The organism is Amycolatopsis sp. NPDC049253 (assembly GCF_040678995.1).
Lineage (GTDB): Bacteria > Actinomycetota > Actinomycetes > Mycobacteriales > Pseudonocardiaceae > Amycolatopsis.
The window spans coordinates 337,604-392,001 of record NZ_JBFAQX010000002.1 but is presented as its reverse complement, the minus strand read 5'-3'; the positions used below and the strand labels follow the sequence as shown (position 1 = coordinate 392,001).

Sequence of the window (54,398 nt, the reverse complement as noted above, 5' to 3'; positions counted from 1 at the left end):
GCGCCATCTGCTCGATGAGGTAGTGGTCCTGCAGCAGGATCGGCCCGCCCGGCCCCACCGTGAGCGAATGTTCGTCGCTTTCCACCGGGATACCGGCGTCGGTGGTCGTCCGCTCCGTCTGCGTCATTTCGCCATCTCCTCGTGGTGGGAATTCGAACACGAGTCGGGTACCCGACGAACACGGGCTCACACTTCGGAATTCGGACGGGATCGCTCAGTCGGGTGGAGTCTCAGTCGCGCCCGAGAAGCGTGTCGGCCACGTGCTGGAGATGGCGCCGCATGTGTTCTCCCGCGCTCACGGGATCCCGGTCGCGCAGTGCTTCGACGATCAGCGTGTGCTCGTCGTGGTAACACGAACGCAGCTCCGGAGTCGACGTGCGCCGCTTGAGACTGCCCCACACCGGCAGTGAGCGCGCGGTGTTCATGACGTCGAACATGTTCATCAGCAACCCGTTGTGGGCCGCGACCGCGATCGCGCGGTGCAGTCCGGCGTCCGCACGCTCGAAGCCTTCGAAGTCCCCGGCCGCCGCGCCCGCGCCGAGCGCGGCCCCGATCCGGTCGAGGTCCGCCTGCGTGGCCACGCGTGCGGCCAGTGTCGCGACCTGGGGTTCCAGCAGCTGGCGCACCTGCATGATCTCCGCCGGGCTCGTGTCGGCGGGGGCGGGCTCGACGTGCTGCGCCGCGACGTCGGTGAGGAACGTGCCGCGCCCGACGTGCCGGATCACCAGCCCGTCGCGCTCCAGCGAATCGAGCGCGCGCCGCACGGCACTGCGCGGCGCGGAAAGGCGCTGCACGAGGTCGCGCTCGGTGGGCAGCTTGGCGCCCGGGCCGAGGCTGCCGTCGGCCGCGCCCTCGTCGAGCAGTGCACGCAGGGCGTGTTCCACCGTGGTCATGGGCGCACTCTACCGGACAACACGTGACCAATCGAGACCAATGAGCGCAGTCGTGACCAGAATAAGTCCTGCATATCGACAACGGGAGGCGAGACGCGTACGGTCGATCACGTCCGTATTGGTTCATATTGGTTCAGATTGGTCTCACATGAAGCTGGTGACCTTCTCCACCGGGAACGCCGACCGCGTCGGGGTCGTGACCGGCGAAGGCGAGGTCCAGGACGTCACCGATCTCGTGCCGGGCGGAACGCTCCTCGGCGCCGTCGAACGCTGGGGCGAGGTCGGGACCATCCTCACCGACCAGGCCGCGGACCGCACGCCGGTACCCCTCGCCGACGTGCGGCTTCGCGCGCCGTTTCCCGCACCGCGGCGCAACATCTTCTGCGTCGGCAAGAACTACCGCGAGCACGCGGCGGAGTTCGGCCGCAGCGGCTACGACAGCCCGGACCGCTCGGAAGACCTGCCCACCCGGCCGATCCTGTTCTCCAAGGCCACCACGGCCGTGATCGGCCCCGGCGACGACATCGACCCGCACACCGGGCTCACCTCCGAGCTCGACTACGAGGGCGAGCTCGCCGTGATCATCGGCCGCGGCGGCCGCGGGATCACCCGCGAAGCCGCGGCGGCGCACGTCTGGGGCTACACGATCCTCGACGACGTCACCGCCCGCGACCTGCAGCGTGACCACCGCCAGTGGCTGCTCGGCAAGTCGCTCGACACGCATTGCCCGATGGGCCCGTACGCGGTGACCGCCGACGAGATCCCCGACGTGACCGCGCTGGAGGTCGAAACCACCGTCAACGGCGAACGCCGCCAGCACGCCCGGGTCAAGGACCTCATCTTCGACATCCCCGAGCTGATCGCCACCCTCTCGGCCGGCATCACGCTGCTGCCGGGCGACGTGATCGCCACCGGCACGCCCGCGGGCGTCGGCATCGGCTTCGACCCGCCGAAGTTCCTGGCGAGCGGCGACGTCGTGGAAGTGACCATCACCGGTCTCGGCGTGCTGCGCAACCGGGTTGCCTGAACTCCCGTACCGAAAGGAACGCGCATGAAGATCAACGGAACGGACCTCGCGGTCGAGGTCGAGGGCAGCGGTCCCGCCGTGCTGCTGGTGCACGGCCTCGGCGGCACCGGCAATTTCTACCAGATCCAGGCCGACGCGCTGGCCTCGAGCCACCAGGTGATCCGCGTCGACTCCGCCGGTGCCGGGCGCTCCGGCCTGCGTGAGGGCATCGGCATCGAGTCGCACGCCGACGACCTGGCCGCCGTGCTCGACCAGGTCGGCGTCGCGTCCGCGGCCGTGGTCGGGCACTCGATGGGCACGCTCGTGGCGCGCAGCTTCGCGGCCCGCCACCGCGACAGGGTGACCGCGCTCGCCCTGCTCGGCGCCGTCGCGGAGCCGCCCGAGGCCGGCCGCAAGGCCCAGCACGACCGCGCGGCCCTGCTGCGCGCGGAAGGCACCGCGGCCGTGGCGCCGGGCGTGGTCGCCAACGCGCTGTCGGAAGCCACCCGCCGCGACAAGCCCGAGGTGGCGGCGTTCGTGCGGGAGCTCGTGATGCGCCAGGACGCCGAGGGCTACGCGCGCAACTGCGAGGCGCTCGCGGCCGCGACCGACCCCGGGCCCGTCGACCCCGCGCTGCCGCTGCTCCTGGTCACCGGCGCCGACGACAAGGTCGGCCCGCCCGCGGTGAGCGAGGCGCTCGCCGCCGCCCACGGCAGCGCGACCGTGGAGGTGCTGCCCGGCGTCGGGCACTGGACCGCGCTGGAAGCCGCCGCCGACGTCACCTCGCTGCTGCTGAAGTTCCTGTAACCACACCGTTTTCGTGCCTCAACGACGAGGAGGAACCACCGTGCCGCTCACCGCCGACAAAACCTTGTTCCGCGACGTGTCCATTCTGGACTCCACGGGCGCGCTGCCCTACCGGGGCGACGTGCTCGTGGACCACGACCGCATCACCGCCGTCGGCACCGTCGAACCGGCCGCCGCCGAGGGCTCGCGGGTGATCGAGGGCCGCGGCCGCACGCTGATGTCCGGGCTGTGCGACGCCCACACCCACTTCACCTGGAACAACAGTGCCGACCTCGACGGGCTGGCCGCCCTGCCGGTGGAGGAGCACCTGCTGTTCGCCGTGGAATCGGCCAAGTCCTATCTGGACTCCGGCTACACGATGTGCCTCGGCGCCGCGTCGGCGAAGGACCGGCTCGACGTCGTGTGCCGCGACGCGATCAATGCCGGGCGGATCCCCGGCCCGCGCTACCTCGCCAACGGGCCGGAGATCGCCGTGACGGGCGGGGAGCTCGTGAAGGGCATCACGTGGTTCGCCGACGGGCCCGACGAGATGCGCAAAGCCGTGCGGCGCCTCATCGAGATCGGCGTCGACCAGATCAAGCTGTCGATGACCGGCGAGGAGATCACCGGAACTCAGCGCGCCGAGGACACCTACATGTCCGACGAGGAGGTGGCGATGGCCGTCGCCGAGGCGCACCGGCGCGGCAAGCGGGTGTGCGCCCACGCGCGCAGCGCCGAGAGCGTGAAGATGTGCGTGCGCCACGGCGTCGACATCGTCTACCACGCCAGCTTCACCGACCCCGAGGGCATGGATCTGCTGGAGCAGGCCAAAGACTGGGTGTTCGTGGCGCCGGGCGTCAACTGGCTCGTCGCGACGCTCTACGAAGCCGCCGACTTCGGGTTCCCCCAGGAGGCGGCCGAAGCCGTCGGCTACAAGCGCGAGCTGGAGAAGGCGACGGCGGCGATGATCGAGATGCACCGGCGGGGCATTCGCGTGCTGCCCGGCGGTGACTACGGCTTCGCCTGGACCCCGCACGGCACCTACGCGCGCGACCTGCAGCACTTCGTCGAGCGCTTCGAGTTCACGCCCATGGAGGCCATCCTCGCCGCCACCGCCCAGGGCGGCGAGATCATGCTGCGCGGCGACGAGCTCGGCAAGGTCCAGCCCGGGTACCTCGCCGACCTGCTGCTGGTGGACGGCGACCCGCTCGCCGACATCACCGTGTTCCAGGACAAGGACAAGCTCCACGCCATCATGAAGGACGGCCGGTTCCACAAAGACCCGGCCTGACCGCGTCCGCGGTGCGCTGCCCGGCCGGGGGCGGCGCACCGGGAGCGCTCACCGGACCGCGCGCAGCAGGCCGGTGCGGTCGTGGCAGCCGAGGTAGCGGAACTCCTGCTCGCCGGCGTCGGTCACGGTGACCTCGTGGTAGAGCCGCAGCCGTGCCGCCGGCGCATGCGTGGACAGGTACTTCATGGCGGCGCGGAAGATCGCGACGTGCGTCGGGTGCGACTCGGCCCACGCCTCGAGGTCGGCGAGGCTGTGCCACCAGCTCATCCCGTAGCTCTTGTCCGTCTCGGCGCCGGTTTCGTCGGTGACGCGCACGTACCGGTTGGCGTAGCAGCCGATGCCGAGCCCGTCGTCGCGCAGGAACTCCATGCCGGCGCGCAGCACGGGTTCCACGTCGCCGAGGTACATCCCGCGTTCGTCGCCTTCGGTCTCGGTCCACTCCTGGCCGGAGCGGATGAGGCACAGGTTTCCCTGCGGCCGCACGGTGACGACGCCCGTCTCAGGATCGGTCTGCGCGGTCGGGCGGGCGCCGGGTTCCAGCCGGTCGGTCTGCGCGACCGGCAGCCGGTCGCGCGCGCCGCCCCAGTAGCCGTGTTCGTGGATCTCACCGCTCAACTTGTCCGCGGCCACGGACACGCCTTCGGTGCGGTCGCTGGAGAACAGTGTCTCGAACCGCCGCACCCCGGGGCGCACGACCTCGCTGAAGAACCCGGCGTCGGGGGACCGGTGCTGCGGGCCGGTCCACGCTTCGCGGGCCTTCGCCCAGCGTTCGTACGCGGCGGGGTCGGTCCAGTAGAAGGTGGTGAGCACAGTCGCGTAGCCGGCCTCGTCGACGAACCGCGCCCGGTCGTGGTGGTCGGGCGCGTGCTCGCCCGAGCGCGCGGCGTCGAGCTCCGCGAGCGCGGCGATCACCACCGACGGTGGCTCCGGTGTTCGGTACTGAACACCGAGGTACGCCCTCACCACCTGGTCGACGCCGGGGTCGAAGCGCGCGGAGAACGACGGGTACGGCGGGTGGAAGCTGTCCGGCTTGCGGCGCGGGTGGACCCGGTCGACGCGCAAGTGCTCGGCGATCGAGGATTCCACGGCGTCACCCCGCCGTTTCGTGGTGGGTCATGGTGGCCTCCGGGGACGTGGTGCCGTTGTTGCCGACCGAACGTAGGCACCGGGGCCACCTGTGACTTGCTTCACCGCGCACCGGGAGTTGCTGCACAGCGCACATCCGATTCCGAACAGCTCGGACATCGGACGCTCCACAGTGGAGTCACCGCGCCGGCTCACCACGACGGGCTCGCACCCGGCCGGCTCACACCGTCGCGGTCAGCTCCGGGTACAGCGCCGCCACCGGACCGGACAGGTTTGCCTTGATGTCGCGCGACGTCTTGTCCGCCAGTACCTCGAGCGCGCCCTCTTCCAGGCCGTCGTAGATCGCCGCCACGATGTCGCGCGGGTCTTCCTTCTCCACGGTCAGGGCCTTGGTCATCGGCGTGTCCGTGTAGCCGAGGTGCGCGCCGAGCACCTGGGTCTTCTGGCCGGCGAGGTCGAGCCGCAGCGAGTTGGTGATCTGCCACAGCGCGGCCTTGCTCGACGAGTACGCGCCCGACTTGGCCAGCCAGCTCAGCGCCGAGTGGATGTCGACGAGGGCGCCGCCGCCGTTGGCTGCCAGCACGGGAGCGAACGCCTGCGCGACGGCGAGCGCGCCGAAGACGTTCGTCTCGTACACCGCGCGCACCTCGGCCAGCGGCACGGTGAGCAGGCTCTGCCGCCCGCTGACACCCGCGTTGTTCACCACCACCGAGGTGTCCGACGCGGCCGCGGCCGCGTCGGCGACCGAGGCCTCGTCGGTGACGTCGAGGGCGAGCGGCACCACGCGCTCGTCGTCCCACTGGCGTGGCGTGCGAGCCGTGGCGTACACACGCCGCGCGCCGCGCTCCAGCGCCTGGTCGACGAACTCGATGCCGAGCCCGCCGTTGGCCCCGGTGACCAGGACAACCGCATCCTGCAGACGTGTCATGACTCCTCCAGCTCTTGCTTGGTAATTCCAAGGTAGCAAGCTGGCTCCGAAATGCCAAGTGTGACGTACGATGGGGTCATGAAGGCCATGGCGATCCCGACGAACAGCCGCTGCTCGATCGCGCGCAGCCTGGAGGTGCTCGGGCAGAAGTGGAGCCTGCTGATCGTCCGCGAGGCGTTCCGGGGGCGGACGCGCTTCGCCGAGTTCCAGAAGATCGGCGTGCCGACGGATCTCCTCGCGTCCCGGCTGGAGTCCCTGGTCGAGGCGGGAATCCTCGCGCGGCGGCCGTACCGGGAGCCGGGACAGCGGGCCCGCGTCGAGTACGTGCTCACCCCCGTCGGTGAGGACGTGCTGCCGGTGCTGGCCGCGCTGTCGGAGTGGGGTGACGAGTACCTCCCGACCGGGCACGGCCCCGCGACGATCTACGTCGACACGACCGACGACCGGCCTGTGCACCTGGCGTTCGTCGACGAAGACGGCCACGTCGTCGACCCGGCGAAGGTCGCCTACCGTCGCGGGCCGGGAGCTCTCGAAGACTGAGGCTTCAGGCGCGGTCGGCGAGCACGTCGTCGGCGTCGGTGCTCAGGGCCAGCTCACGCTGGGCGGTGAGTGCGTCGAGGCGTTGCCGCCACGTCGTGGTGATGGCGTCGTAGGCCGCGGCGCCGAAGACCAGCCGGCGGCGCGCGGGCGTGGTGCTTGCGGCGGCGATGATCGCGCGCGCGATCTTCGCCGGATCACCCGCGACGGCGTGGCGCAGCGTGGTTTCGTCCATCCCGCCGGCGAGCGCGGCGCGCACTCGGCCGAGCACGCCGTTCGCGTAGGCGGGCAGCGGTTCGGCCTGCGCGAGGTTGGCGTTGAACGCCGTGCGCGGGCCGCCCGGGGCGATCAGCGTCACCGAAATCCCGAACGCCGCCAGCTCCACCGCCACCGACTCGAAGAAGCCCTCGACGCCGAACTTCGACGCGTTGTACACGCTCATGCCCGGGTCGGGCACGTGGCCGCCGGAGCTGGACATCTGGATGATCCGCCCGCCGCCCTGCGCCCGCAGCCACGGCGTGACCGCGCGCGTGAGGTGGATCGGGCCGAGCAGGTTCACGGCGAGCTGCCGGTTCAGCAGCTCGTCCGACAGCTCCTCGGCGGCACCCAGTGCACCGAAGCCGGCGCTGGAGAACACGACGTCGATGCGGCCGAGCTCGCTGAAGGCCTGCTCGACCGTCGCGTGGACGGTCCGGGAGCCGGTGACGTCGAGCTCCGCGGTCCACAGCCGATCGCCGTGCTGCCCCGCGAGTTCTTTCAATGCCGGGCTCGGCTCGCGGCTCGTGGCGGCGACGCGGTGACCGCCGGCCAGCAGCTGGGCGGTGACCTCGAGCCCGAAGGACGGCGCCGGCGCCGGTGATGAACCAGATCTGAGTGGGAGCGGGCACGGCGGAGTCCTTTCGGCAGGCGTCCGCCAATGTCGTCATCGGCAACAATCTAGTCAACGACTACATGAGCCGCCGCGGCCGCTCAGTCGAAGCGGGAGTCGTCGCCCCAGATCTTGTCCTCGGCCGACTCGCTCGACGGCGACACGCGGATCACGGCCCCGGTGGCATCGATGTCCAGCACGGTGATGGTGATCCGGTTTGCCAGGCTCACGTTGCCCTCGCCGCGGAAGTGGCCCCGGGTGTCGGGCAGTTCGGTGCGGTCGACGGCGAAGTCCAGCCGATCCGGCGCCGACTGCGTGAGCGTCAGCCGGCGCGTGGCGAACCGCGCGTCGAGCGGCACGGTCACCGAACCGTGGATGAGCACGTCACACGAGCCGTCGCGGCACGCGGTGAGGTCGGACCCGTCTTTCGCGACCAGCGAATGCGACGTCGTCGTGGTGGGCTCGGCCGGCACCGTCGAGACGGACGGCGGCGTCACGATCGGCTCGGGCGGCGGCGGGGGTGGCTGCGGCGGCGTCGAACAGCCCGCCGCGAGCAGCAAGAACGAGCAGGCGAGCGCTTTTCTCATGCGCTCTTCGTAGCACCTCGCCGGGCCGGTGGGCGCGGCTTCGCGGAGTCCGGGGCCGCCGCGCTCGGCACGGCGGCCCCCGGAACCCGGACCGGTCAGGCGGGATTGTCGCCGTGGGTCAGGGTTTCCCATGAGACGAACAGGTTGTTGCTGCCCTGGGGGCGGTGGCTCGTGGTGTAGCTCTGGGTGTTGGTCATGGCGATGCCGAGGCGGTTGTGCAGCGCGTTGTACCCGACCTCGGTCACCGGGCCGAGGCCGCGCTTGACGGTGCCGCCGCAGAGCCACGACGGGGCGGCGGTGAGCTCGTACTTGGTCTGGAAGCCCAGGGCCTGGCGCAGCCGCTCGCCGATGTCGGTGCCGTAGAGGTCCTGGCCCTGGATGCGGGAGGTTTCGGCCACCTCGGCGATCGCGGCGATGCCGTAGCCGGTGTGGACGAAGTCGCGGCAGGTCTCCTGGGTGAGACCGTCGACGAAGGTGGACTGGCCCTGCCAGTAGCCGATGATCTGGTCGCGGGTGTTCAGGCCGCTGCCGGGCACGGTCTTGGGCAGGGCGCCGTCGGAGCTGAGGTAGATGAACGCGGGCACGCGGTTGCGGTAAATCGACATGCCGCGGTCGTAGATCGTCTTGTCCTCGAGGAACACGCCGATGCCGACGATGGCCTCGGCGATGCTGAGCTCCCAGTTGCCGGTGCGCCCGTCGCTGCCCTGGATCTCGTTGTAGTAGACGTTGCGCAGCATGGTGGCGAACCGGCCGGAGTTGGGCCAGGTCCCGTAGGCGTACTTGATGATCTCCGCCGCGCGCGGCCACGTCGAGGCCGACCACGCGGTCTGCAGGTGGGCGTTGTCGCTGGTGTGGTCCTTGATGGTGGCCGACCACGCGTCCATGATCTGGATGGCCTTGTTCGCGTAACGCGCGTCATGGGTCACGTACCAGGCCAGGGACTGGGTGTACGCGGCGATGGCGTCTTCGCGCTCGTCGGTGCAGCCGTTGTTGGGCATCGAGCTGGGCCCGCAGTCGACCACGGCGCGCGGGTGCGGTGTGTAGGACAGCGAAGCGTACTTCGAGCCCATCATCGAGTCGTACGCCTGTTTCTGCGGCTGTGTGCCGGCCTGCACGCGCTGGCGCATGGTGTCCAGCTGGGCCCGGCTGACCAGCACGCCGGGGTGCGTGAAGGTGGCCGGCGCGGTCGGTGCCGCGGGCGCGGCCGGCTGGGCGGAGGCCGCCGGGCCGGTGGTGATCACCACGGCGGTGGCGGCCGCGGCCGCCAGGCAACGAACGAACTTCCGGTGCATGAGCTGCCCTTCGTCCACGACTTTGAGAACAGGGCGCAGGCTGGCGGACCGTGCGTGAAAAGTGAATTTACTTCACCCCGGTTGGTCTGGTCCACTTGGAGCGAAAACCGTGTGCCACTGGCGGGGACGGCTTTTTCCTTGCGGCAGCGGCAGTCTCACGGCGGGGGCAGCGTGCCGCGCGCGAGGATGTTGGCGTAGATGTTCTCCATCGCTTCGGTCAGGGGGGTCAGCAGTTCCGCGGGCAGCCCGTCGAAGAAGAGGTTGCGCACCAGTTCGACGTGGCCCGGCGCCGCTTTCTCCAGCAGCTCGCGGCCCTGCGCGGTCAGCGTGACCTCGGTGGCGCGGCGGTCGCTGCTCGACGTCCGCGCGTCGACGAGCCCGCGCGTCGCCATGCGCCGCACGTGGTGACCGGTACGGCTGCGCTCCCAGCCGATCTGGTTGGCCAGCGCGGTCATCTGCATCCGCTCGCCGGGGGCGTTCGCGAGCGCCGTGAGCACGTCGTAGTCCGGCATGGACAGGTCGCTGTCGGTCTGCAGCTGGCGGTTGATCTCGTAGCTCAGCCGCAGCTGGACGCGGATGTAGGCGAGCCACGCGCGCTGCTGCCGCGCGTCGAGCCAGGGGTCGTCTTTGCCTTTAGGTGACATGTCCCGTAATCTGTCGTAGTGGTCGGCGGTGGAGCGAAGGGCCCCATTGTCCCGCGGAGACCGGCCGAGCGGAACGACCACGCCTGGGCCGGGTGATTACACGGACGGGAACACAGCAATGAACGCACTACAGGGGAAGACCGCCGTCGTCACGGGTGGCACGAGCGGGATCGGGCTGGCGACGGCCCGGCTGTTCGCGGCCGAGGGCGCGCGCGTCTTCGTGACCGGGCGCCGCAAGGACGTGCTGGACGCCGCCGTCGCGGAGATCGGCGGCGACGTGACCGGGGTCCAGGTGGACAGTTCCGATCTGGCCGACCTCGACCGGCTGTACGAAACCGTCGGCGGGCCGATTCACGTGCTGTTCGCCAACGCGGGCGGCGGCGAGTTCGCGACGCTGGAGCAGGTCACCGAGAAGCACTTCGACGATACCTTCTCCACCAACGTGAAGGGGACGCTGTTCACGGTCCAGAAAGCGCTTCCTCTGCTGGTGGACGCCGCTTCGGTGATCCTGACCGCCTCCACCGCGGGCACGAAGGGCAACGAGGCTTTCGGCGTGTACGGCGCGTCGAAGGCGGCCGTGCGCTCGTTCGCGCGCACGTGGGCGCAGGAGCTGAGCGGGCGCGGGATCCGCGTCAACTCGATCAGTCCCGGTCCGGTCGACACACCGGGGATCTCGGGGCTCGTCGGCGGGGGCGAAGCGGCCGTGCAGCTCGGGTCCGCGCTGGCGGCGACCGTCCCCTTGGGACGGATGGGCCGGCCGGAGGAGATCGCTTCGGTGGCGCTGTTCCTGGCGACCGACGCGAGCAGCTTCGTGACCGGCACCGAGCTCTTCGCCGACGGCGGGGCGAACCAGGTATGAGCGTCGAGCTGGGCCGCGCCGGTGTCTGGAGCGTCGAGCTGCGCACGGCCGCGCCGGGTGAGATCACCGACGCCGCCGCCGAGCTCGACGAGCTGGGCTTCGGCGCGCTCTGGATCCCGGGGATGGGTGGCGGCGACATCGTCGGAGACCTCGAGCGGCTGCTCGCGGCGACCCGGGCGCTCACGGTCGCGCCGGCGGTGTCGAGCATCTGGCGCCATCCGGCGAAGGAGCTGGCCGCGGGCCACGCGCGGCTCACCGGTGCCCACGGCGACCGGGTGCTGCTCGGTCTCGGCGTGAGCGACCCGGGCACCGCCGCCGAGCACGGCCACGATTACCGGCCGCTGCGCGACATGGCCGTGTACCTCGATGAGCTCGACGCCGAGCCGGAACCGGTGGCGGCGGAGCGGCTGATCCTCGCGGCGATGGGACCGAAGATGGTCGGTCTGGCGCGGCGGCGGGCCGGCGGGACGCACCCGTTCCTCGTCACCCCGGACTACTCGGCGACGGCGCGCGAACTGCTCGGTACCGGGCCCCTGCTCGCGCCGTACCAGGCCGTGACCCTGGAGCGGGACCCGGCGAAGGCGCGCGCAGCCGGCCGGGGTTTCCTCGCCGGGTTCTTCGGGGCGCCTGCCTACCGCAAGAGCCTGCTGGCGCAGGGGTTCACGGAAGCCGATCTCGCCGACGGCGGCAGCGACCGGCTCGTCGACGGCATCCTCGCCCGGGGCGATGTCGACGCGATCGGCAAGCGCGTGGAGGAACACCTCCAGGCGGGCGCGGACCACGTGGCCCTTCACGTACTGGGCGGTGACGGGATGCCGTTGCCGCAGTGGCGTGCGCTCGCCGGGCTGGCTCAGAGCGTCGGGTAGTCCGTGTAGCCCTCGGCTCCGCCGCCGTAGAAGGTGGCGGGGTCGGGGGTGTTGAGCGCCGCGCCGGTCTTCAGGCGGGTGACGACGTCGGGGTTTGCCAGGGCCAGACGGCCGAGGGTGACGAGGTCGGCGAGGCCGGTTTCGACGTCGGCGGCGCGTTCCTCGACGGTGGCGCCCGGGCGGGTCAGCAGCAGGGGACCGGGGAACGCCGTGCGCAGCTCGGCCAGGAGCGCGTCGTCGCCGTGGTGGGTGACGTGGAGGAAGGCGAGGTCGAGGCGGGCGAGGGCGCGGACCAGGTGGGTGTAGGTGGCCGGCCCGGTCTCGCCTTCGTCGATGCCGAAGCCGCGCAGGCCGGGGGAGAGGCGCACGGCTGTGCGGTCGGCGCCGATCTCCGCGGCGACGGCCTCGGTCACCTCCAGGGCGAACCGGGCGCGGCCGGCGATGCTGCCGCCGTACGCGTCCGTGCGGTGGTTGGCGTTCGCCGAGAGGAACTGCTGCAGGAGGAACCCGTTGGCGCCGTGGACTTCCACGCCGTCGGCACCGGCCTCGATCGCGGCGGCGGCCGCGCGGCGGAAGTCGTCGACGGTCGCGCGGACCTCGGCGGTCGAGAGCTCGCGCGGTGGCGGGACCTGCCGGTTGCCGCTCGGGGTGTGGATGCCGACGCCCGCCGCGACGGCCGACGGCGCGACCGGCACCCGGCCGTGCGGGGTGTTGTCGGGGTGTGCCACGCGGCCGGCGTGCATGAGCTGGATGAACAGGTGCCCGCCCGCGTCGTGCACCGCCTTGGTGACCTGCTGCCAGCCGGCGATGTGCGCGTCGGTGTGGCAGCCGTGGCTGAGCAGGAACCCCTGCCCGTCGGCCGACGGCTGCGTGCCGCCGGTGATCAGGAGCCCGAGCGACGCTCGTTGCGCGAAGTACTCGGCGTCGAGCGGGGTGGGCGATCCGTCGGGCAGTGCGCGGTTGCGCATCATCGGCGACAACGCCAGCCGGTGGCGCAACCGCATGCGGCCGACGTCGAGGGGACTCCAGAGACCGGGCACGCGGGTTCCTTCCCTCGGCTGCCTGACTGTCTGTACTGGATCGTACAGAACGAAGTGTACGGTTCGGTACAGTGGGTGGCTGGACTCTTCGTCCACGCTGGATGTAGTGTCCAGATCCATGGACGGGAGGACGGCGCGCTGGGCGCCGGTGTGCGAGGCGATCGTGCGCCTGCTTTCGCCGCACGCTGAGGTGGTGCTGCACGACCCGCGCACGGACTGCGTGCTCGGCATCTGGAACGCGTTCTCCGGGCGCGAACCCGGGGACCCGTCGCTGCTCGGCGAGCTCGACGGTTTGCGGCCCGCGGGCAAGGACGTCTACGGCCCGTACCCGAAGTCGCTGCCCGACGGGCGCCGGCTGTCGAGCGTGAGTGCCGTGGTGCGAGACGAACACGGCAACGCCGAGGTGGTGTTGTGCGTGAACGTCGACCGCACGGCGTTCGACCAGGCCGCGCAGGTGCTGTCGGGGTTCGCGGCGCCCGTGACCGGGCAGCCCCAGGCGTTGTTCGAACGCGACTGGACCGAGACGCTCAACGACGTGGTGGGCGAGTTCGTTCGCGATCACGCGACCCCGGTCGAGGTGTTGACCCGCGAACAGCGCCTGGTGCTTCTCGCCCGCCTGGACGCCGCCGGCGTGTTCGCGCAGCGCCGATCCGTGCCCGTGGTCGCACGCGCGTTGCGCATCTCCCGTTCGGCCACCTACCAACTGCTCGCCGAGATGCGCAAGGAGCCCGATGCCGACGCTTCCTGACTTCCGTCTGGAGACGTACTTCTCCCGCTGGGAGTTCACCGCCCGCCACCACCTCACGGCGTCCGACGTGCAGACCATGACCGTCGCCGAACTGCTGGCGCTGGCCGACGACGACGGCCGCGAACGCTGGGAGACCCTCGCTCTCGGCTACACCGAGACCTACGGCCTGCCCGCGTTGCGCGAGGAGATCGCGGCGACCTACACCGAGGTCGGTCCCGAGCACGTGCTGTGCTTCGCCGGCGCCGAAGAAGGTCTCTACCTCGCCATGCGGACGTTGCTCGAACCGGGCGACCACAGCGTGGTGATCACGCCGAACTACCAGGCCGCCGAGACGATCCCGCTCTCGATCGGCGAGGTGTCCGGCGTCGCGCTGCGGCCCGAGGACGGCTGGGCGCTCGACGTCGCCGAGATCGAACGGCAGCTGCGGCCCACCACGCGCCTGGTGTCGGTGAACTTCCCGAACAACCCGACCGGCGCCGTGCCGGACCTCGAGACCTGGACGCGGCTCGTGCGCCTGTGCGAGGAGCGCGGCGTGCTGCTGTTCAGCGACGAGGTCTATCGCGGGCTGGAGCTCGACCCGTCGGCGACGCTGCCGCAGGCCGCCGACCTGTCCGCGTCGGCGCTCTCGCTCAACGTGATGTCGAAGGCCTACGGGCTGCCGGGCCTGCGCGTGGGCTGGATCGCCTGCCGCGACCCGGAAATCCTGGGGCGGCTCGAGCGGGCCAAGCACTACACGTCGATCTGCAACTCGGCGCCGAGCGAGGTGCTCGCGCTGATCGGGCTGCGCGCGCGGGACGCGATCCTGGCGCGCAACCGCTCGGTGATCGAGGAGAACGTGCCGAAGTTCGCCGCGTTTTTCGAGAGTTACCCGGATCTGTTCGATTGGGCACCTCCGCAGGGCGGCTGCGTGTGCTTCCCGCGGTACCTCGGCGCCGACGGCGTCGAGGCGATGTGCACCGAGCTCGTCGAGCAGCGCGGCGTGCTGCTGCTGCCGGCGAGCATCTACCGATCCGATCTCACGGCGACGCCGGACGACCGGTTCCGCGTCGGCGTGGGCCGTCTCGGTCCGGACGAAGGGCTGGCCGCGTGGGCGGAGTTCCTGGAGGCGCGGCGATGACGCTGGACGTGGTGGGGCTGCCCGAGATCGAGGCCGTGGCGACGCGGGGGCTGGTGTTCGACGCCGTGCGTGGCGCGTTGATCGCGCACGCCGAGGGCCGCGCGCAGATGCCGGCCCCGATCGCGATGTGGTTCCCCGAGGCCGGGGGCGATTGCCACGTGAAGGCCGGTTACCTCGAGGGTGCTTCGCACTTCGGCGTGAAGGTGGCGTCGGGCTTCTACGGCAACGCCGGGCGCGGCTTGCCGACCAACAGCGGCCTCATGCTGGTCTTCGACGCGTCGACCGGCGTGCCCGCCGCGGTGCTGGCCGACGAGGGCTGGCTCACGGCGTGGCGGACGGCCGCCGCCGGCGCCCTGATCACGCACGCGCTGACCCCGCCGGACGTCGACGAGGTGGCGGTGTTCGGTACGGGACTCCAGGCGCGGCTGCAGGTGGAGTGGCTCGCGGACCTGCGGCCGCTGACCCGGGTGCGGGTGTGCGGCCGGCGGCCCGAAGCCGTTCGGACGCTGTGTGCCGAGCTGGGCGAAGCCGGGCTGACGGCCGTGCCCGCGACGGCGGAGGAAGCGGCGGCCACGCCCTGCGTGATCACGGCGACGGCGTCGACGAGCCCGGTGGCGCCGGCGGAGGCGTTCGCCGCGGTGCACGTGACCGGGATCGGCACCGACCTGCCGGGCAAGGCGGAGCTGCCGGCCGGGCTGTTCGCCCGCGCCACGACGATCGCGACCGACGACCACGCGCAGTGCCTCGCACACGGCGACTTCGGCAACGCCGTGCGGGCCGGGACGGTGGCAGACGACGCGGACGTGCCCGTCGGGCTGGTCCTGCGCGACGGCGTGCGGGATCGCTCCGGCCTGACGATCGCCGATCTCACCGGCGTCGGCGTGGCCGACGCGGCGGTGGCGACGGCCGTGTTCCGGCACCTGGGCTGAGCTCCGCCGCGTGGCGGGCCGGGGGCCACGGGTCGGCGACGCTTGGCGGATGAAGGCGGCGGGCGGCGACCGGGAGGATGGACGGCACCCGCACTCCTGGAGGCCCGCATGGACTACGCGTTCGATCCCGAGATCGCCGCCGCTCTCCCGATGATCCCCGACACCGGCGGCCTGAGGGATCTCGCTTTGGCGCGCGAGAAGATGAAGGAGATGACGGCCGAGCTGGTCGGCGACGTCGACGAGACCGGCGTGACCGTGCGCGACACCACCGTGCCCGGCCCCGAGGGCGCGCCTGATGTGGCTGTTCGGATTTACACACCGAACACCATCGCGTCGCCCGCGCTGCTGTTCTACGTGCACGGCGGCGGCTTCATCGTCGGCGACGTCGACATCGACCACGCGGGCGTGATCGAGCTCGCGCGGGACCTCGGGGTCGTCGTGGTGTCGGTGGACTACCGGCTCGCGCCCGAGGCGCCGTACCCGGCCGGCCTGGAGGACTGCTACGCGGCGCTCGTGTGGTCGGCCAAGCACGCCGACGAGCTCGGCATCGACCCCGACCGCGTGGTCATCCACGGCGCCAGCGCGGGCGGCGGCCTGTGCGCCGCGCTCGCGCTGCTGGCGCGCGACCGCGGCGGGCCGGCCATCGCGTTCCAGTTCCTCGGCATCCCGGAGATCGACGACCGCCTGCAGACGCCCAGCATGCGCCGCTTCGACGACACTCCACTGTGGAACCTCCCCAACGCCGAGTTCAGCTGGGACTGCTACCTCGGCCCGGGCGTCCGCGGCACCGACGACGTACCCGTCTACGCCGCCCCCTCCCGCGCGACCGACCTGGCGGGCCTCCCGCCGGCCTACGTCTCGGTCATGGAGTTCGACCCGCTGCGCGACGAGGGCATCGCCTACGCCCAGGCCCTGCTGGCCGCCGGCGTGACCACCGAGCTGCACCTGTTCCCCGGCACCTTCCACGGCTCCGCCATGGTCCGCCACGCGACCATCACCCGCCGCGAGGCCGCGGAGTCCCGCGCGGTACTGGCACGCGCGCTGGGCGTGGAGCTGAGCTGACGGTCCTGTCGATGACGCGGCGTCCGGGTGGTGGCCCGGGCGCCGCGTTTTCGTTGTGCGGCTTGGTTTCGCACGGCGGGCGTGGCCGGTCGGGTGTGGTGGGCCGGTTGGTGTCGGCTGGGCGAACCGGGTGTGGTGGTGCCGGCCGGGCGAGCCGGGTGCGGCGGGCTGGCCAGTGTCCGGGCTTGGCTGAGCTGGGTGTGGTGGGCTGGCGGCCGGGCGAGCCGGGTGCGCGTGTGCGGCCGGCGGCCCGGGGCCGTTCGGAAACTGTGTGCCGGCTGGGCGAGTCGGAGTGGGCTGGGTCGGGTGTGGTGGGCGAGGCGGTGTGTCGGCAAGGCGAGTCGGGTGGAGCCGGGGCGGGTGGCGCGGCCCGGTCGGCCCCGGCCGTTCGGAAGCTTTGTGCCGGCTGGGCGGGTCGGGTGTGGTGGGCGAGGCGGTGTGTCGGCAAGGCGAGTCGGGTGGAGCCGGGGCGGGTGGCGCGGCCCGGTGGGCGTGTGGCAGGGCGGGCCAGGTGCGCGTGAGCGGCCGGCGGGCCCAGGCCGTTCGGAAACTGTGTGCCGCCTGGGCGGGTCGGGGGCGGTGGGCGAGGCGGTGTGCCGCCTGGGGCGAGTCGGGGTGGGCTGGGTCGGGTGTGGTGGCGAGCCGGTGTGGCGGCTGGGTGAGCCCGGTGGCCCTCGGTCAGGCGCGGTGGGCGAGCCGGCGTGCCAGCAGGGCGAGCCGGGCGCGGAAGCGGCCCGCGGGGTCGTCCAGCGGCCAGCCGAGGGCGTCCTCCGCGTGGGCGAGCCGCGTGGCGACCGAGCTGTGGTGGCGGTGCAGCGCGACAGCGGCCTGGCGCAGGGAACCGGTGCGGCAGAAGGCTTCGAGCGTTTCGAGGTCGGACGCGGCGAGGGCGTCGAGAGCGCGGACGTCGGGCTGGGCGCGCAGGTGGCCGGCGGGGATCTCGGCCAGCAGGGTCAGCGACCCGAGGTTCTCGTGGACCACGAGCGGCTCCGTGGCGGGCACGGCGAAACGCTCCGCGAGCCGCGCCTGCAGCCAGGACCGCCGGGCCTCGAGCCCGGCGACGGCGTCCCCCACCCCGACGCGCACACTCCCGGACGACCCACGTTCACGAGCGCGCAGGGAAAGTGCGTTTTCCAACAACCCCACCACCGTCGCCGGTCCCTCCCGAGGCTGCACCAGCACCGCCGCGACCTCCCCGACCACCGCGACGCGCGCACCCAGCCCCGTGCCCCCTCGCGCAACCAACGCGACGGCCGCCGCCCCCGGGTCGCGCCCGTCCTCCGCCCCGACCGCGACGACCCGCAACGGCCGCCCCGCGTCCAGCCCGAGCAACACGAGCGCCCGCGACCGGTCCTCGGCCGCCGCCCGCTCACCCAGCACCAGCTCCACCAATGCCGGGTCCGCCAAATGCGGCACAACCTGCGGCGCCGGCCCCAGCACCCGCGCGGCGATGGCGAACCGCTCCAGCACGAGATCATCGAGCGGCCCGGGCTCACCCTCCCGCTCGAGCCACACCCGCCCCGCGGTCTCGCCGCCGAGGTCGGTCGCCAGGACGCGAGGTGCTGCCGGGGCCTCGTCGCCGAGGCCGCTCTCCGGGGTGCTTGCTTCGGCAGGAATCTTGCCGTCGTGCGTGCCGCCGTGGTCGGCTGCGCCGGCGCGGGGTGCTGCCGGGGTCTCGCCGCCGAGGTCGCTCGCGTGGGCGGGGGTCTCACGGTCGTGCGCATCGCCGAGGGCGGTCGCCGCGGCGCGGGATCCTGTCGGGGCCTCGCCGGCGAGGTTGCTCCCTTCGCCGGCATCGGTTGCGCCAGCGCGGTGTGCTGCCAGCGCCTCGCCGCGTGGACCGCTCTCCGGGGTGCGTCCTTCGCCAGGAGTCTTGCCGTCGCGCCCGCCGCCGAGGTCGGTTGCCTCGCCCCGAGGTTCGGCCTGCCCCCCGCCGTCGTGCGCAGGCCCGCCCGGCTGGGTGGGCACCGCGCGCGGCGCCGTCCCGGTCGCGCGGGTGCCGTCGGGGCGGAAGCGCAGGGGTGGTGCGGCGCCGCGCTGGAGGCCCGCGACGCATTCGGCCAGTGAGGCCGTGGCGCGGACCAGGTCGGATGTCGTGGCGTGGTGGGCCACGAGCTCGTCGAAGTACGCGATCACCCGTACGGCGGCCTCGGCGTCGGAGTCGACGGCCGAGAGGCGCAACAGCAGCCCCTTCACGGGAGCCAGCCTAGCGCCGCCCGGCCGTCTCGCACAGGTGTCGCATGTGGACGGTCAGCGCGGCAGGTGCAGCTCGTCCCACGTGGGCACGCGCGGGGTGATCCGCAGCGTCAGCCCGGTCTCGGCGAGAGTCCGGTCGGCCTTGCGGGCGTTGCAGCTGCGCGCGGTGCCACCGCACGCGGCGACGGTGTTGAGCCAGCTGGTGCGCTCACCGCCGCGGGACGTCGGGACGATGTGGTCGACCGTGGTCGCGTGGCGGCCGCAGTACGCGCAGGTGTAGCCGTCGCGTTGGAGCACGCCGCGGCGCGACCACCGGGGCGGGCCGGAATAGCGCCACTTCATCACCACGTAGCGCAGCAGCCGCACGACCTTCGGGCGCGGGAAGATGCCCAGGTCGGCGCCGTCGCTCTCGTGGACGACCGCGACGTGCCGCACGAGCATCCGGATCGCATGGGGGACGGAGACGGTGTGCAGGGGCTCGTAGCCGGCGTTGAGGACCAGGACACCCATGGCGACGGGCACCTCCTTTTCGGTTTTCGCTCGGGTGGAGACCGCGACCGGAGTCGAACCGGTTTGACCCGCTTTGCAGGCGGTTCCCTGGCCGTTCGGGCACGTGGTCGGAAAGGGGGATCGGAAATCGGGGTCGGAAAATGGCGCCGAAAATGTCACGAAAACGTCACGGAGAACGAAAAAGCCGCCCTGATCGGTCTCCCGACGGGCGGCTCCCTGCTGCGACGCACTCTGAGTGCGTCACGGCGTGGAGCCTGGTGTCTCGGCAGCGTAGGGCAGGCGCCGAGCATCGCCCGCGATGCCGAAGCACCCCGGACAAGCCTTGCGCTCTTCGCCGCCGAACATTCTCGTCACTCCTCGGTTGGTGGTGTACCACCACATCATGACCGACTTCGCGCGACGGCGTCAACGGTGATAATTCGCCCGGCGAACGACCTCGCCCGCCCCCGGAAATGTTTCGCGGGGCCGTCCACGCGTCCACAGTGGACGGGACGGCCCCGCACCTCCCCGGCCGGCGGGGGTTCCCACCCCGACGGCCGGAGGGAACCTACTTGCAGCGCTTGCCACCCTCGACCGACGGCCACCACGTACCCAGGGGCGGTGCCGGGGTCTTGGTCCAGGTGATCTTCGCGCACTTGCCCTCGCTGCGGGCCTTCTTCGCGGTCACGACCAATGCGCCGAGCGCGACGCCGCACGCGAGGTTGCCGGGCGTCGGGATGTTCTTGCAGACGCGGATCGCGGGCGCGCCTTCGGAGATCAGCTTCGTGGCGCTCTTGCTGAACACCCAGCTGCACGCGAAGAACCCGCAGTCGAGATCGGTGACGGCGGACGCCGGGGCCGGCGCGACGAGCAGGCTCGCGGCCACCAGCGGCGCCGCCAGCAAGGCGGCCCGGAAGCGGAGATTCCTCATGAAACGCCCCCTCCTGTTCGCGTTTGTCCGAAATGGAGCATCCCGCGCGAAGCCGGTGATGTCTGCCCCTGCGCGGTTCTTACGCCCGAAGGGGTGACCGTCCACTGTGGTGGTTTCAGCGGGCCCGGTAGAGCTCGCCCAGCAGCGCCACCGCGGCGTGCGTGGCCGGATGCGGGTCGTGGCCGTGCCAGATCAGCCGCACCGGGACGGGGGCCGCGTCGCGCACTCGGCGGTAGGCGATGCCGTCGCGGCGGTACTGGGTCACGGTGGAGTGCGGCGTGACGCCGACGCAGCGGCCGGTGGCGATGGCGGCCAGCCAGTCGTCGATCTCGTGGGTGGGCTCCACGCGCGGGCGCTCCGCCGGTGGCCACAGGTCGGTGGTCGTGGTGCCGGTGCGGCGGTCGATCACCAGGACGCGTGGGCTCAGATCGGCGAGCGTGACGGTGCGGCGGCGCGCCAGCGGGTCGTCGGTGGCCATGGCGCAGTAGCGGGCCTCGTGGCCGACGGTCGCGTGCGCGTACTTGCGGGTGTCCACGGCCGTGCGCACCACGGCGAGGTCGCACAGTCCCTCGGCCAGCCCGCCCGTCGCCGTGTTGGTGCGGACGAGCAGGAGCTCGACATCGGGGTGGCGATCGGCCCAGCGGCGCTGGAACTCGGCCGTGTGGCGGCCCATCGCGGACCACGCGTGGCCGACGCGCAGCCGGGTGTGCCCCGTGGTGGCCTCGCGCACGAGGTCCTCGGCCTCGGCCAGCAGATGCCGGGCGCGGGCGAGCACCTGCACGCCGGCCGTCGTCGGGGTGACGCTGCGGCTCGTGCGGTGGAGAAGTCGCACGCCGAGTGCGGATTCCAGCGAAAGAAGTGTGCGCGACACCGCGGCTTGGGAGACTCCGAGCTCGATTGCCGCGTCCGTGAACGTTCCCGTGTCCACGATCGCCACCAGGCACCGCAGGTGCCGCAGCTCCAGATCCATGACTCCAGCGTATGCGTGCCGCGATGAATGCATTTTGCGCATGCACCGCCGTGCCGCAGGCTCGCCGGCATGACCCAGGACAACCGCACCGGCGTGGCGTTGATGTTCGGCGGCGCGACCGCGAACCAGCTCGGCGCGGCCACCGCGGCGCTGGCGTTCCCCGTGCTCGGGCCCGCCGGCGTGGTGGCTGTGCGCCAATGGGTGGCCGCCGTGCTGCTGCTCGCGGTGGGACGCCCGCGGTTGCGGTCGTTCACCGCCCGCCAGTGGCGTCCGGTCCTCGGGCTCGCGGCGGTGTTCGCGACGATGAACCTCTCGCTGTACTCCGCCGTCGACCGCATCGGCCTCGGGCTGGCCGTGACGCTGGAGTTCCTCGGCCCGCTCGCCGTCGCGCTGGCCGGCTCGCGTCGCCGAACGGACCTGGCGTGTGCGATTGCCGCCGCCGCGGCGGTCGGAATCCTCACCCGGCCGCGGCCCAGCACGGATTACGTCGGCGTCGCGCTCGCGCTGGTCGCCGCCCTCTGCTGGGCCTGCTACATCCTGCTCAACCGCACCGTCGGCCGCCGCCTGCCGGGCGTGCAGGGCTCCGCCGCCGCGGCGGGCGTCTCCAGCCTGCTGTACCTGCCCGTGGGAATCGTGGTGTTTTGCCACCACCGCCCCACCCCGGCGGCACTCGGCGCGGCGCTCGCCGCGGGGGTGCTGTCGTCGGCGCTGCCCTTCCTCGCCGACCTGCTGGCGCTGCGGCGGGTCCCGGCGCGGTTCTTCGGGGTCTTCATGAGCGTGAACCCGGTGCTGGCCGCGGTGGTCGGCGAAGTGGTGCTCCACCAGCGGCTCGACGCGCCGGCATGGACGGCGATCGCGGTGATCGTGGCGGCCAACACGGTGGCGGCGTGTCGGGTGAAGGGCGCGAACGCGGGCGTCGTACCGTCGGTGCAGGAGGTGGCGGATGGTGCGGATGTCGGACCGCGCGTGGCCGTCGACGGTGATCCCGAGCGACGAGCACGAACGCGCGCAGGCGACCGGTGTCCTGTTCCGGCGCATGGGCTGGGTGACGGAGACGCTGACGCGCGACGAGCGTGAGGACGTCGAGCGTCAGCTCGAGTTCTGGTACAGCAGCGGCTACTGCCCCGACGCGCTGCTGATCGCGCTCAGCACGCTGCCCGACGGCACACGCCAGCGCCCCCGCCAGTCCGGCGAACGCCCCGGCGGCTTCCTGCGCTCGCGGCTCGAAGGCTGGTTCAACGACGCGGCGCAGGCCGCGATGACCGAGGTCCACGAGCCGCCGCGGCGCGGGCAGTCGTTCGAGGCGTGGTTCGAGAACAACCGCCGCCAGGCCGCGGCCGAGGGCACGGGCCGGCGGCGCCCGCGCGTCACCGAGGCGGGGCAGCGCGCGCGTGATGAGGCCCGGACATTCGCGGCGTCCCGGCGTAAAGATCCGCTCGCGCGCCTGCGCGAAAGTGAACAACGCCGGGCCGCGGCGCTCGACAGCCTGCGCGTGGAAGGTGCCGCCACACCCGTGATTCCGGCGTCCCCGCAGGAGACGCGCTCGACCCCGCGGATGGTGGCGTCGTTCGCGGCCCGCCAGTCCGTGGCGGCGAGGTCACCTCAGGTGGTGCGAATCGTCCAACGGCTGCGCGAAGAGAAACGCGGGCCGTCGCCGGCCGAACTAGCCGTGCTGCGCAACGCCGTCCGCGACGCCCACCACAACGCCGGTCTCGGCACCCTCGAAGCGGCGAGCGCGCAGATCGGCGACGACACCTCGGCGCTCACGCCTGAGGGGTTGCGCGTGTTGTCGTTTCTCGATCACGCGGACGAGAGCAGGCTGCCGGTGGAGGCGATGATCCGCCTGCTCACCCTGACCGTCGACGAGACGGCGACTCCCGAGACCACAACCCGCGAGACGGCCTCCCCGGAGGCCGCCACTCCCGAGCCGAACCCGGAGCAGGACTGAGCCCGTCGCAGGACTAGGCCCGTCGCAGGACTAGGCCCGGGCCGCGCACTCGGCGCACAGGCCCCACCACGTGACCTCGGCCTCGTCGATCGTGAACCCCGGCGCCGACGACGGCTGCAGGCACGACGCCGAGCCCACGGCGCACGGCACGTCCTCGATCCGGCCACACCCGCGGCACACCAAGTGGTGGTGGTTGTCGTGCCGGTCGAGCTCGAAGCGCGCGGGCGAGCCGGCCGGTTCGAGCGTGCGCAGCAAGCCGACGCCCACGAGGTCGTCCAGCACGTTGTAGAGCCCTTGCCGCGACAGCCCGCCCGCGCCGGCCTCGACGGCCGCCGCGATCTCGGCGGCCGTGGTGTGCGGGTGGTCCCGCACCGCCCCGAGCACCGCCCGGCGCTGGGCCGTGTTCCGCAGTCCCCTCCGCTTCAGCTGGACCGCGAAGTCATCCATGACCCGATGGTAACTTCGCACCACTCGGTGACACCGACCGAGGGACCCGAGTCACACCGGACCCGGGAAGGCCTGCTCAGGCGCCGTCCTCGTCGCCGACGCCGAACGACTGGCGCCGCGACTGAGAAGACTCCCTCGCAGGCGCCGTGGGTGCACCTGATGCTCACGATCCGGCCGGAAGAGTCCACAAAGGACGTCGATGTCGCCTGGTCACGGCGGTGTTCACCCGATCCGGTGGCCTTCGCGTGTCGAACGGCTGAGCGGGCCCGCCGTCCGCGTGGCTGGACCAGACTCGCCCGGTGATGAACACCTCCCTCGACGACGCCGGCCACTGCCTTCTCTCGGTGGCCTGGAACATCCGCACCGGCGTCCCGCGGGCGGGGGCCCGCAAGGAGGAGATCCGGGCCAGGTTGCAGGCTGTCTGCCGTTCGATGGGGCACGCCGCGTGCGCGCGGGCGGCGGCCGGTTCGCCGCCGGACCACGTGCCGTTCCTGAAGCTCGCCGACCTCGCCTACGAGATCGACACGCTCCTGCTGCTCGTCGACACCGCGCTGGCGCCCGACGCCGACCGCGACCGCCGCCGGTGGGCCGAGATCGAGACGCTCGTCGCCGGTCTGGACGACCTCGTGGACCACGCCGCGACGGTCCTCGGGGGACGGCTCGCGGCCAGCCGCTGACGCTTTCCGCGCACGGGGTGTCCGAATCCTCACCGGGCCGAGTCCCGGGGGCATCCGCCCACCGTGCTGCGCACCGAACTCAGTGGCGGATGCGGACCCCGGCCAGCACCGCGCTGAGGCTCGGCAGCCAGCGCTGCCGCGGGTCGGGGGCGGCCAGCCACTCCGTCGAGATTCCGGGGACCTGCGGGCCGATCGGCAGGGGGACGAGGGCGCCGCAGTCGAGGAGGTCGACGTCGGCGGGCAGGGTGGCGCGCGGGGGGATCAGGCCGTCGGTCTCGGCGAGGATGGCGACCCGCGGGCCGTGCTGCGTGGGCAGGACGAGAACGGGGCCCCGGCACCCGGTGTCGGCGAGGTGGCGCAGCACCGGGCCGGCGGCGAGCTTCGGCAGGGTCACGGCGCACAGGCCGTTTTCGAGCGCGAGGAACAGCCGGCTGCCGTGCCAGCGCACCGACCAGCCGAAGAGGCGGCCGTAGTAGGCGTCGAACCGCTCGTGGGCGTGCTCTGCCGGCGCGAGCTCGGTCGGCTGGAGCTGCTGGTCGAGGCTCATCGTCGACGCCTTCCGGTCGTGGGGGAGTGGTCACAGGGGGCCGAGGTCCGACCAAGAGTCTAACGGCACTCAGTGCCACTAGCAAGGCGGCCTGCTACCGTCTTCGGGCATGACGGAATCGCAGCGCCGCGCGCCGGCCACCCGGGTCGGGGCGACGCCCGCCGGCCGACGGCAGCTGCGCCGCGCGCTGTCCTCGGCGGCCGTGGACCTGTTCGTGGCCAACGGGTACGAGGCGACGACCGTCGACGAGATCGCGGCCGCGGCGGGCGTCGGGCGGCGCACGTTCTTCCGGTACTTCGACACCAAGGACGACGTGCTCTTCGCCAACCACGACGAGATCGTCACGGAGATGGAGCAGGCGTTCGAACGCGCCGACCCGTCGCGCGATCCGGTCGAGGTGGCGTGTTCGACGGTGAGCCTGGTGCTCGACTACTACGCCGCGGACCTCGATGTGTCGCTGAAGCGGTTCACGCTCACGCGGACCGTGGCTTCGTTGCGGGACAAGGAAGTCGCGACCGTCGACCGGTACCAGCGTGTGCTCGCGCGGTATCTGCAGACGCGGTTCGCCGAACAGGGCGACGGCACGGCGAGCCTGCGGGCGGCCGTGGCCGCGGCGGCGATCGCGGCGGCGAACAACCACGTGCTGCGGCGGTGGCTGCGCAGTGGGGGCAAGGACGACATTGCGGCGAGTGCGTCGCGGGCGTTTGCCCTGGTCGGGGAGGCTTTCCGGCCGGCGAGCGCCGAGACGACGGTGGTCGCGGTGTTGAGTACCGCGACGCCGTTGCCGGAGGTCATGGCCCGGCTCGGCGCGGCCTTCCAGGACGAGGACGTGGACTGATAAGTGCACTCAGTGCCATTGGTCGGTGGGCCGTCGTGGCGATCTCGACCGGGTAGCCGCCGCGGAGGACGGCGATCGTCGCGGGTGGCGTGATGACCTCGGCCGTTCCGCGGCGGGGCAGGGTGTGGCGCGGGCCGTAGCCGGCGGTCGTCCAGTCGGTCAGACCGCCGTCCACGACCAGCGCGGGCACGCCTTCGCGTAGGACGAACACCCCGTCCGGGAGCTCCGTCCACGGCAGCTCGTGCAGCCGGCGCCGGCGGCCGGCGAGGCGTTCGGCGTGCAGCTGCCGGTTCATGGCCCGCGCGGACGGCGGCGCGCCGCCCAGCGCCTCGGCCCAGCCGTCGCGGTACCGGACGTAGTCCGCGCGCCGGCACTCCCCGCACGGGCGGTGGCCGGCGGCGAACGAGACGGCCTCGTCGAGGAAGTACAGGTGCGTGTACCGGTGCGGCAGCCACTGCTCGCGCCACCGGCCGCGGAACTCGAGCCGGCAGGTGATCCACAGGTCGCTCGCGTGGGTGCGCACGATCTCGTGTCCGGAGTGGAGGATGCCGCGGTTGCCCGTCCACGCGCCGCGCAGCGGGATCGCGACGATCTCGCCCAGCGGCGTCACGCGATTGCGCTCGGGCGAGCTAGCCACGACCGGCTCCGCGATAGTCGACAGCGCGGTGCTCGACAACGCTGTGCCGGCCGACCGGATGGGCGAGAATGACCCGATGGTCCGCATCGCACGCGTCTACGACCCGCCCGGCCCCGACGACGGCGCCCGCGTCCTCGTCGACCGCGTCTGGCCGCGCGGCCTGGCCAAGGCGAAGGCCGCCCTCGACGACTGGTGCCAGGCCGTCGCCCCCAGCACCGAGCTGCGCAAGTGGTACGCCCACGACCCCGGCCGGTTCGCCGAGTTCACCCGCCGCTACCGCGCGGAGCTCACCGCACCCGGCCCGGCCGCCGACGCCCTGGCGGCCCTGCGCGACCGCGCCGCACAAGGCCCGCTCACGCTGCTCACCGCGAGCCGTGCCCTGGACATCAGCCAGGCCGCCGTCCTGGCGCAGCTGCTCTCGGAAGACTGACACAGCCCCATCGTCCCCGCTCGCGGCACCGAACGCTGGCAGGTTCGCGACACGCACGCGAAAAAGCCGCTGCCGGCAGGCGAAGGACGCGGGCCGCGGCGGGCGGGGTCGTGTGGCTGCCGGGGCGAGTGGCCCAATCGCTCGGGCGTGTTTTGTATCGCCGCGGCGGCGGAGACCGTCAGGTTTGCGACACGCACGCGAAAAAGCCGCTGCCGGCAGGCGAAGGACGCGGGCGGCGGCGGGCGGGGTCGTGTGGCTGCCGGGGCGAGTGGCCCAAGCGCTCGGGCGTGTTTTGTATCGCAGTGGCGGCGGCGACGGCCAGGTTTGCGAAACGCACCCGAAAAGGCCGCCGCCGGCACCCGCGGAAAGCGGGCGCCGGCAGCGGCCGGGAAGGGAAATCCTTACGGGGCCAGGTTCAGCTGCGTGGCCTTCACCGCGTTGGCGACCTGGGTGCAGTCGGCCGTGGTGGTGCCGGCGACGCCGGTGCGGGCGTTGGTGGCGCAGGCGGAGTTCAGGGCCGTGCCGAGGTCCTTGAAGGTGGACGTGGGGCGCAGCAGGTTCTCGACCTTCCACCACAGCGCGATGGCCTTGTCCTCGCCGATGCCGTGGACGGTCTGGCCGTTGAAGGTGTCGCCGTCGGTGATGAGGTAGTCCGTCTTGTCGACGACGCCGGCGTCGATGTGGGGGTCGCCGTTGGCACCGACCCAGAACTGGCCGTTGACGCGATCGGGGCTGGGGCCCTCGCCGGAGTTCGGCGGGTTCTTCATGTCGCGCACCTGCCCGATCGACGAGCCCGCGCCCATCAGCCAGCGGTTGGCGCCCTGCACGTTGACGTCGCCGGACTTGATGGCGATGAACTGGCCCATCACGTCGGACATGCCCTCGTTGAGCGCGCCCGCGTAGCCGTTGCCGAGCTGCGAGGTGTGCTGGGTGACGCCGTGGGTGAGCTCGTGCCCGGTGATGTCCATGGTGGTCACGCCCTCGCCGAAGGCCATCTGCTCGCCTTCCCAGAACGCGTTGGCCCACGGGCACTGCGTGTGGCGGCGACCGTCCGATTCGGTCTCGACCTCGCACATGCGCACGGTGCCTCGCAGGGCCTTGCCCTTGCCGTCGTGGTAGTCGGCGCCGATGTTGGCGGTGAGGTCGTACGAGGCGAACTGGGAGTAGAAGTTCTGTGCGTCGCCGAAGAAGTCGTAGACACTGTTGACGTCCGCCGTCGCGACCGCGGCCTGGCCCTCACCGCGGGTCACGCCGAACGCGGTGCCGACGCCGCAGCGCAGGTCGGCCAGCGTGGCGATGTCGAGGTCGACGACCTTGCGCTTCGCGTCGCACACCACGCGGTTCGTGGCGGCTTCCGACTCGCCCCACACCTGCAGGACCTTGCCGGTGTCGGCGCCGACGACGACCGTCCATTTGTCCTCGGGGTCCACGCCGTTGACGGGCACGAAGTACGTCGGCACGGCGGTGGCACTCGCGCCGTCGCCACCCAGGCTCGCGTCGTACCAGTACGCGGTTTCCGTGCCGGTCTTCAGCACGCCGGCGTCCTTCTGCGCCACCGCGGCATGCGCGACGTCGGCCGCGCGGTCCTGGGCGCCCTTCGCGTCGGCCGGGAACGCGCCCTGCGTGCGCTGCGTGGTCTTGCCGAGCGCGGCCATGAGCGCGCCGCTGCCGTCGAGGTCCTGCACGATCTGCGCGCCGTACACCGGCACCCCGCCGACGTTCTGCTGCAGACGCGCGACACTTCCGCCCGGAAGGGACTGCACGCTGGTGAGCGTGAGGTCGCCGACGGCGAGACCGAACTGCCGGGCCAGGTCCGCGGTGTGCGACTGCGCGGCCGCGGCGGCGTTCCCCGCGAGGCCGCGGGCGGCGGCGACGGGAGCCGCGGGCTGGACGGCGATGACGCGGCCGAGGGAGTCGGTGCTCACCTGGGTCTGCTGGGGCGACGCGCTCGCGGCGCCACCGGCGGCCACGAGGATCGACGAAGCCGTCACTGCTGTCGCCAGCACGGCCAGTCGTTTCGAGGACATACGGTCTACCTTCCGCACAGAGGGCCAACCCGAGTGGCCCGTGGAAGAAGTTTCGGATTCGGGTCCGAAACTCAGAAGCGCCGAAAGTAGGAAGTGGATCGTGGTCCAGCCGTTGGGTGGAAAAACCCCAAAACGGACACCTCAAATCGGATGTCGTTCTCCGCCAACGACTTCAGGTTCGGTGGCGAAACGGTCGATGTCCAAGATGTGGGATCAGAGAACCGCGGCTCGCGTGTGGAATTCGCGGCGCACCTTTTCGATCCCCGGCGTCGACCGCGAAGGGTGCACCCGGTTGGTCAGCAGCACGTAGAACCGACCGCGGTCCGGCTCGACCCACAGGCTGGTCCCGGTGAAACCCGTGTGGCCGTAGGCGGTGGGCTCCAGGGCGGTGCCCACGGGGGAATCCGGCACGTCGAGACCCTGCCACGCGAGCCCGCGGCGCAGCGCGAGACCTTCGGTGTGACAGGCGATCATCTCCGCGTGCGACGCGGGTTTGAGCAACGCCTGCGCGCCGCCGGCGAGCACCTGCCCGAGGCGTTCGACGTCGCCGAGCGTGGCGAACAAGCCGGCGTGCCCGCAGACTCCCCCCAGCACCACGGCGTTCTCGTCGTGCACCTGTCCACACACGACCCGGCCGCGCCACGGACAGTCCTCAGTGGCCACCGCGTCGGCCAGAAACCCCTCGGCGGGACCGAAACCGGTGGCCGTGAGCCCGGACGGTCGCGTGACGAGCTCCGCCACGAGACGGTCGAGCGGCGCATCACCCGCGGCCTCGGCGATCAGCCCGAGCAGGATGAACCCCTGCGACGAGTACTCGACCCGCGTGCCGGGCGAGGACCGCAACGGGCCGGTCCGGATCGCCTCCAGCAGCGCTTCCCGCGTCGGATGCTCGCGGTAGAGCGGAGTTCCGCCCGGCAGCCCGGACGTGTGCGCGAGCAGCTGCCGCACGGTGATCGCGGCTTTGTCGCCGCCCGCATACGCCGGCAGGTGCCGGGGGAGCGGGTCGTCGAGGCCGAGCAGCCCCCGTTCGGCCAACGCCACCACCACGATCCCGACGACCGGCTTCGTCACCGACGCGAGGTCCCACCGGCTGTCCTCGGTCGCCGCCGGACCGCCGTGCCAGCGCGTGCCGAGCACCCCGCGGTCGAGCACCTCGTCCGCGGTGCCGACCGACCACGCCGCGGCCGAGTACAAGCCCGTCGTGGTGGCAAGAAGATCTCGCAGCTCAGTCCTCATCGGACACCGCCTGCAGGCCGACCGGTCCCAGCTTCGCCGAAATCCGGTTCGCCGCCTCGGCCACCAGCGGGCCGAGCGCCGCGAACGCCTCCGGTTGCAGCGTGAACGTCAGCCCCGACACGCTGACCGCGCCCGCGATCACCCCTTCGGCATCGACGACCGGCGCGGCCACGCACCGCACGTGCCCTTCGTACTGCTCGTCGTCGACCACGTAGCCGAGACTGTCCACAGTGGCCAGGGAGGTCCGGATCGCCGCCGGATCGGTGAGCGTCTTCGCGGTCCACGCCTTCAACGGTCCGGCGAGCACCGCGGCGACCTCGGCCTCCGGCAACCGCGACAGGATCGCCCGGCCGACGCCCGTGCAGTACAGCGGCACCTCGCCGCCCGGACGTGTGTTCAGCCGGTACGCCTGCTCCGGCTCGAGCTTCTCCACGTACACCGCCCGGTCGCCGTGGCGCACCGCGTAGTGCACCGTGTGCCCGGTCCGCCGCCGCAGGTCGGCGAGCACGGTCCGGGCGGACCGGGTGGCGCGGCTGCCGGCGAGCACGGCGGCCGAGAGCCCGAGCAGTCGCGGCCCGACGTCGTACTGGCCACCGCCCGTCGCCGCGGCGAAACCGGCGTCCGCGAACGTCTGCAGCATCCGGTGCGCGGTGGGTTTCGGCAGGTCGCAGGCCCTCGCGACGTCGGCGAGCCGGTGTGGCCCACCGGGGAGCGCGAGTGTCGCCAGCACTTCCAGCGCTTTGTCCACCGCGCCGCGGGAACTGTTCGCCGAGTCGTTGACAGCCTTGGTCACGGCGCCTACCTTAGCGCAATCGCATTCCATCTGACGGAACGGTCTTTCACTTCACGAAACATCGAAAGGAGCCGGCACCCCGTGGCCCCTCCGCGTCCCCGCTTGTCCCGCCGCGACGCCCTCCGGCTCGGTGGCCTCGCGCTGCCCGCACTCGCGCTGCCGGGTCTGCTCACCGCGTGCGGCAGCGCCGCCGGCACCCCCGGCACCGTGCTGCGCGTGGCCCAGACCTCGGACCCGAAAACCCTGGATCCCCAGAAACAGGGCGACCTGACCTCCATGAACGTGCTGATCAACATGTTCGACACGCTCACCACGCGCGGTCCGGACAACCAGCTCAAGCCCGGGCTGGCCCTGTCGTGGTCCTCGCCCGACCCGCTGACCTGGCGCTTCAAGCTCCGGCCCGGCGTGAAGTTCCACAACGGCGAGCCGTGTGACGCCCAGGCCGTGGCCTTCAGCATCAACCGGCTGCTCGACCCGGCCACGAAGTCGCCGATCGTCGAGCTGCGCTACGTGAAGCAGGCCGTGGTCGTCGACCCGCTCACGGTCGACCTGCGCTGCAGCCAGTCGGACCCGATCATCCCCGCGAAGGTCTCGCTGTTCGGCGGCGTCGCCGTGCCGCCGAAGTACCTGAAACAGGTCGGTTCGGCGGGCTTCGCGAAGCACCCGGTGGGTACCGGGCCGTTCACCTTCGAGGAGTTCCAGCGCGACCACCAGATGCGGATGCGCGCGAACCCCGAGTACTGGGGCGGCAAACCGGCTTACGACGAGCTGGTGTTCCTGCCGATGCCCGACGCGTCGTCCTCGCTCGCCTCCCTGCAGAGCAACGAGGTGGACATCGTCGCCGGCCTGACCCCGGACGCGGCGCTGCAGATCCAGGGGTACCCGGGCGTCGAGATCCGCAACTTCCCGGGCATCCGCACCTCGTACCTCTCGCTCGACACCACGCAGGGTCCGCTGCGTGACGTGCGGGTGCGCCAGGCGCTCAACCACGCCGTCGACGTGCCGCTGCTGATCAAGGCGGTGCTCGACGGCAAGGCCCGCGAGGTGCCGACGATGTTCCCGCGCGAGTCGTTCGGCTTCGACCCGTCGATCACGCCGTACACGCGTGACCTCGGCGAGGCCAAGCGCCTGCTGGCCGAGGCCGGGTTCCCGAACGGGTTCGACACCTCGATCACCGCCCTCACGGCCGATTCCAACGTCGCCGAAGCCATCTCCGGGCTGCTGGCGAAGGTCGGTGTCCGGGCCCGGGTCGACCTGATGGACTCGGGCACCTACACGAGCCGGCTGACGTCGAACAACCGCGGCGCGCTCGGCCCGATCTACCTCGCCGCCAGCACCGGCTGGACGCTCGACGCCGAGAGCCTCGTGCAGTCCAACGTGCGCCACGACCGGCGCCAGAGCCGCTGGCACAACGCCGAAGCCGATCGGCTCATCGACGCCGAGGAGCTCTCCCTCGCCCCCGCCGACCGGCAGAAAGCGTTCACGTCCTTGCAGTCACTTCTCAAGCAGGAGGCGCCGTTCGTGTTCCTCTACCAGATCGACAACATCTACGCGGTCAACACACGGCCCACCTGGCACCCCGGTGTCGTCGGCGTGCTCGCCATGGCCTCGGCGAAGGTGACCCCGTGACGGCGCCGGTCACGACCGCGACCCGGCCGCCCGCGCGAGCCGGCGCCGGCGTGCTGCGTGTGGTCGTGACGAAGGTGCTCACGGCGATCGTGGTGCTGTTCTTCGTGGCCACGGCGGCGTTCCTGCTCGTGCGGCTCTCCGGCGACCCGGTGAAGCTGATCCTGCCGCCGGACGCCACCGCGGCGCAGGAGGCGACGTTGCGGGCGAGCCTCGGGCTCGACCGGCCGCTGATCACGCAGTACCTCGACTACCTCGCCGGCCTGCCGCGGCTTCAGCTCGGCACCTCGCTCGTCTACGACCAGCCGGTGACCGACGTGCTGTTCTCCCGCGTCCCGGCGACACTGGAGCTGGCCGGGGCCGCGCTGCTGGTCGCGCTCGCCCTCGCGGTGCCAGCGGGCACGTTCGCCGCGATGCGCCGCGGCCGTGCCGGCGACTCCGGCGTGATGGCCGGTGTCCTGGTCGGCCAGTCCACCCCGGCCTTCTGGGTCGGGATCCTGCTCATCCTGATCTTCGCCGTGCAGCTGAAGATCCTGCCCGCGTCGGGCTACGGCGGCATCGAGCACCTGATCCTGCCCGCCGTCACGCTCGCCGTGTACTCGGTGGCGGTGATCGCGCGGCTGCTGCGCTCGTCGCTGATCGACGTGCTCGGTTCCGACTTCATCCGCACCGCGAAAGCCAAGGGCCTGGGCACCGGCGGGATCGTGCTCGGCCACGGCATGCGCAACGCCGCGCTGCCCGTGGTCACGGTCGTCGGCCTCGAAGTCGGCTCGCTGCTGGGCGGCGCGATCCTCACCGAGCAGGTGTTCTCGTGGCCCGGCCTCGGCCGGCTCACGGTCGAGGCGATCCAGAACCGCGACTTCCCGCTCGTGCAGGCGGCGGTGCTGTTCTTCGCGGCCACGTTCGTGATCGTGAACCTGCTGGTGGACCTGTCCTACACGATTCTCGACCCGAGGGTGCGGGTGACCTCATGACCGCCATCACCGCTGTCGCCGCTGTTCGATCCGCGCGGCCGAGTGCCGTGCGTGCCGTGCTGCGCAACCGCCTCGGCTCGGTCGCCGTGGCCGTGCTCGTGCTCATGGTGCTGGTCGCGGTGTTCGCGCCGCTGATCGCGCCGTACGACCCGGGCGCGCAGGACCTGCTGGTGCGCCTGCACCCGCCCGCGTGGGAGTCGGGTGGCGACGCGAGCCACCTGCTCGGCACCGACCAGCTCGGGCGCGACATCCTTTCGCGGCTCTGTTACGGCGCACGGATCTCCTTGCTGGTGGGCGCGTGCGCGGCGTTGCTCGCCGGCATCGTCGGCGCGGTGATCGGGCTCGTGGCCGGGTTCCTCGGCGGCTGGTTCGACCGGATCCTCATGCGTCTGGCCGACATCCAGCTCGCGTTCCCGCCGATCCTGCTCGCGCTCGCGATCGTCGGGTTCCTCGGCTCCGGCCTGTGGTACGTGGTGCTGGTGCTGGGCTTCACGGGCTGGGTCTCCTACGCCCGCGTGATCCGCTCCGAGGTGCTTTCCCTGCGCACCAGGGAGTTCGTCACGGAGGCACGGGCGATCGGCGTCACCGACCTCGCGATCATGCGCCGCCACCTGCTGCCCAACGTGATGGCGCCGCTCGCCACCATCGGCACGCTGCACGTGGCCGCGGCGATCGTGGCCGAGGCGTCGCTGAGCTACCTGGGCCTCGGCGTGCCGAAGCAGACCGTCACGTGGGGCGGCATGCTCAGCGACGGCCAGCTGTACCTGGGCACGTCGTGGTGGGTGGCCGTGTTCCCCGGCATCGCGCTGATGATCACCGCACTGGCCGTCAACATCACCGGAGACGTCCTGCGCGACGTCGCGGACCCGAAGGCGTACCGCTCATGAGCCTCGTGGAGATCAAGGACCTGCGGGTCGAGTTCCGGCTCGACACCGGCACGGTGACCGCCGTCGACGGGGTGAGCTTCGCCGTGGACGAGGGCGAGACGCTCGCGGTCGTGGGGGAGTCGGGCAGCGGAAAGACGGCCACGGCCCTGTCGCTGCTGCGGCTGAACCCCGAACCACCGTGCGTCTACGAGGGCGAGGTGCTGCTCGACGGACGCGATGTGCTGCGACTGTCCGAAAAGGACCTCCGTGGCATTCGCGGCAACGACGTCGCCATGGTCTTCCAGGACCCGATGACGAGCCTCAACCCGGTCAAACGGGTGGGTGCGCAGGTGGCGGAAGTCGTGCGACGCCACGGCCACGCCTCCCGCGCGCAGGCCGCGGCGGCCGCGGTCGAAGCGTTGCGCGAAGCGGGGATCCCGGACGCGGAACGGCGTGCGGCCCAGTACCCGCACCAGCTTTCGGGCGGGCTGCGCCAGCGCGTGATGATCGCGATGGCGCTGGTCGGCCGGCCGCGGGTGCTGGTGGCCGACGAGCCGACGACCGCGCTCGACGTGACCGTGCAGGCGCAGATCCTCGAGCTGCTGGTGGAGCTGCAGCGCCGCCACGGCATGGCGATCGTGCTGATCACCCACGACCTGGGCGTGGTGGCCGAGGTCGCGGACCGGGTCGTGGTGATGCGCTCGGGCCGCGTGGTGGAGACCGGCGCCGTGCTGCCGGTGTTCGAGACACCGCAAGAGGACTACACGCGCGAGCTGCTGCGCGCCACACCGAAGCTGGAGCGGGTATGACGAACCTGGTCGAGATCCGGGGCCTGCGCAAGGACTACGGCGCGGTGGCCGCCGTCGACGACGTCGACCTCGACGTGGTCACCGGCGAGACGCTCGCCGTGGTCGGCGAATCGGGGTCCGGCAAGACGACGCTGACCCGGTTGCTGTTGCGCCTGGCCGAGCCGACGGCGGGCAGCGTCCGCTTCGACGGCGCCGACCTGGCGACCCTGCCGGCGGCCCGCCTGCGCAAGGTGCGCCGCGAGATGCAGGTGGTGCTGCAGGATCCGTACTCCAGCATGAACCCGCGCCTGCGTGTCACCGAGATCGTCGGCGAACCGCTGGTCACGCACGAGCGCAGCCTGCGCGGCCGGCGTGGTCGCACGCGGTTGCGGGCGCGAGTCGGTGAGCTGCTCGACGCCGTCGGCCTCGCGCCGGAGGTGCAGGACCGCTACCCGCACGAGTTCTCCGGCGGGCAGCGCCAGCGCATCTCCATCGCCCGCGCGCTCGCCCTCGAACCGCGGCTGGTCGTGCTGGACGAGCCGACGAGCGCCCTGGACGTCTCCGTGCAGGCGCAGGTGCTCGACCTGCTCGCCGAGCTGCAGTCGCGGCTGCAGCTGACGTACGTGTTCGTGTCGCACAACCTCGCGGTGGTGCAACAGATCGCCGACCGGGTGGCGGTGATGCGCGCGGGCCGGATCGTGGAGCTCGCGTCGAAACAGCGGCTCTTCTCGGCGCCGGAGCACGACTACACGCGGACCTTGCTCGACGCGGTGCCGGACCCGGATCCGCGGCGGGCCCGGCGATGGGCCGCGTCGTGAGGTGGCCGACGTGAGCTCAGTGCCGCGACAGCACCAGGCCCGCGCTGCCGAGCAGCACGATGTCGTCGGCCGGGCCGGTGTCGACCAGCACCTGCGGGGGCTCCGCGCCGGTGGCCCACGACGAGTCCTCGCGCAGCCGGTGCTCGATGCGGGACCGGAACGCTTCGCCGCCTTCGGACGCTTCTCCGTGCAGGATGAAGAGGCCGGGTGCGAACAGCTGCTGGATGTTGACGAGGCCGAGGGCGATGTTGCCGGCGTACTCGTCGAGCAGCGGGTCGCCGGCCAGCTCGTGGACGCTGCGGGCGGCCAGGCCACGCCGTTCGGCTTCGGCGCGCAGCCACGACGTGGTCGCGACGGTTTTCCAGCAGCCGCGCGCGCCGCAGGTGCAGGGCAGGCCGCTGGCGGCCACCGTCATGTGCGCCCCGCTGCGTCCGCCGGGCGGGGCGAGCACCTCGCCGTCGTAGAGGATGCCGACGCCCAGGACCTCGCCGGTGGACACGGACGCGAACGTCGTGCGCCCGCGGCCCGGGCCGAACCAGCGATCGCCCAGCACCTGCACGCGGGCGCGGTGCTCCACGTGCACCGGGACACCCACGAGCCGGGTCACGACGTCGGCGACCGGGTAGCCGTGCAGCGCGGGCACCTCGTTGACCTCGATGATCACGCCCGCGGGCGCGTCGACCAGGCCCGCGGCGGCGATCCCGACCCCGGCCGGCGGGCTGGGGAAGCGCACCGCCGAGGCGAGCGCGGCGTCGATCTCGCCGGGGTCGGCCGTGCCGTGCGGGTACGTCGCCTCGGCCTGCCAGCGGACCGTGCCCGCGAGGTCGAGCAACGCGGCGCGGACGCGCCCGGGCACCAGCTCGACGGCGCCGAGCAGCGGCGCTGTGTTGTGCGGCGGCGCTGGCGGCTCGGGGGCCGGGGCCGGGACCAGCCGCAGTGCGGGCCGTTCGCCGGAATTCATGCGGTCACGATGCCACGCCCGGCCCGACGAGGGGAGCCCACATGCCCGAACTGACGCGGATGACCTGGCGGGAGGTGCGCGAGGCCGCGCCGTCGGCCATCGCGTTGCTGCCGATCGGCTCGCAGGAGCAGCACGCGGGCCACCTGCCGATGGGCACCGACACGATGCTGGCCGAGGCCGTGGTCGACGGCGCGCTCGCCCGCCTGGGCGGCGACCCGGAGGTCGTGCGGCTGCCCGCGCTGCCGTTCGGCCACAGCCCGCACCACCTGTTCGCCGCGGCCGTGTCGCTCTCGGCCGCGACGCTGCAGGCCGTGCTCGCCGACGTGCTCGATTCGCTCGTGCGCAGCGGGTTCCGGCGGGTGTTCGTGGTCAACGGCCACGGTGGCAACGACGAGATCATGCGCCTGGCCGTGAAGCAGTACGCGCTGCAGGCCGACGTCGCGCTCGCCGCGTGCTCGTACTGGTCACTCGGCGAAGCCACGTCGCCGGGCCACGCCGGGCTGTTCGAGACGTCGCTGATGCTCGCCGCGAAGCCGGACCTCGTGCGCGAACCCGCGTCGCGGCCGGACGTGACCCCACCGCCGTTGTTCGACCGGCCGCCGTACCCGGGGCTGACGGTCGAGCGCCACGGCGAGTGGGCCCGCGTCGGCGGCTCCACCGACGACGCCACGGCGGCCACCGCCGACCGCGGTGCCAACCTGCTCGACCGGCGGGTGGCGGCCCTGGCGGCCGCGATCCGCGCTTTCGCGGGGGCCACCCGCGAACACGCACACACCGAAGGGGAGGCATGAAGATCACCGACGTCGACGTGCAGGTCGTGAACCTGCCGTTGACCAACCCGTTCACCAGCTCGTTCGAGACCAAGACGGGGGAGACCCGCACGGTCGTGCGCCTGCGCACCGACACCGGCGTGGAGGGCTGGGGCGAGACGATGTGGGGCCGGCCGGTCGCTGAGCTCACGCGCCAGCTCGGCGCGGAGCTGGTGGGCCAGAGCCCGTTCGCGCTTGAGGCGTTCCACCGGCGACACCACATGGTGCCCTTCTTCCACGGCTACCTCGGCTACGCGGCGCTGGCGGCGCTGGACGTCGCGTGCTGGGACGTGATGGGCAAGGCCACCGGCCAGCGCGTGACCGACCTGCTCGGCGGCCCGGTGCGCGAGGAGGTGCCGATCACCGCGCTCGTGACCCGCTCCGACGCGCCCGGCGCGCAGGGCCGCGAGCTGGCGCAGGGGATCGCCGAGCACGCGGCGAAGGTCGTGGCCGAGGGCGGCTTCACGGCCGTGAAGCTCAAGGGCACCACCGACGTGTTCGGCGACGTCGAGATCATGCGGGAGCTGCGGCGCGCGCTGCCGGACGTCCAGCTGCGCGTGGATCCGAACGCCGCGTGGTCCGTGCCCGACTCGATCCGCGCGGGGCTGGCGCTGGAGGAGCTCGACCTGGAGTACCTCGAAGACCCGTGCGTGGGCATCGAGGGGATGAGCCAGGTCCGGGCCAAGGTGCGGATCCCCTTGTGCACCAACATGTGCGTGGTGCGGTTCGAGGAGTTCGCCCCCGCGGTGCGCCTCGGCGCGGTGGACGTGATCCACGGCGACGTCTACAAGTGGGGCGGCATCGCGGCGACGAAGGCACTCGCGGCGCACTGCGAGACGTTCGGACTCGGCATGAACCTGCACAGCGGTGGTGAGCTCGGCATCGCGACGGCCGCGCACCTCGCCGTGGTCGCCAGCACGCCGGTGCTCTCGCGCGCGATCGACAGCATGTACTACCTGCACGTCGACGACATCGTCCAGCCGCTGCACCTCGAGGCCGGCCGTCTGCGCGTGCCGACCGGCCCGGGCCTGGGCGTGGAGGTCGACGAGGACAAGCTGGCCTTCTACGCGGCGAAGAACGCCGCCGAAGGCGACCTCACCGGCTGACGCGCGCGAGCACGTCGTCGAGGGAGCACGCCAGGGCTTCGGGCGAGCCGTGCAGGTGGGACAGCGCGGTGCCGCCCTGCTGGGCGGTGAGCAGCGTCAGGGCGAGGTGCTCCGCGGAGGTGTCCGCGGGGATCTCGCCCGCCGCCTGCGCGCGGCGGACCAGCGTGGTGATCGCCTCCTGCCAGCGGTCGAAGAGACGCGCGAGGGTGGTGCGCAGCTCGGCGTCGTCGTCGACCTGGCCGACGAAGGCGCCGAGCGGGCAGTTGCCGTAGCCGCTCTCGTCGGCCGCGGCGAGCACCTCGTCACGCCAGCGGCGCAGGTCGGTGCACTCCTCGTCGTGCAGCGAAGGTTGCGCGGCCAGTACCCGCTCCAGCTGGTGCTCCAGCACGGCGACGGCGAGGTCCTGCTTGCCGCCGAAGTAGTGGTACAGCTGGGACTTGCCGGTGCCGCTCTCGGCGAGCACGTCCTCCAGCGGCGTGCCGCCGATGCCGCGCTCGTGCATCAGCCGCGCGGCGGTGGTCACGATCTTCTCGCGCGTGCGGCGGCCGCGGCTCGTCGTCGGTTCGGGGCGCATCTACGCGGGATAGCTCTCGTAGTGGCGGGTGTCGAGCGACGCGGGGTCGAATTTGCCCGCGATCGAGCCGATCCACTGCCTGAACAGCGGGCTGGAGCGGAACCCCCGCTCGTGCGCCTCGACCGACGTCCAGTCCACCGCCACGGTGAAGCGGCCGGGTTCCTCCACGCAGCGGCTGACCGTGGCCGACAGGCAGTCCGGGTGCTCACGCAGGTAGGGCACGCCCGAGGCGATGGCGCGACCCAGCTCGTCTTCGCCGCCGGGCGGCGCGGTGAGAGTGGCGACTTCGGTGACCACGGGTTCCTCCCTCAGGCGGTTTCGACGGGCAGTTCGGCGCGGGCGCTCCACTCGTTCCACGAGCCGTCGTAGTTGGTCCCGAGCGGGTAACCGGCGATGGCGAGTCCGAAGAGGACGCTCGAGGCCGCGACGCCGCCGTTGCAGTAGGCCACGAGCGGCCGGTCCGGGTCGAGCTCGGCCGCGGCGAAGAGGTCCTTCAGCTCGGCCGCCGAGCGCCAGGTGCCGGTGGTGAGGTCCACGAGGTCTTCGCGCGGCACGTTCACGGCGCCGGGGATGTGCCCGGACCGGTTGCCGGGGCGGGCGATCTCGCCGGTGTACTGGCCCGGGTCGCGGGCGTCGACGAGCTGGATCTCCGGCTTGTCCAGCGCGGCCAGCACGTCCTCGGCCGTGGCCCGCAGTTCCGGGCGGGTGCGCGGGGTGAACGCCGCGCGCGGGTGCTGCGGCACGGTCGTGTCGACGGCCCGGTTTTCCCGCTGCCACTGGGTGAAACCGCCGTCGAGCACGACCACGCGCCGGTGGCCGTAGTAGCGCAGCGCCCACCACAACCGCGTGGCGAAGGTCGACGCCGGGTGGGTGTCGTAGGCCACCACGAGGTGCTCGTCGCCGATCCCGGACCGGGCCATCGCGTCGGCGAACTGCCGCTCGGTCGCCACCTGCACGGGCACGGCGTCGTCCGGGTCGACGATGTCGCGCGTCCAGTCGAGGAACACCGCGCCGGGCACGTGACCGGCCGCGTACTCGTCGGCCGAGCTCTCGTAGCCGAGGCCGGCCGGCCCCGGTGAAGAGGTCTCCGCGCCTTGGCCGGGCAGCGGCGGCACGGAGCCGCGGATGTCGACGACCCGGACGTCCGCATCGTGCAGGTGTGCGGCCAGCCACTCGGTGGTGACCAGGAAATCGGTGCGTGACATCGGCTCGGCCCCGTCCCTCCGGCGGGCCGGTGCCCGCCTCCAGTCTGTACCATACAGTACAGTTCTGGGTCGGGTCAGCGAAGCGCGTTGATCGTGATGGTGAGCGTGTCCGGGTCACCCGCCTGCACGGCGCCGCTGAAGTCCGGGCCGGGGGAGACGTCGTCGTACGGGAAGGCGTAGCCGCGGTTGTCCGGCAGGCGGCTGTGGACGATGCGGGCGTAGTGGTTGGTCTCGGCCGCGGTGTAGAACTTCGCGGGGTCTTCGCCGTCCGGCTGGTTCGGGTTGTCGAGCAGTGTCGTGCGGTTCAGTGCGGCCGCCAGCCGGGGGACGATGGCCTTGCGTGCGGCGCTGTCGCCGTCCTTCAGTGCGAACGGGCCGCTGTCGCAGCTCCACACGTCGGCGGTGACCGGCTTGGCGAAGCGCTCGCCGTTGGTGAACGCCAGCACGCCGTCGCCGCCGACGCGGCCGGTGAACTTGCCCAGGTCCGGGATCTGCGAGTCGACGGTGAGGTCGGTGCCCGCGTACTTCTGCCAGACGGAGTCGAGGTAGCCGTCGAGGTATCCCGCGAACCGGTCGGCGCGGTGCTGCGCGGACAACGCGCGCAGCGGACGGCCGTCGGCGCCCGCGTCCACGAGCTCGGCCCACGCACCGCCCTGGGCCTTGAGCGCGTCGCAGATCGGGTCGAGCGAGCGGGCGGGCAGCCCGGGCACGGTCTGGTCGCCCGAACCGGTCGTCCGCAGATGCAGGCCCATCGGGATCGCGACGAAGTCGACGTAGCTGATGTTGGCGAACAGCACCGCGTCGTTGAAGGTGAACTCGCAGAACGACCAGTCGCGGCCGTGGTTCGGGTCCGCCGTGTTCACGAAGCTCGGGTGCACCAGCGCGGGGCCGCGGTTGACGAAGAAGTCGAGCTTGGCGTCGGTCACCACGTAGATCCGCGCCCCCGCCATCTTCGGCACGCTCACCTGCGGCAGCGATTTCACCGGGATGGCGCAGTCCTCGGCGAGTGGCGTCCGGTCCGCCGAGGGCGACGGCGGGTAGTACGGCGTGCCGTCGGCCTTGAGGATCACCACCCTGCCGTCCGGCGCGATTCCCGTGATGTAGGCGTGGGTTTCGCCGGCGCCGGAGCGGTCGTCGAACGCGACCTTCACCGTGTCGGGCGTCGCTCCGGAGGCGATTCCGGTGCCCCACAGGGGAAAAGTCGCCGCCGCGGCGGACGCGCCGAGAAGAGCTCGCCGGGAAATCAAGGAAACCGCCTCCTGGGGTTCGCGGGCACGCCGGCCTCGCTCCGGATCGTGGTTCGGCGAAAACGTCGACACACCGGGGAAATCCCCGGCGAAGGGTGGTGGGAACCGGTGGGGCCCGCTCTCGTCGGGGCCCCACCGGTTCCGTTCAGCCGACCTGGAGGTCGATGCAGGAGTAGAACGCGTTGGCCGTGTCCGCGATGTTCCACACGGCGAGCACGGTCTGGCGGCCGGTGTGGCCGCTCAGGTCCACCTGGTGCGTCACGGTTTCCGGCGGCTGCTGGTTGTGGCCGTCGAAGCTCGCGACCTTCTCGTCGCCGATGAAGTACTCGTAGCTCGCGGTGCTGTGGCGCGCGGTGAAGGTCCACGTGAACGTGACCGTTTTCCCGACCGAAGCGGCCTGCCACGGCTTGGAGTCGTCGTTGAGCTCGGCGAACTGCGCTAGCCCGCCGTTGCAGGTGTGCAGGCCCTTCGGCCCCTCCACGCTCTGCGGTTCGTACTTGATCTCACCGCAGTCGACCACGCCCTGCGCGCACTGCGCCTGACGGCTGGTGGGGGAGTTGACGTACCCGTGGGCGCTCGCGATGCCGGCGGGGCTGACCAGGACGAGCACCGGCGCGAGCACGGCCCCCGCGAGTCCGGCGAGGATCTTCCGGTTCGCTTTCATACCAGCTCCTTCGGGGAATGCTCGCTTCCCGGCCGCAGGTACGGCGAAACGGCGCACTGGCGTGCCGCCGGGGAGGTGCGCGAGCGAAGGGTGATGTTGTGGTCTAGACCATAACTCCGAAGAACGTCCTTGGTCAACAACTGGCAAACGGAAGCCAGGAGTTGGTAAGTGGCTAACCGGAGATCGGCGGTCAGCGCATCGAAGCGGCGGCTTCGCGCGCCGCGTGGACGAACGTGCGTACGGCGGGGGCGATCCCGTCGGCGTGGTAGGCGACGCCGATGCCGAGCTGGGGCCGGGGGCCTCGGATCGGCCGGTAGACCACGCCGGCGCGGGTGAGGCGCTGCGTCTCCGAGGCGATGAACCCGAGACCGAGCCCGGCTGCGACCAGCGCGATGATCGACTGCGCGGGATGGGCCTCCATGGCGATCTTGAGGCTGAAGCCCGCCTCGCGGCACAGCAGCAACACGGTGTCGTAGAGCTGCGGCGCGATCTGCCGCGGGAAGATCACCACCTGCTCGCCTTCGAGATCGCCCAGTTCCAGCGACTCGTGCGCCGTCAGCGGGTGGCCTTCCGGGAGCGCGAGCTGGAACGGTGCCCGGCCGATCTCTTCGACCGCGAGGCCGGGGTCGTCCAGCGGCGGGTGCACCACGCCGACGTCGAGGTCGCCGCGGCGCAGCGCGTGCTCCTGCTCCGCGGTGGTCAGCTCGCGGACCACGAGGCCGACGTTCGGCAGCCGCCGGCGGAACAGCGCGGCGATCTCCGGGTAGACGACGTAGAGCGCGGGCGAGGTGACGCCGACCGTGAGCTGGCCGACCTCGCCGCGGTCGGTTCGCAGGGTCAGCGCCGCGGCGTCGTCCATCTGCCGCAGCACCTTGCGCGCCTCGGCCAGGAAGACCTCTCCCGCCCGTGTGAGGGAGACCGAGCGCTTGTTCCGGTGGGCGAGACGCACGTCGAGTGCTCGCTCGAGGCGCAGGATCTGCTGGCTCATCGCCGGCTGGCTGATGTGACAGCGCTCCGCGGCCCGGCTGAAGTGCAGTTCTTCGGCGAGCGCCACGAAGCACTCGAGTCCGGTCCGGTCCATCGGCCCAGCCAACCCTGATAACCAAAACAAATCAATAGATCCAGACAAAGAGTTGGACCCAATCGCCTTCGCGCTCTTAGCGTGGCCTGCGCCACTCGAGGAACGGAGAGCACCGAATGCTGTTGCCGACGCCCGGCGGGCCGCCGATCCGCGTCACGTCCGTGGAGACGACCGTCGTCAACGCGGAGCTGCGGAACTGGATCCTGGTCAAGGTCCGCACCGACACCGACGGCCTGTACGGCTGGGGCGAGGCGAGCCTCAACTGGAAGACCCGGGCCGTGACCGGGGCGATCGAGGACCTCGCGCCACTGGTGATCGGCCGCGACCCGCGGGACATCGAGCAGATCGTGCGCGTGCTGACCAAGCACAGCTACTACCGCCTCGGCATCATCGGGGCCACCGCGATCAGCGGCATCGAGCACGCGCTGTGGGACATCTTCGGCAAGTCCGTCGGGCTGCCGGTGTGGCGGCTGCTCGGCGGCCGGGTCCGCGACTCGGTGCGCGTGTACACCCACCTCGGGCTCGGCGACATGCGCTCGGTCTACGACACGGCCGACGCCGGCCGGCTGCGCGAGAAGGCCGCGGCGGTCGTCGAGCAGGGCTACGACGCACTCAAAGTCGTGTTCATCCCCTACGGCAACCACCTGACCGTCGCCGCGGAACGCCGGCACGTCGACAAGCTGATGGCGACGCTGCGCGACACCGTCGGCCCCGACGTGGACATCATGGTCGACTTCCACGGGCGCACCGCGTCCGTCGCCGCGGCCTCGCAGTACATCGAGGTGCTCGCGCCGTACGAGCCGCTCTTCTGCGAAGAACCCGTGCCGCCCGGTGACACCGAAGCACTGCGGCAGGTCGCCGAGCGGTCGCGCGTGCCGATCGCGACCGGGGAACGGCTGGTGGGGCTCGGGGAGTTCCTGCCGGTGTTCGCGGCGAAGGCGGTGCACGTCGCGCAGCCCGACCTCAACCACACCGGCGGACTGCTGGAGGGCAAGCGCATCGCGGCCGTCGCCGACACCGAGCTCGTGGGCGTCGCCCCGCACAACCCTAACGGCCCGATCGCCGGCGCCGCCGCCCTGCACTTCGACGTGAGCACCCCCAACTTCGTGATCCAAGAGGAGATGAGCGGCGCGGTGAGCTGGTACGACGACGTCGTGCGCACCCCGATGACCCGGGTGGGCAGCCACTGGCAGGTCCCGGACGCACCCGGGCTCGGCGTCGAGGTCGACGAGCGAGAAGCCGCGAAGCACCCCTATCAGCCCGAGGTGCCGCACAGCAGCTCGGCCGTGCTGGCCGACGGAACGGTGGTGGACTGGTGACCACCACGATGCGGACGTTCACCCACCCCGCCGGCGTGCACAACGCCACGCCGCCGCGGGTGGTCTTCGGCCCCGGGACGTCGGCCGGGCTGCGCGACGAGGTCGTGCGGCTCGGCGCGAGCCGGGCGCTGGTCGTCACCACCCCGGGCCGCACCGAGCTCGGTGACCGGTTCGCGACCGCGATCGGCGATCTCTGCGCCGGGCTGCTGCCCGAGGCCGTGAGCCAGGTGCCGGTGGAGCTGACGCGCCGCGGCGCCGAGAAGGCCGCGAGCCGGGGCGCCGACTGCCTCGTCGCGATCGGCGGCGGCGCGGCGACGGGCCTGTGCAAGGGCATCGCGTACCTCTCCGGACTGCCCATCATCGCCGTGCCCACCACCTACTCCGGCTCGGAGATGACGGGCTTCTGCGGGATGACCGCCGACGGCGTGAAGCGCATGCACGAAAGCCTCGCGATGCGACCGTCCACAGTGGTCTACGACGCCGAGCTCTCGCTGTCGCTGCCACCGGCGGTCAGCGCGTCGAGCGCGATGAACGCGCTGGCGCACTGTGTCGACGCGATCTACCTGCCCAGCCTGAGCCCGCTGATCGCGCCCGCGGCGGTCGAGGGTGCCCGAGTGGTGGCGACCACGCTGCCGGCGCTGCTCGCGAACCCGGGTGACCTCGCGCTGCGCAACGAAATGCTCTACGGCGCCTATCTTTCCGGCGCCGCACTCACCGGCGGGTTCGCGATGCAGCACGCGATCGCGCACATGCTCGGCGGCAGCTACGACGTGGAGCACGGCGTCGCACACGCCGTGGTGCTGCCCTACGTGACCGACCACCTCGTCCGCCACGCGCCCGGGCCGCTCGGCCGGATCGCGGCCGCGCTCGGCACCGACGACCTCGCCGGCGCCCTGTGGGACCTCGCCGCCGGCGCGGGACTCCCGGTGCGTCTCGCCGACGTCGGCTTCGGCCCCGGCGACGAGGACCGCGCCGTCGAGATCGCCACCACCGCAGACGGTGCGCCGGCCACGCCCGACACCCACGACGGCGGCCGGGCGGGCAACCCGGCACCGGTCACGCCGGCCGCCGTGCGCGCCATCCTCCGCGCGGCCGCCGACGGGACCCGGCCGGGTGGCCCGCGATGAGGATCCTGCTGATCGGGGAAGCCGCCGACCACGAGGACGACCTGCGCGCGCACCTGGCGCAGCCGTACGAGGTGGCCGGATTGCCGTGGGCGGCCGCCGACTCGGCCGCGTTCGACGGGGAACTCGGGCCGGACGACGTCGTCGTCTCGCTGCGGTTCTCCCGCCCGGCCGGCCAGGCACCGCCGTTCCGGCTCCTGCACGTGCCGGGCGCGGGCCTCGACCGGATCGACTTCGCCGCGCTGGCACCGGAAACCGCGGTGGCCAACGTGTTCGAGCACGAGACGCCGATCGCGGAGTTCGTGCTCGCCCGGCTGCTGGAGTGGGAGATCCGCGCGGCGGCGCTGCAGGCGTCGTTCGGCGCCGACGCGTGGCCGGAGCTCTACGCGCACCGCGTCCCGCACGGCGAGCTGTACGGCAAGACGCTCGGTCTCGTCGGCTACGGGCGCATCGGGCGGGCCATCGCCGAGCGCGCCGCCGGGTTCGGCGTCGAGGTGCTCGCGGTGGACGACTTCGCGAGGGGTGACGGCATCGCGAAGGTGCTGCCGACCGCCCGGCTGGCGCAGGTGCAGGAAACGGCCGACTACCTCGTGCTGGCGTGCCCGCTCACCGCGGAGACGACGGGGCTGATCGACGCCGCGGCGCTGGCGCGGATGCCGGCGCACGCCGTGCTGGTGAACATCTCCCGCGCGCCGATCGTCGACGAGACCGCGCTCTACGAAGCCTTGCGGGACAACGGGATCGGCGGCGCGATCCTCGACGTCTGGTACCGCTACCCCGGCAGCGGCGCCGACGCCGTGGCCCCCGCGGCGCACCCGCTGTGGGACCTGCCGAACGCCTGGTGCACGCCGCACTCCAGCGCCTGGACCACCCAGCTGCCGCGCCGCCGCTACGCGGTCATCGCGGACAACATCAACCGGCTCGCCGCAGGGGAGCCGTTGCGCCACGTCGTTCGCCCGCCGAATGGCACCGCTCAAGGAGGAGCAAGCCATGACCCCCACCGGAACACCTGACCAGATCTGGGCCGAGTCCCGGCGCCGCCTCATCCCGGGGACGGTGATCGGGAGCCTCATCGAGTGGTACGACATCGCCGTGTACGGCCAAGCCGCGGCGCTCGTGTTCGGCACGCTGTTCTTCCCCCAGTTCTCCGACACCGCCGGGCGCGTCGCCGCGTTCGCGACCTTCGGCGTGGGCTACTTCGCCCGGCCGCTCGGCGCGATGATCTTCGGCCACGTGGGGGACAAGTACGGTCGCCGGTTCTCCCTCGTCTGCACGCTGCTGCTGATGGGGATCGCGACCGTCGTGATCGGGCTGCTGCCCACCTACGCGGGCATCGGGGTGCTCGCACCGGTGCTGCTCGTGGTCTGCCGGCTGCTGCAGGGGCTCGGCGTCGGCGCCGAGTACGTGGGCGCCGTGACCATGGTCGCGGAGTTCGCGCCGGCGAAGAAGCGCGGCTACTTCGCCTCGCTGCCCGCCTCGGGGGTGTTCCTCGGCATCGGGCTGGCGGCCGCGGTGAGCGCGAGCGTCTCGGCCCTGCCGAACGACCAGCTGATGAGCTGGGGCTGGCGGGTGCCGTTCCTGCTGAGCTTCGTCGTGGTCGGTATCGGCCTGCTCATCCGCCTGCGCGTGCCCGAGTCACCGGTGTTCGCCGAGCTGAAGGAAGCTCGGGCCCGCACCAAGGTGCCTGCTCTCACGATGATCAAGGCGATGCCCAAGCGGCTGCTGCTGGTGATGGTCGCCAACGGCGTGCTGGCGTTCAACATCTACGTGGTGCAGACCTATTCGCTCAGCTACCTGGCGGGCAAGGGCGTGGCCAAGAGCAGCGCGCTCGTGGCGGTGCTGGTCGGCTGCGCGGTCGGTGCGGCGGTGATTCCGGTGCTGGGCAAGGTTTCCGACCGCTCCGGGCGCCGGCCGGTGTACCTCGCGGTGAGCGCTTTCTGCGCGCTGGTGCCGTTCCCCTTCTTCTGGTTGCTGGACACCCGCAACGTCGGCCTGATCGTGCTCGCGTTCGCCCTCGCGCTCGGCGGTTGCCTGGCGATGTTCGGTTCGCAGGCCGCGTTCTACGCGGAGCTGTTCCCCGCGCAGTACCGCTTCAGCGGGTTCGCGCTGGGCCGCGAGATCCCCGGCGCGGTGCTCTCCGGTCCCGCCCCGGTGATCTGCGTCGGCCTCGTGACGCTCGGCTCCGGTTCCCCGAGCCTCGTGGCGGTCGCGATGATCGTGGTCGCCGTCGCGGGCCTGCTCGCGGTGCTCGCCCTGCCGGAGACCCGCGGCACCGACCTGGCACCCATGGTCGATCCCTTTCCCGCGGTGACCGAGCGCGCCGGCGCCTGACCCCCGTTCCGGGCCGGCTGCCCCCCACCGGTCCGGAACGGGTTCCACCCCACGCGGTTACGAGTGCTGCCCCGACAGGAGCTCGAACGCCTCCCACATCCCGGCGTAGCGGCCGCCGCGGGCGAGCAGCTCGTCGTGGCTGCCGACCTCGGCGACGCGGCCGCGGTCGAGCACCACGATGCGGTCGGCCGACTGCGCGGTCTGCAGCCGGTGGGCGATCACGATGGTCGTGCGCCCGGCCGACAGCGTCCGCATAGCCTCGGCGACGTGGGCTTCGGCCGCGAGGTCGAGGTTCGACGTCGCCTCGTCGAGCAGCAGGATCGCCGGGTCCACCAGCTGCGCGCGGGCCAGTGCGAGGAGCTGGCGCTGCCCGGCCGAGAGCGAGCGGCCGCGTTCGGCGATCTCGTGCAGGTAGCCACCGGGCAGCGTGGCGACGAACTCGTGCGCCCCGACGGCCCGCGCGGCGGCTTCCACCTCGGCGTCGGTGGCGTCGGCGCGGCCGTAGGCGATGTTGTCGCGCACGGTGCCGGTGAACAGGAACGCCTCCTGCGGCACGTAGCCGAGCGCGCGGCGGTAGGCGGCGAGGTCGAGCGAGCGCAGGTCGTGGCCGTCGACGCGGACGCTGCCCGTGTCGGGGTCGTAGAAGCGCGCGAGCAGCTTGACCAGCGTCGACTTGCCCGCGCCCGTCTCGCCGACCAACGCCACGGTCTCGCCGGCCGCGATCGTCAGGTCGACCTCGCGCAGCGCCTCCGGCGGCTTCGCCGCGGCCTGCGAGCCGGCGACCAGCCGCGGGTCGGCGGGGCCGCGGCGTTCGCCCGTGACCGGCGCCGGCGCTGACGGGTACGCGAAGCGCACGCCGTCGAAGGCGATCTCCCCGCGCAGCCGGCCGGGGTCGATCGCCTGCACCGCGGGCGGGGTGAGCGTCTCCAGCCGCATCAGGTCGGAGATCCGGCTCACCGAGACGCGCGTCTGCAGCCACGAGTCGAAGACCTGCGACAGCTGCTGGATGGGGGAGAAGAACAGGTCGATGTAGAGGATGAACGCGATCAGCGCGCCCGGCGTGAGGCGGCCGGAGTAGATCATCCCGGCGCCGACGCCGAGCACGATCGCGTCGGCGCCCGCCGAGAGGAACTGCACGAACGGGAAGTACGTGGCGGCCAGCCGCTGCGCGGAGTAGCGCGAGTCGAGGTAGTCGCGCCCCAGCCGGCGGAACCGGCGGATCGTCTCGTCCTCGTGGGCGAACGCCTGCGACTCGCGCACGCCGGAGAGGCTCTCCTGGAAGTCGGCGTTCACGATCGCCACGCGGTCGCGCGCCACGTCGTAGAGCTTCGCGGCGCGCCGGCGGAAGATCACCGTGCCGATGGCCAGCGGCACCACCACCGACAGGGTGCACAGGCCCAGCAGCGGGTTGACCACGACCAGCGTCACGCCGACCCCGGCGAACGTGACGAACGCGACCAGCGCCGAGAGCAGCCCGTTCTGGATCAGCGACTCGAACTGGTCGACGTCGGTGGTCATCCGCGTCATGATCCGGCCGCCCATCTCGCGCTCGTAGTAGTCGAGCGAAAGGCGTTGCAGCTGCGCCCAGATCCGGATCCGCAGCGACAGCATCACGCGCTGGGCGGTCCGGCCGGTCACGAACGTCTGGGCCACCTCGTCGAGGAACGCGATCAGCGTGATCAGCAGGAACAGCCCGGCGGCGCCGAAGAGCACGGCCTGCGCGCCCTGCAGCACGCCGTCGTCGATACCGCTCTTGACGAACACCGGCCCGATCACCGACGCGACGGCGTCGATCACCACGAGCAGCAGCCCGAACAGCAGCGGACGGCGGAACTCGCGCAGCAGCGTGCGCAGGGAGAACGTGCGCTCCTGGCGGGACTCCGCGGCGAGGTCGACCTTCGCGAAGTCGCGCACGGGTTTCAGCTCGTCGACGCGGGCGAGCAGCTGCGGAGTCGGCGGGAGCGCGGCACGCCAGCCGCTGCCGCCGGCCGAGCCGCCGAGGCCGGCGCCGATGCCCACGGCGCCGGTGGCGCGGGCCGTGAACCGCCTGCCGTTGCCGTTCTGTCCGTTTCCGTGGTGCCCGTTGCGTTCCCCGCGCCAGGCCGACGCGGTGGTGCCCGCGATGGTGAGGGCCTCGATGCGGCCGCCGGCGGCGCCGCTGCGTTCGGCGGCTTCCTCTTCGAGCCCGGTGAGCAGTGTGCGGTAGAGGGCGCTGCGCTCGAGCAGCTCCTCGTGGGTGCCCTGGTCGGCGACCACACCGCCGTCGAGCACCACCACGCGGTCGGCCAGGTGCAGCGTCGAGCGGCGGTGGGCGACGAGCAGCGTGGTGCGCCCGGCCAGCACCGTGCGCAGCGACGCGTTGATCGACTCCTCGGTGTTGGCGTCGACGGCGCTGGTGGCGTCGTCGAGCACGAGCACGCGGGGGTCGGTGAGGATGGCGCGGGCGAGGGCCACGCGCTGGCGCTGCCCGCCCGAAAGCGAGAGCCCGCGCTCGCCGACCACGGTCTCGTAGCCCTGCGGCAGCGCGCGGATGAAGGTGTCGGCCTCGGCGACCTTGGCGGCGGCGAGGATCTCCTCGTCGGTGGCGCCCGGTTTGCCGTAGGCGATGTTGGCGCGGATGGTGTCGGAGAACAGGAAACTCTCCTCGAACACGACGCCGACCTGCTCGCGCAGGGAGCGCAGCCGCACCGTGCGCAGGTCGTGCCCGTCGAGCAGCACGGCGCCGGACTCCGGGTCGTGGAAGCGGGAGACGAGGGTGGTCGCGGTGGTCTTGCCGCTGCCGCTCGGGCCGATCAGCGCCACGCGTTCGCCGGCCGCGATGTGCAGGTCGAAGCCCTTCAGCACGGGCGCGTCGGGCGAGTATCCGAAGTGGACGTTCTCGAACCGGATCTCGCCCTTGGCCGTCGGCAGATCGACGGCGTCGGGCGCGTCGGCGATGGCGGGCTCCAGGTCGATCAGCTGGAAGATCCGCTCGACGCCCGCGCGGGCCTGCTGGCTGATCGCGAGCACGCCCGCGAGCTGGCGCGCGGGGGCCATCAGCTGGCCGACGTAGGTGGAGAAGGCGAGGAACGTGCCGAGGCTGAGCCCGTGGTGCAACGCGAGCCAGCCGCCGAGCACGAGGATCGCGACCTGTCCGAGCGCGGGGATCGCCTGCAGCAGCGGCTGGTAGCGCGACTGCAGCCGCACGGCCCGCAGCTGCATGCCGTAGAGGTCGCCTGCCGTGTCGGCCAGCCGGTTGAGCTCCCGGTCCTCCTGCCCGAACGCCTTGACCACGCGCACGCCGTTGACATCCTCGTCGACGATCTGCACCACGTCGCCCTCGCGCTGCTGCGCGGCCCAGGTGGCGGGGAAGATCCGCCGGCGCATCCGGTAGGACACCATGAGCAGCAGCGGCACGACGACGAGGCTCACGAGCGCGAGCAGCGGCGAGAGGACCAGCATCACGCCGAGGGAGAGCAGGACCAGCAGGATGTTGCCGCTCATGATGGGCAACAGGCTGAGCAGGCCCTGCACGAGCGCGGAGTCGGACGTCGCGCGCGACACGAGCTGGCCCGTCGGCATGCGGTCGAGGTTCGCGAAGTCCATGCGCTGCAGGTGGGCCTGGATGTCGTTGCGCAGGTCGTACTGCACGGCCAGCGCGACCCGGCCGCCGCGGTAGCGCCGCTGGTAGGCGAACACGAACGCGGCCGCGGCGAGCACGAGCAGCGCGATCAGCCATGGCCACAGCGACGCCGAGCGGCTGAGGATCACCCCGTCGACGATCTGGCGTTCCAGCAGCGGCACCACGGTCTGGCAGGCGCTGCCGAGCACGGCGGCGCCGAACGCGATCAGCAGTTCGCGGCGGTGGCGCAGGACGTAGCCGCCGAGGCGGCGCAGCCAGCGGGACTTCTCTTCGGGTTCGCTCACCGGTTTCCGGCCATCCGCTCGGCCATGACCTCGTCGATCGCGTCGCCGAGCCGGCCCAGCGACTGGAGGACCACGTCGCCGTCGGGAGTGCGGGCGATCAGCGCGAGGAGCCCCTTGATCATCTCGGCCTCGGTGGTGGCGAGCAGCCGTTCGCCTTCCGGTGTCAGGGAAAGCGCGGTGGCGCGGTGGTCGGCGTCGACGTCGCCGCGGACCAGGAGACCGCGTTTCGTGAGCGCGTCGACCGCGGCACTGATCGCCGGACGGCCGAGCGCGAGCCGCCGGGCCACGCGGGAGGCGCGCTCGTCGCCCGAGGCGATGGCGGACAGCACGCGGTAGTGGGCGAGGTTCAGCTCTCCCGACGAGCGTTCGAGCAGTCGCGAGACGCGGGCCAGTGCGCGTACGGCGCTCGTCGCGGTCTGCTCGCGGGATTCTCCGGGGGACGGCATGATCCCGACTGTAACCCCTGTTTGTTCGATCGTCGAACTAGTGGGCTGAACAGGATTCGGTAGCCTGATCTTGACCAGACTGGGTCGGCAAGGGAATTCTCTGCTCACGGGCGCCGCGGGCGGAACGAGGTTCGGAGGTAGCGTGAGCTTCAACCTGGCCACGATGTTGCGCGAGGCCGTGCTCGCCCAGCCGGAAAAGGACTATCTGCGTTTTCCCGGTGGAACCCACTCTTTCGCCGCGGTGGACGAGGCGTCCGGCCGAGTCGCGACAGCGTTGCGCGCGCGGGGTTTCGCGCCGGGCGACAAGATCGCCGTGCAGCTGGCCAACGTCCCCGAGTTCGTGTTCGCGTACTTCGGGATCCTCAAGGCCGGGCTCACGATGGTGCCGCTGAACCCGCTGCTCAAGGCCGACGAGATCGCCTACCACCTGGCCGACTCCGACTCGCGGCTGCTCATCGCCGACACGGCGCTGGCCGGCGAGGTGGCGAAGGCGCTCGCCGAGGTGCCGGAGGTGGCCGCGGTCGTCGTGGGAGGTCTGGACGGGTGGCCCGCCGGCGCGGTCGAGTTCGCCGAGCTGCTCGACGCCGAGGACGACGGCGACCTGTACCTGAACGCGGCCGACGACACCGCCGTGCTGCTGTATACGAGCGGCACCACCGGACGTCCCAAAGGTGCTGAGCTGTCGCATTTCTCGCTGTACATGACGTGCACTATCGGCGCCCAGACGTTCGGCATTGAGCCCGAGGACGTGATGCTTGGGGTATTGCCGTTCTTCCACGTCTACGGCCTGGTCAATATCGTCAACTTGGCCGCCCGCTCCGCACTCTCGGTGTCGGTGGTCCGGCGGTTCGAGCCGGCGACGGTGCTGGAGGCGATCGAGCGCGACGGCGTGACGGTCATGGCAGGCGTGCCCACGATGTACCACGCGCTGGCCGTCGCCGACAGCTCCGCGTACGACACCAGCAGCCTGCGCATCGGCAGCTCCGGCGGCGCCGCGATCCCGGAGCAGGTGCTGCTGGCGTTCGAGGAGAAGTACGGCATCCCGGTCCTGGAGGGCTACGGATTGTCCGAATGCGCGGCGACAGCCACGGTGAACCCGGGCGCTGCGAACCGCAAGGTGCTCTCCATCGGCAAGCCGATCTGGGGTGTGCAGCTGCGCATCGTCGACGCGCAGGACCGGCCGCTGCCGCCCGGCGCCGATCACGTCGGCGAGATCGTGCTGCGCGGGCACAACATCACCAAGGGCTACTACAAGCGGCCCGCCGAAACCGCCGAAGCCTTCCGGGGCGGGTGGTTCCACACCGGGGACCTGGGTTACGTCGACGAGGACGGGTTCGTCTTCGTCGTGGACCGCAAGAAGGACCTCGTGATCCGCGGCGGGTACAACGTGTACCCGCGTGAGGTGGAGGAACTCCTCTACCGGCATCCGGCGGTCGCGGAGGCCGCGGTGATCGGGGAGCCGGACGAGCGGCTGGGCGAGGAGATCGTCGCCGTGGTCTCCCTGAAGGCGGGTGCGTCGGCGGAGCCGGAGGAGATCGTGGCGTGGGCCAAGGAACGCATCGCCGCGTACAAGTACCCGCGCCGGGTGCGGATCGTCGACGAGCTGCCGAAGGGACCGACGGGGAAGATCACGAAGCTGCCGTTGCGGGGGCGGTGACCGTCCACTGTGGCCGGATGGCCCGGCCGGCTCAGCCGAACGTGAAGTCGTACGCCTGAAGGCCCGGGGTGAGCGACAGCGTCAGCGTCGAATGGCGTGCCGCCGGGCCGGAAACCAGGGTGTAGAGCTTCGGCACGCCCGAGGCCGCCCCAAGTCCAGGCGCAGCCGCGCGGACGGCCCGGCGGTGGGAC

At 72.0% G+C, this 54,398-nt stretch carries 56 protein-coding genes and 1 tRNA gene (2 of these 57 running past the window's edge); 27 read left to right on the top strand and 30 right to left on the bottom strand.

All coding sequences use genetic code 11. The annotated features are described in order from the left end of the window. Together AB0K15_RS06145 and AB0K15_RS06140 are read right to left on the bottom strand one after the other, a co-directional pair. On the bottom strand, positions 1-127 hold the 5' portion of the coding sequence (locus tag AB0K15_RS06145; protein WP_364046130.1) for a catalase. It extends 1,391 nt beyond the left edge of the window; only the first 127 of its 1,518 coding nucleotides appear in the window; the start codon lies at positions 125-127; its stop codon lies beyond the left edge, outside the window. Positions 128-230: 103 nt separating this feature from the next. Next, a complete protein-coding gene (locus tag AB0K15_RS06140; protein ID WP_364046128.1) occupies positions 231-893 on the bottom strand; it encodes an FCD domain-containing protein in 663 nt (220 codons plus the stop codon). Between the two features lie 148 nt (positions 894-1,041). On the opposite strand from AB0K15_RS06140, the gene AB0K15_RS06135 reads away from it, so the two are divergent. The 3 genes from AB0K15_RS06135 to AB0K15_RS06125 are packed head-to-tail and all read left to right on the top strand — an operon-like array spanning position 1,042 to position 3,976. Continuing rightward, positions 1,042-1,920, top strand: coding sequence for a fumarylacetoacetate hydrolase family protein (locus AB0K15_RS06135; protein WP_364046126.1), 879 nt, complete (start codon positions 1,042-1,044; stop codon positions 1,918-1,920). A gap of 24 nt (positions 1,921-1,944) precedes the next feature. Next, entirely contained in the window at positions 1,945-2,706 is a 762-nt protein-coding gene (locus AB0K15_RS06130) for an alpha/beta hydrolase (protein WP_364046124.1), read from the top strand. 40 nt (positions 2,707-2,746) lie between these two features. Then, positions 2,747-3,976, top strand: coding sequence for an amidohydrolase family protein (locus tag AB0K15_RS06125; protein ID WP_364046122.1), 1,230 nt, complete (start codon positions 2,747-2,749; stop codon positions 3,974-3,976). 48 nt (positions 3,977-4,024) lie between these two features. On the opposite strand, the gene AB0K15_RS06120 is transcribed toward AB0K15_RS06125, so the two are convergent. Beyond that, positions 4,025-5,062 carry a phenylacetaldoxime dehydratase family protein gene (locus AB0K15_RS06120; protein WP_364046120.1) on the bottom strand — a complete coding sequence of 346 codons (1,038 nt, stop codon included), beginning with the start codon at positions 5,060-5,062 and terminating at the stop codon, positions 4,025-4,027. A gap of 220 nt (positions 5,063-5,282) precedes the next feature. Continuing rightward, positions 5,283-5,990 (bottom strand): SDR family oxidoreductase, encoded by a 708-nt coding sequence (locus tag AB0K15_RS06115; RefSeq protein ID WP_364046118.1) that lies wholly within the window; start codon positions 5,988-5,990, stop codon positions 5,283-5,285. Positions 5,991-6,068: 78 nt separating this feature from the next. On the opposite strand from AB0K15_RS06115, the gene AB0K15_RS06110 reads away from it, so the two are divergent. Beyond that, on the top strand, positions 6,069-6,530 hold the full coding sequence (locus AB0K15_RS06110; RefSeq protein ID WP_364046116.1) for a helix-turn-helix domain-containing protein: 462 nt from the start codon (positions 6,069-6,071) through the stop codon (positions 6,528-6,530). Between the two features lie 4 nt (positions 6,531-6,534). Here the strand turns inward: AB0K15_RS06110 and AB0K15_RS06105 are convergent, their stop codons facing one another. The 4 genes from AB0K15_RS06105 to AB0K15_RS06090 form a co-directional block, all read right to left on the bottom strand. Beyond that, positions 6,535-7,338: an SDR family NAD(P)-dependent oxidoreductase gene (locus AB0K15_RS06105; RefSeq protein ID WP_364046663.1), complete on the bottom strand. Its 804-nt coding sequence runs from the start codon at positions 7,336-7,338 to the stop codon at positions 6,535-6,537. 158 nt (positions 7,339-7,496) lie between these two features. Further along, complete coding sequence (locus AB0K15_RS06100) at positions 7,497-7,982, bottom strand: hypothetical protein (protein ID WP_364046114.1); 486 nt, start codon at positions 7,980-7,982, stop codon at positions 7,497-7,499. Positions 7,983-8,077: 95 nt separating this feature from the next. Next, the gene (locus tag AB0K15_RS06095; RefSeq protein WP_364046112.1) at positions 8,078-9,292 is read right to left on the bottom strand and encodes an alginate lyase family protein; all 1,215 of its coding nucleotides are present in this window, start codon (positions 9,290-9,292) and stop codon (positions 8,078-8,080) included. Between the two features lie 137 nt (positions 9,293-9,429). After that, on the bottom strand, positions 9,430-9,918 hold the full coding sequence (locus tag AB0K15_RS06090) for a MarR family winged helix-turn-helix transcriptional regulator (RefSeq protein WP_364046110.1): 489 nt from the start codon (positions 9,916-9,918) through the stop codon (positions 9,430-9,432). A 118-nt stretch (positions 9,919-10,036) separates the two neighbouring features. Between AB0K15_RS06090 and AB0K15_RS06085 the strand changes: the two genes are divergently transcribed. Both AB0K15_RS06085 and AB0K15_RS06080 read left to right on the top strand, forming a co-directional pair. Further along, positions 10,037-10,777 (top strand): SDR family oxidoreductase, encoded by a 741-nt coding sequence (locus AB0K15_RS06085; protein WP_364046108.1) that lies wholly within the window; start codon positions 10,037-10,039, stop codon positions 10,775-10,777. Then, a complete protein-coding gene (locus AB0K15_RS06080) occupies positions 10,774-11,643 on the top strand; it encodes a TIGR03620 family F420-dependent LLM class oxidoreductase (protein WP_364046106.1) in 870 nt (289 codons plus the stop codon). The genes AB0K15_RS06085 and AB0K15_RS06080 overlap by 4 nt, the downstream gene beginning before the upstream one ends. On the opposite strand, the gene AB0K15_RS06075 is transcribed toward AB0K15_RS06080, so the two are convergent. After that, positions 11,628-12,683, bottom strand: a complete 1,056-nt coding sequence (locus tag AB0K15_RS06075) for an alkene reductase (RefSeq protein WP_364046104.1) — start codon at positions 12,681-12,683, stop codon at positions 11,628-11,630. The genes AB0K15_RS06080 and AB0K15_RS06075 overlap by 16 nt on opposite strands. 118 nt (positions 12,684-12,801) lie before the next feature. Between AB0K15_RS06075 and AB0K15_RS06070 the strand changes: the two genes are divergently transcribed. The 4 genes from AB0K15_RS06070 (at position 12,802) to AB0K15_RS06055 (ending at position 16,539) form a co-directional block, all read left to right on the top strand. After that, positions 12,802-13,431: a PAS domain-containing protein gene (locus AB0K15_RS06070; RefSeq protein WP_364046102.1), complete on the top strand. Its 630-nt coding sequence runs from the start codon at positions 12,802-12,804 to the stop codon at positions 13,429-13,431. Continuing rightward, entirely contained in the window at positions 13,415-14,548 is a 1,134-nt protein-coding gene (locus tag AB0K15_RS06065; protein WP_364046100.1) for an aminotransferase class I/II-fold pyridoxal phosphate-dependent enzyme, read from the top strand. Before AB0K15_RS06070 ends, AB0K15_RS06065 begins: the two co-directional genes overlap by 17 nt. After that, a complete protein-coding gene (locus tag AB0K15_RS06060) occupies positions 14,545-15,477 on the top strand; it encodes a hypothetical protein (protein WP_364046098.1) in 933 nt (310 codons plus the stop codon). Before AB0K15_RS06065 ends, AB0K15_RS06060 begins: the two co-directional genes overlap by 4 nt. Before the next feature lie 108 nt (positions 15,478-15,585). After that, the gene (locus tag AB0K15_RS06055) at positions 15,586-16,539 is read left to right on the top strand and encodes an alpha/beta hydrolase (RefSeq protein ID WP_364046096.1); all 954 of its coding nucleotides are present in this window, start codon (positions 15,586-15,588) and stop codon (positions 16,537-16,539) included. Between the two features lie 678 nt (positions 16,540-17,217). On the opposite strand, the gene AB0K15_RS06050 is transcribed toward AB0K15_RS06055, so the two are convergent. The 5 genes from AB0K15_RS06050 to AB0K15_RS06030 form a co-directional block, all read right to left on the bottom strand. After that, positions 17,218-18,735, bottom strand: a complete 1,518-nt coding sequence (locus AB0K15_RS06050; protein ID WP_364046094.1) for a helix-turn-helix domain-containing protein — start codon at positions 18,733-18,735, stop codon at positions 17,218-17,220. Between the two features lie 54 nt (positions 18,736-18,789). Next, positions 18,790-19,245, bottom strand: a complete 456-nt coding sequence (locus AB0K15_RS06045) for an HNH endonuclease (protein WP_364046092.1) — start codon at positions 19,243-19,245, stop codon at positions 18,790-18,792. 35 nt (positions 19,246-19,280) lie between these two features. Beyond that, a tRNA-Cys gene (locus AB0K15_RS06040) sits at positions 19,281-19,354 on the bottom strand. A gap of 438 nt (positions 19,355-19,792) precedes the next feature. Beyond that, entirely contained in the window at positions 19,793-20,155 is a 363-nt protein-coding gene (locus tag AB0K15_RS06035) for a hypothetical protein (RefSeq protein WP_364046090.1), read from the bottom strand. 115 nt (positions 20,156-20,270) lie between these two features. Further along, positions 20,271-21,125, bottom strand: coding sequence for a LysR family transcriptional regulator (locus tag AB0K15_RS06030; RefSeq protein ID WP_364046088.1), 855 nt, complete (start codon positions 21,123-21,125; stop codon positions 20,271-20,273). Positions 21,126-21,194: 69 nt separating this feature from the next. Between AB0K15_RS06030 and AB0K15_RS06025 the strand changes: the two genes are divergently transcribed. Continuing rightward, positions 21,195-22,202, top strand: a complete 1,008-nt coding sequence (locus tag AB0K15_RS06025) for an EamA family transporter (protein ID WP_364046086.1) — start codon at positions 21,195-21,197, stop codon at positions 22,200-22,202. Beyond that, a complete protein-coding gene (locus tag AB0K15_RS06020) occupies positions 22,162-23,073 on the top strand; it encodes a hypothetical protein (protein ID WP_364046084.1) in 912 nt (303 codons plus the stop codon). The genes AB0K15_RS06025 and AB0K15_RS06020 overlap by 41 nt, the downstream gene beginning before the upstream one ends. A 30-nt stretch (positions 23,074-23,103) precedes the next feature. Here AB0K15_RS06020 and AB0K15_RS06015 read toward each other — a convergent pair whose 3' ends face one another. Beyond that, complete coding sequence (locus tag AB0K15_RS06015; RefSeq protein WP_364046082.1) at positions 23,104-23,520, bottom strand: Fur family transcriptional regulator; 417 nt, start codon at positions 23,518-23,520, stop codon at positions 23,104-23,106. Between the two features lie 302 nt (positions 23,521-23,822). Here AB0K15_RS06015 and AB0K15_RS06010 point away from each other — a divergent pair, with 302 nt between their 5' ends. Then, positions 23,823-24,197 carry a hypothetical protein gene (locus tag AB0K15_RS06010; protein ID WP_364046080.1) on the top strand — a complete coding sequence of 125 codons (375 nt, stop codon included), beginning with the start codon at positions 23,823-23,825 and terminating at the stop codon, positions 24,195-24,197. 79 nt (positions 24,198-24,276) lie between these two features. Here the strand turns inward: AB0K15_RS06010 and AB0K15_RS06005 are convergent, their stop codons facing one another. Continuing rightward, the gene (locus AB0K15_RS06005) at positions 24,277-24,744 is read right to left on the bottom strand and encodes a hypothetical protein (protein ID WP_364046078.1); all 468 of its coding nucleotides are present in this window, start codon (positions 24,742-24,744) and stop codon (positions 24,277-24,279) included. A 109-nt stretch (positions 24,745-24,853) separates the two neighbouring features. On the opposite strand from AB0K15_RS06005, the gene AB0K15_RS06000 reads away from it, so the two are divergent. Beyond that, positions 24,854-25,582: a TetR family transcriptional regulator gene (locus AB0K15_RS06000; protein WP_364046076.1), complete on the top strand. Its 729-nt coding sequence runs from the start codon at positions 24,854-24,856 to the stop codon at positions 25,580-25,582. On the opposite strand, the gene AB0K15_RS05995 is transcribed toward AB0K15_RS06000, so the two are convergent. Next, positions 25,536-26,219 carry a hypothetical protein gene (locus AB0K15_RS05995; protein WP_364046074.1) on the bottom strand — a complete coding sequence of 228 codons (684 nt, stop codon included), beginning with the start codon at positions 26,217-26,219 and terminating at the stop codon, positions 25,536-25,538. The two genes, AB0K15_RS06000 and AB0K15_RS05995, sit on opposite strands and share 47 nt — an antisense overlap. 76 nt (positions 26,220-26,295) lie before the next feature. On the opposite strand from AB0K15_RS05995, the gene AB0K15_RS05990 reads away from it, so the two are divergent. Further along, entirely contained in the window at positions 26,296-26,649 is a 354-nt protein-coding gene (locus tag AB0K15_RS05990; RefSeq protein WP_364046072.1) for a DUF488 family protein, read from the top strand. A gap of 401 nt (positions 26,650-27,050) precedes the next feature. Here AB0K15_RS05990 and AB0K15_RS05985 read toward each other — a convergent pair whose 3' ends face one another. The 3 genes from AB0K15_RS05985 to AB0K15_RS05975 form a co-directional block, all read right to left on the bottom strand. Next, positions 27,051-28,676, bottom strand: coding sequence for a M4 family metallopeptidase (locus tag AB0K15_RS05985; RefSeq protein WP_364046070.1), 1,626 nt, complete (start codon positions 28,674-28,676; stop codon positions 27,051-27,053). Between the two features lie 213 nt (positions 28,677-28,889). After that, positions 28,890-29,912: a serine hydrolase domain-containing protein gene (locus AB0K15_RS05980; protein ID WP_364046068.1), complete on the bottom strand. Its 1,023-nt coding sequence runs from the start codon at positions 29,910-29,912 to the stop codon at positions 28,890-28,892. Next, positions 29,902-30,705: an IclR family transcriptional regulator gene (locus AB0K15_RS05975; protein WP_364046066.1), complete on the bottom strand. Its 804-nt coding sequence runs from the start codon at positions 30,703-30,705 to the stop codon at positions 29,902-29,904. Before AB0K15_RS05975 ends, AB0K15_RS05980 begins: the two co-directional genes overlap by 11 nt. An 81-nt stretch (positions 30,706-30,786) precedes the next feature. Here AB0K15_RS05975 and AB0K15_RS05970 point away from each other — a divergent pair, with 81 nt between their 5' ends. From AB0K15_RS05970 to AB0K15_RS05950, 5 genes are read left to right on the top strand one after another with little or no spacing between them, the layout of a single operon-like run. After that, positions 30,787-32,334 (top strand): ABC transporter substrate-binding protein, encoded by a 1,548-nt coding sequence (locus AB0K15_RS05970; RefSeq protein WP_364046064.1) that lies wholly within the window; start codon positions 30,787-30,789, stop codon positions 32,332-32,334. Beyond that, a complete protein-coding gene (locus tag AB0K15_RS05965) occupies positions 32,331-33,305 on the top strand; it encodes an ABC transporter permease (protein ID WP_364046062.1) in 975 nt (324 codons plus the stop codon). The genes AB0K15_RS05970 and AB0K15_RS05965 overlap by 4 nt, the downstream gene beginning before the upstream one ends. After that, positions 33,302-34,192: an ABC transporter permease gene (locus tag AB0K15_RS05960; protein WP_364046060.1), complete on the top strand. Its 891-nt coding sequence runs from the start codon at positions 33,302-33,304 to the stop codon at positions 34,190-34,192. Before AB0K15_RS05965 ends, AB0K15_RS05960 begins: the two co-directional genes overlap by 4 nt. Beyond that, entirely contained in the window at positions 34,189-34,980 is a 792-nt protein-coding gene (locus AB0K15_RS05955) for an ABC transporter ATP-binding protein (RefSeq protein WP_364046058.1), read from the top strand. The genes AB0K15_RS05960 and AB0K15_RS05955 overlap by 4 nt, the downstream gene beginning before the upstream one ends. Further along, the gene (locus AB0K15_RS05950; protein WP_364046056.1) at positions 34,977-35,777 is read left to right on the top strand and encodes an ATP-binding cassette domain-containing protein; all 801 of its coding nucleotides are present in this window, start codon (positions 34,977-34,979) and stop codon (positions 35,775-35,777) included. Before AB0K15_RS05955 ends, AB0K15_RS05950 begins: the two co-directional genes overlap by 4 nt. A gap of 16 nt (positions 35,778-35,793) precedes the next feature. Here AB0K15_RS05950 and AB0K15_RS05945 read toward each other — a convergent pair whose 3' ends face one another. Beyond that, entirely contained in the window at positions 35,794-36,738 is a 945-nt protein-coding gene (locus AB0K15_RS05945; protein WP_364046054.1) for an ROK family protein, read from the bottom strand. A gap of 41 nt (positions 36,739-36,779) precedes the next feature. Between AB0K15_RS05945 and AB0K15_RS05940 the strand changes: the two genes are divergently transcribed. Beyond that, a complete protein-coding gene (locus AB0K15_RS05940) occupies positions 36,780-37,529 on the top strand; it encodes a creatininase family protein (RefSeq protein WP_364046052.1) in 750 nt (249 codons plus the stop codon). Continuing rightward, a complete protein-coding gene (locus tag AB0K15_RS05935) occupies positions 37,526-38,653 on the top strand; it encodes an enolase C-terminal domain-like protein (RefSeq protein WP_364046050.1) in 1,128 nt (375 codons plus the stop codon). Before AB0K15_RS05940 ends, AB0K15_RS05935 begins: the two co-directional genes overlap by 4 nt. On the opposite strand, the gene AB0K15_RS05930 is transcribed toward AB0K15_RS05935, so the two are convergent. The 6 genes from AB0K15_RS05930 to AB0K15_RS05905 form a co-directional block, all read right to left on the bottom strand. Continuing rightward, positions 38,643-39,227, bottom strand: a complete 585-nt coding sequence (locus AB0K15_RS05930) for a TetR/AcrR family transcriptional regulator (protein WP_364046048.1) — start codon at positions 39,225-39,227, stop codon at positions 38,643-38,645. The genes AB0K15_RS05935 and AB0K15_RS05930 overlap by 11 nt on opposite strands. Then, positions 39,228-39,524, bottom strand: coding sequence for an antibiotic biosynthesis monooxygenase family protein (locus AB0K15_RS05925; protein WP_364046046.1), 297 nt, complete (start codon positions 39,522-39,524; stop codon positions 39,228-39,230). It lies immediately after the preceding gene. A gap of 11 nt (positions 39,525-39,535) precedes the next feature. Continuing rightward, the gene (locus AB0K15_RS05920) at positions 39,536-40,432 is read right to left on the bottom strand and encodes a sulfurtransferase (protein WP_364046044.1); all 897 of its coding nucleotides are present in this window, start codon (positions 40,430-40,432) and stop codon (positions 39,536-39,538) included. A gap of 74 nt (positions 40,433-40,506) precedes the next feature. After that, positions 40,507-41,679: a glycoside hydrolase family 64 protein gene (locus AB0K15_RS05915; protein WP_364046042.1), complete on the bottom strand. Its 1,173-nt coding sequence runs from the start codon at positions 41,677-41,679 to the stop codon at positions 40,507-40,509. Positions 41,680-41,824: 145 nt separating this feature from the next. Then, positions 41,825-42,343 carry a lytic polysaccharide monooxygenase auxiliary activity family 9 protein gene (locus AB0K15_RS05910; RefSeq protein WP_364046040.1) on the bottom strand — a complete coding sequence of 173 codons (519 nt, stop codon included), beginning with the start codon at positions 42,341-42,343 and terminating at the stop codon, positions 41,825-41,827. Positions 42,344-42,533: 190 nt separating this feature from the next. Then, positions 42,534-43,424, bottom strand: coding sequence for a LysR family transcriptional regulator (locus AB0K15_RS05905; RefSeq protein WP_364046038.1), 891 nt, complete (start codon positions 43,422-43,424; stop codon positions 42,534-42,536). A 116-nt stretch (positions 43,425-43,540) separates the two neighbouring features. Here AB0K15_RS05905 and AB0K15_RS05900 point away from each other — a divergent pair, with 116 nt between their 5' ends. Genes AB0K15_RS05900 through AB0K15_RS05885 form a run of 4 tightly spaced genes read left to right on the top strand, consistent with a single transcriptional unit; the run spans position 43,541 to position 48,198 of the window. Continuing rightward, positions 43,541-44,743 (top strand): enolase C-terminal domain-like protein, encoded by a 1,203-nt coding sequence (locus AB0K15_RS05900; RefSeq protein ID WP_364046036.1) that lies wholly within the window; start codon positions 43,541-43,543, stop codon positions 44,741-44,743. After that, entirely contained in the window at positions 44,740-45,870 is a 1,131-nt protein-coding gene (locus AB0K15_RS05895; protein ID WP_364046034.1) for a maleylacetate reductase, read from the top strand. Before AB0K15_RS05900 ends, AB0K15_RS05895 begins: the two co-directional genes overlap by 4 nt. Continuing rightward, on the top strand, positions 45,867-46,880 hold the full coding sequence (locus AB0K15_RS05890; protein ID WP_364046032.1) for a 2-hydroxyacid dehydrogenase: 1,014 nt from the start codon (positions 45,867-45,869) through the stop codon (positions 46,878-46,880). The genes AB0K15_RS05895 and AB0K15_RS05890 overlap by 4 nt, the downstream gene beginning before the upstream one ends. Then, positions 46,858-48,198, top strand: a complete 1,341-nt coding sequence (locus AB0K15_RS05885; protein WP_364046031.1) for an MFS transporter — start codon at positions 46,858-46,860, stop codon at positions 48,196-48,198. Before AB0K15_RS05890 ends, AB0K15_RS05885 begins: the two co-directional genes overlap by 23 nt. Positions 48,199-48,255: 57 nt before the next feature. Here the strand turns inward: AB0K15_RS05885 and AB0K15_RS05880 are convergent, their stop codons facing one another. After that, positions 48,256-52,104, bottom strand: a complete 3,849-nt coding sequence (locus AB0K15_RS05880) for an ABC transporter ATP-binding protein (protein WP_364046029.1) — start codon at positions 52,102-52,104, stop codon at positions 48,256-48,258. Then, entirely contained in the window at positions 52,101-52,550 is a 450-nt protein-coding gene (locus AB0K15_RS05875; protein ID WP_364046027.1) for a MarR family winged helix-turn-helix transcriptional regulator, read from the bottom strand. The genes AB0K15_RS05880 and AB0K15_RS05875 overlap by 4 nt, the downstream gene beginning before the upstream one ends. Before the next feature lie 142 nt (positions 52,551-52,692). On the opposite strand from AB0K15_RS05875, the gene AB0K15_RS05870 reads away from it, so the two are divergent. Then, positions 52,693-54,207, top strand: coding sequence for a long-chain fatty acid--CoA ligase (locus tag AB0K15_RS05870; RefSeq protein WP_364046025.1), 1,515 nt, complete (start codon positions 52,693-52,695; stop codon positions 54,205-54,207). A 31-nt stretch (positions 54,208-54,238) separates the two neighbouring features. Here the strand turns inward: AB0K15_RS05870 and AB0K15_RS05865 are convergent, their stop codons facing one another. Then, positions 54,239-54,398 carry the 3' portion of a hypothetical protein gene (locus tag AB0K15_RS05865; protein WP_364046023.1) on the bottom strand. Its footprint extends 50 nt past the window's final position, so 160 of the gene's 210 nt are visible here — the last part of the coding sequence; the start codon falls outside the window, past its right edge; it ends in the stop codon at positions 54,239-54,241.

What these genes read in the sequence shown, in the direction of transcription:
- AB0K15_RS06140 (WP_364046128.1), bottom strand. Translation starts at nt 893, where the DNA reads ATGACCACGGTGGAACACGCCCTGCGTGCACTGCTCGACGAGGGCGCG.
- AB0K15_RS06135 (WP_364046126.1), top strand. Translation starts at nt 1,042, where the DNA reads ATGAAGCTGGTGACCTTCTCCACCGGGAACGCCGACCGCGTCGGGGTC.
- AB0K15_RS06130 (WP_364046124.1), top strand. Translation starts at nt 1,945, where the DNA reads ATGAAGATCAACGGAACGGACCTCGCGGTCGAGGTCGAGGGCAGCGGT.
- AB0K15_RS06115 (WP_364046118.1), bottom strand. Translation starts at nt 5,990, where the DNA reads ATGACACGTCTGCAGGATGCGGTTGTCCTGGTCACCGGGGCCAACGGC.
- AB0K15_RS06110 (WP_364046116.1), top strand. Translation starts at nt 6,069, where the DNA reads ATGAAGGCCATGGCGATCCCGACGAACAGCCGCTGCTCGATCGCGCGC.
- AB0K15_RS06100 (WP_364046114.1), bottom strand. Translation starts at nt 7,982, where the DNA reads ATGAGAAAAGCGCTCGCCTGCTCGTTCTTGCTGCTCGCGGCGGGCTGT.
- AB0K15_RS06090 (WP_364046110.1), bottom strand. Translation starts at nt 9,918, where the DNA reads ATGTCACCTAAAGGCAAAGACGACCCCTGGCTCGACGCGCGGCAGCAG.
- AB0K15_RS06085 (WP_364046108.1), top strand. Translation starts at nt 10,037, where the DNA reads ATGAACGCACTACAGGGGAAGACCGCCGTCGTCACGGGTGGCACGAGC.
- AB0K15_RS06080 (WP_364046106.1), top strand. Translation starts at nt 10,774, where the DNA reads ATGAGCGTCGAGCTGGGCCGCGCCGGTGTCTGGAGCGTCGAGCTGCGC.
- AB0K15_RS06070 (WP_364046102.1), top strand. Translation starts at nt 12,802, where the DNA reads ATGGACGGGAGGACGGCGCGCTGGGCGCCGGTGTGCGAGGCGATCGTG.
- AB0K15_RS06065 (WP_364046100.1), top strand. Translation starts at nt 13,415, where the DNA reads ATGCCGACGCTTCCTGACTTCCGTCTGGAGACGTACTTCTCCCGCTGG.
- AB0K15_RS06060 (WP_364046098.1), top strand. Translation starts at nt 14,545, where the DNA reads ATGACGCTGGACGTGGTGGGGCTGCCCGAGATCGAGGCCGTGGCGACG.
- AB0K15_RS06055 (WP_364046096.1), top strand. Translation starts at nt 15,586, where the DNA reads ATGGACTACGCGTTCGATCCCGAGATCGCCGCCGCTCTCCCGATGATC.
- AB0K15_RS06045 (WP_364046092.1), bottom strand. Translation starts at nt 19,245, where the DNA reads ATGGGTGTCCTGGTCCTCAACGCCGGCTACGAGCCCCTGCACACCGTC.
- AB0K15_RS06035 (WP_364046090.1), bottom strand. Translation starts at nt 20,155, where the DNA reads ATGAGGAATCTCCGCTTCCGGGCCGCCTTGCTGGCGGCGCCGCTGGTG.
- AB0K15_RS06030 (WP_364046088.1), bottom strand. Translation starts at nt 21,125, where the DNA reads ATGGATCTGGAGCTGCGGCACCTGCGGTGCCTGGTGGCGATCGTGGAC.
- AB0K15_RS06025 (WP_364046086.1), top strand. Translation starts at nt 21,195, where the DNA reads ATGACCCAGGACAACCGCACCGGCGTGGCGTTGATGTTCGGCGGCGCG.
- AB0K15_RS06020 (WP_364046084.1), top strand. Translation starts at nt 22,162, where the DNA reads ATGGGCTGGGTGACGGAGACGCTGACGCGCGACGAGCGTGAGGACGTC.
- AB0K15_RS06015 (WP_364046082.1), bottom strand. Translation starts at nt 23,520, where the DNA reads ATGGATGACTTCGCGGTCCAGCTGAAGCGGAGGGGACTGCGGAACACG.
- AB0K15_RS06010 (WP_364046080.1), top strand. Translation starts at nt 23,823, where the DNA reads ATGAACACCTCCCTCGACGACGCCGGCCACTGCCTTCTCTCGGTGGCC.
- AB0K15_RS06005 (WP_364046078.1), bottom strand. Translation starts at nt 24,744, where the DNA reads ATGAGCCTCGACCAGCAGCTCCAGCCGACCGAGCTCGCGCCGGCAGAG.
- AB0K15_RS06000 (WP_364046076.1), top strand. Translation starts at nt 24,854, where the DNA reads ATGACGGAATCGCAGCGCCGCGCGCCGGCCACCCGGGTCGGGGCGACG.
- AB0K15_RS05990 (WP_364046072.1), top strand. Translation starts at nt 26,296, where the DNA reads ATGGTCCGCATCGCACGCGTCTACGACCCGCCCGGCCCCGACGACGGC.
- AB0K15_RS05985 (WP_364046070.1), bottom strand. Translation starts at nt 28,676, where the DNA reads ATGTCCTCGAAACGACTGGCCGTGCTGGCGACAGCAGTGACGGCTTCG.
- AB0K15_RS05980 (WP_364046068.1), bottom strand. Translation starts at nt 29,912, where the DNA reads ATGAGGACTGAGCTGCGAGATCTTCTTGCCACCACGACGGGCTTGTAC.
- AB0K15_RS05960 (WP_364046060.1), top strand. Translation starts at nt 33,302, where the DNA reads ATGACCGCCATCACCGCTGTCGCCGCTGTTCGATCCGCGCGGCCGAGT.
- AB0K15_RS05955 (WP_364046058.1), top strand. Translation starts at nt 34,189, where the DNA reads ATGAGCCTCGTGGAGATCAAGGACCTGCGGGTCGAGTTCCGGCTCGAC.
- AB0K15_RS05950 (WP_364046056.1), top strand. Translation starts at nt 34,977, where the DNA reads ATGACGAACCTGGTCGAGATCCGGGGCCTGCGCAAGGACTACGGCGCG.
- AB0K15_RS05945 (WP_364046054.1), bottom strand. Translation starts at nt 36,738, where the DNA reads ATGAATTCCGGCGAACGGCCCGCACTGCGGCTGGTCCCGGCCCCGGCC.
- AB0K15_RS05940 (WP_364046052.1), top strand. Translation starts at nt 36,780, where the DNA reads ATGCCCGAACTGACGCGGATGACCTGGCGGGAGGTGCGCGAGGCCGCG.
- AB0K15_RS05935 (WP_364046050.1), top strand. Translation starts at nt 37,526, where the DNA reads ATGAAGATCACCGACGTCGACGTGCAGGTCGTGAACCTGCCGTTGACC.
- AB0K15_RS05930 (WP_364046048.1), bottom strand. Translation starts at nt 39,227, where the DNA reads ATGCGCCCCGAACCGACGACGAGCCGCGGCCGCCGCACGCGCGAGAAG.
- AB0K15_RS05920 (WP_364046044.1), bottom strand. Translation starts at nt 40,432, where the DNA reads ATGTCACGCACCGATTTCCTGGTCACCACCGAGTGGCTGGCCGCACAC.
- AB0K15_RS05910 (WP_364046040.1), bottom strand. Translation starts at nt 42,343, where the DNA reads ATGAAAGCGAACCGGAAGATCCTCGCCGGACTCGCGGGGGCCGTGCTC.
- AB0K15_RS05905 (WP_364046038.1), bottom strand. Translation starts at nt 43,424, where the DNA reads ATGGACCGGACCGGACTCGAGTGCTTCGTGGCGCTCGCCGAAGAACTG.
- AB0K15_RS05900 (WP_364046036.1), top strand. Translation starts at nt 43,541, where the DNA reads ATGCTGTTGCCGACGCCCGGCGGGCCGCCGATCCGCGTCACGTCCGTG.
- AB0K15_RS05890 (WP_364046032.1), top strand. Translation starts at nt 45,867, where the DNA reads ATGAGGATCCTGCTGATCGGGGAAGCCGCCGACCACGAGGACGACCTG.
- AB0K15_RS05885 (WP_364046031.1), top strand. Translation starts at nt 46,858, where the DNA reads ATGACCCCCACCGGAACACCTGACCAGATCTGGGCCGAGTCCCGGCGC.
- AB0K15_RS05875 (WP_364046027.1), bottom strand. Translation starts at nt 52,550, where the DNA reads ATGCCGTCCCCCGGAGAATCCCGCGAGCAGACCGCGACGAGCGCCGTA.